Consider the following 57,671-nt stretch of genomic DNA (forward strand, 5'->3'; position numbering starts at 1 on the left):
TCGGAAAAATTGTCGGCATACTGCTCGGCCGACAGTCGGCCGCCGGCAATGCCTTCCTTGAAATGACCAGTCGCCATTCCAGTTCCCCTTGTTGTTGTTTTGGGGAAGGCTAGCACGTTTTATTTTTTTATCAATTGGTCAATTTTCGGCCAAACCACTGGAACGACTTGATAAAACATGATTATTGTACTCATGTTATAGCGGCAACTGCGACGGCCGACGGCTCGCTGCTGGTGATCCTTTGGCCATGGATCGACCTGATCTCGTCGGCGACGAGTTCCTGCAATCGCCACAGATTGCGGTCATGGATGCCGAAGGTCTCGAGATGGCTGACGGTGTTGTAGAGATATTCGGCGCCGGAACCGACATGGCCGCACGCGCGCGCCAGAACCCAAGCCACCCTCTCGAGCGGCTGCCCGAGCGACGTGCCCCTACCGGTCACGCCCACCCAGAAGCCCAGCGCCCGCAGCCGCCCTCCCGCAGTCCGCACCGGAACCCATCTGACCGAGGCGACGGCCTCGTGATCGTCGATCTCGCGTCGCAACAGCCTTTCGATCCGGGCAGCCTTCTCGCCGTCCGGCAAGCGGTAGATGACGCCGTCGCAGCGCCCGCCGCGTTCGAGCGCCATCATCAGCCCCGGCTGCGTGGCGCTGCCTCTCCAGCGAACCAGGTCGAGGCAGAACGACCGGTGCCAGCCGTGCGCCGACGCACGTCGCTGCTCGACCGACTCGAAGGCCTGCTTCCAGATCAACGAGCCATAGGCGAACACCCAGAGCGGCCCCTCGTCGGCTTCACTGGCGAGACGCGCGGCGAGCGCGCTGAAATCGTCGTCGCAAAGCTGCGTCCACTCCCCGCTCGGACCGGGATCGATCTCCTCGCGATGGCAGAGCGCGACAAGCTCAGGCGTGAGCGACATTCGACGCATGGAAAGCAAGCCCCTCTTTGAAGGCAGCAAAGTCGAAAACCGCGCGACACGCAAGATCGCGGGCCAGCCGCCTTGCCGTCCTCGATTTCTGGCCCAGATGTCGGATTTCTATCGCCGAGACCGTCCTGGGACGGATCGAACCGCGATCGCTGCCTGAACCGGTGAGGAGACCGACCATGCCAAATTCCCCCCAACCCTTCTTCTGGTACGAACTGATGACCACCGACCTCGACGCCGCCGAGGCCTTTTACACCGCCGTCGTCGGCTGGCGGGCCGAGCCCTTCGACAAGGCGCCGGGCATGCCCCGCTACATCGTGATGAACTCTAGCGTGCGCGGCGTCGGCGGGTTGATGACCATACCGGAAGACGCGGCCAAGATGGGCATGCCGCCGGCCTGGCTCGGCTATATCTACACCAAGGACGTGGATGCCTCGACGAAGGCGTTGCAGGAGGCGGGCGGCGCTATCCACCGCGCGCCGGACGATATCCCGGGTGTCGGCCGCTTCGCCGTCGTCGCCGATCCGCAGGGCGCAATCTTCATGTTCCTGCAGCCCAACCAGCCCGAGCAGCCGCCGGTGCCGGCCGCCACGCCCGGCCATATCGGCTGGCACGAGCTCTACACTTCGGACTGGAAGGCGGCTTTCGACTTCTACTCAGGCCAATTCGGCTGGGAGAGCGCCGGCCAGTTCGACATGGGCGAGATGGGCATCTACCAGACCTTCGGCGCCGGCCCGGAATCGGGCGGTGGCATGATGAACAAGCCGCCGCAGATTCCGGTCCCGGTCTGGCTGTTCTACTTCAATGTCGATGCCATCGACGCCGCAACCAAGCGCGTCACCGACAATGGCGGCAAGGTCCTGATGGGGCCGATGGAAGTGCCCAGCGCGCAATGGGTGGTCCAATGCCAGGACCCGCAAGGCGCGCATTTCGCGCTGCTGGCCCCCGCGCGGTAGGAACCCCTTATGGGGAGATGTCCGGCAGGACGGGAGGGGGCGCTGTCCCGCCGGCGTCGCCCTCTTAGGCGTCACTCCGGCGTCAGCACCGCCACTTTGAGGTCGGCCTTCTTGGCGCCGCTGAATTGCACGGTGGCCGGACCGGCGGACAGCTTGAAGCGCACGCTCTTGCGGATTCCAGGACAGGTCTTCACGCCGCTGAAGCCGGTCGACTTAACGGCATGGCCATCCTGCACGACGTCGATCCAGGCCTCGTCGGAAAGACTGAACTGGAGCTCGCCTTCAGGTGGCACGGTCACGCTTGCCGTCGCGCCGAACGTGCCGGCTGCCGGCGCATGTTGCGGCGGCACTTCAAAGCTGATCGTGTCTACCGCCACGAGTGCGAAATCCATCGCTTGCCCGACCGTCAGATCAGCGCCGGACTGCGCGGGGGGCGCTGCCGGAAACAGGGCCTGCTCGCGTGTGACCGGCCATTTGAAGGCATCGCAACCGGCGTTGCCGGCCATCGCGATGCTCGTGCCTGCAAGGATTGCGAATAGGCTGATGACGACTTTTTTCATGGCAAGGTGAACTCACATGGTTTGGTGTATCCACCACATAGATACAACCATAGCGATATGAATGCAACCATAGGGGGAATAAATATGGAAGGTGAACGGAGACCATTCCATCACCGATTGTTGATGGCTGGCCAAGGGAAGTGAGTGGTCCATTCCCGGGCGATAATCTATGGCCGGGTCCGGAGGGTTAAAATGGAGTTTTAGATGAAGCTTTCGGAAAGCCTTGCCCAATACCGGCCGCAGGCGCTGGGCGTGCTCCGCATCATGACCGCTTTGCAATTCGTCGAGCACGGCACCCAGAAACTGTTCAACTTCCCGGCCGGCGCCCATGCCGGCCCGCTGACCGGACTTGCGCTGACTTCCAGCATCCTCGAGTTTGCCGGCGGCGCCCTGCTGGCTCTGGGGCTTTTCACGCGGCCGCTGGCGTTCCTGCTCTGCGGCGAGATGGCGATCGCCTATTTCATGGCGCACATGCCGCGCGACTTCTTCCCCGTCAACAATGGCGGCGACGCGGCGATCTCGTTCTGCTTCATCTTCCTCTATCTGTTCTTTGCCGGCCCAGGCGCTTTCGCGCTGGACAACCGTCGCAGCACTTGACCTGCCGAGACATGCGCGCCTTTTTCAGGCGCGCATCCGCTCGAAATTGGCGTCGAACAGCGGCGCCGCCTGAATGCGCGCGGCATGGCGCTTGCCAAGGATCTCGATCTCGAAGCCGTCCGGCTTGTCGGCAATCTCCTTCGGCACATAACCCATGGCGACCGACTTCTTCGAATGATGGGCATAGCCGCCGGAGGTCACCCAGCCGCGCACGGCGCCGTCATGCCAGATCGCCTCGTCGCCGATGACGTCAGCATCGTCCGCCTCGACAATGAAGGCGCGCAGCCTGAGCCTGCCGCCCTGTTCGCGCTCGGCAAGCGCCGCTTCCTTGCCGATGAAGCCGGCCTCCTTGCCATAGGCGACGAAACGGTCGAGCCCAGCTTCGACCGGTCCGTAGATCGGCCGGTATTCGCGCGCCCATGAGCCGTAGTTCTTTTCGAGCCGCAGCGCGTTGAGCGCGCGCGAGCCGAACAGGCCGATGCCGAGCTCCTCACCCGCCTTGGTCAGCGCCTGGTACGCGGCGCGCTGATATTCCGGCGCCACCCAGATCTCGTAGCCGAGGTCGCCGGTATAGCTGACGCGGCCGACAAGGCACGGCGCCATGCCGATATCCATTTTTGCAGAGGCCATGAACGGAAACGCAGCGTTGGATACATCGGCGCGGGTGACCTTGGCCAGCACCTCCCGCGCCTTCGGCCCGGCGATGGCGAGACCCGTGAGTTTCTGCTCCAGCGCCTCGATGCGCACCGAGCCGTCCTTCGGCAGATGCGCCTCGAACCAGCGCATGTGGTACTGCTCGGCAACGCCGGAGCCGGCGATGAACCATTCGCCATCTCCGATATTGGCAAGCGTGAAATCGCCGATCAGCTTGCCGTCTTCCTTCAGCATCGGCGCAAGCGCCATACGGCCGGGCTTGGGCAGTTTGCAGGCCAACATGCGGTCAAGCCAGGCGGCCGCCCCCTCGCCCGTGACCTTGTACTTGGCGAAGCTCGAAATCTCCGCTAGGCCGACGCCGTTGCGAACCGCCGCCACTTCCTTGGCGACATGGTCGAAGTCGCTCGAGCGCCGCCATGAGAACTCGTCCTTGACGCCTTCAGGCGCGTACCACAACGGCACCTCCAGCCCATAGGCGACGCCCCATTGCGCGCCCTTGGCCGACAAAGTGTCGTAGACCGGCGTCGTCTTGAGGGGCCGTCCGGCAGGCAGTTCCTCGTTGGGGAAGCGGATCGAGAAGCGCCGCGAGTAATTCTCGCGCACCTTGGCGTTGGTGTAGGCCATCGTTGCCCAGTCGCCGTAGCGCGCCACGTCCATCGCCCAGATGTCGGCGCCGGGGTCGCCCTCGATCATCCAGTTGGAGAGCGCGAGACCAACGCCGCCACCCTGGCTGAAGCCGGCCATGACGCCGCAGGCGACCCAGAAGCCCGGCAGGCCGCGCACTGGGCCGACCAGCGGATTGCCGTCCGGCGCGAAGGTGAAGGGGCCGTTGATGATCTGCTTGATGCCGGTCTTCTCGAAGGCCGGGAAATGGCGGAAGCCGACCTCCAGCGACGGCGCGATACGATCGATGTCCGGCTCGAGCAGCTCATGGCCGAAATTCCAGGGTGTGGAGAATTCCGACCAGACCTTGTTGGCCTTCTCATAGGTTCCCATCAGCATGCCGCCGCGCTCCTGGCGGAGATACAGCTCGCCGTCGAAGTCGACTGCATGAATGATCTCGGTACCGGTCTTCCTGTTCCAGTCGGCGACCTCCGGCATGTCCTCGGTGATCAGGTACATGTGCTCCATCGCCAGCACCGGCAATTCGAGCCCGACCATGCGGCCGACCTCGCGTGCCCAGAGCCCGCCGGCGTTGACGACGTGCTCGGCCACCACCTCGCCCTTGTTGGTGATGACGCGCCACAGGCCGTCGGGCCGGCGCACGATGTCCTCGACCTTGGTGAAGCGCTCGACCTCGGCGCCCAGCTTCCGCGCGGCCTTGGCATAGGCATGCGTTACGCCCGACGGGTCGAGATGGCCGTCCTCCTTGTTGCGCACCGCGCCGACGAATTGCTTCGGGTCGATGAGCGGCATCAGCTCGGCCGCTTCCTTCGCCGAGATCACCTCGAGGTCGATGCCGAGATAGCGGCCCTTCGAAACCACGCCGCGCAGCCAGTCGAGCCGCGCCTCGGTCGCCGCCAGCAGCACGCCGCCGGTGAGGTGCACGCCGGTCGCCTGGCCGGAAAGCTCCTCGATCTCCTTGTAGAGCGAGATCGTGTATTTCTGCAGCTTGGCGACGTTGGGGTCGCCATTGATCGTGTGCATGCCGCCGGCCGCATGCCAGGTCGAACCCGAGGTGAGCTCGTCGCGCTCCAGCAGCACGACGTCGGTCCAGCCGTGACGGGCGAGATGGAACAGCACCGAGCATCCGACGACACCGCCGCCGATGACCACGACCTTTGCATGCGACTTCATGAGTTCTTCTCGTTATTTCAGTGAGTTGAGAGAATGAAATGAATCAGATCAGGAAGCTGTTCCTTCACGGCTCGCCCGCTCCGATCGCTTCCTTGCGGCGGGCGACATAGGCTTCGAGCGCCTCGCGCACGCCAGGGTCCATGGCCGGCTGGACATATTCCTCCAGCGCCTTCTTCCACAGCCGCGTCGCGCGCGCCGTGGTGTCGAGCGCGCCGGCCTCCTGCCAGGCTTCGTAGTTCTGCCAGTTGGAGAGCATGGGCTGGTAGAAGGCGGTGGCATAGCGCTCCAGTGTATGCGGCTCGCCGAAGAAATGGCCGCCGGTCGGCACCGCGCCCAGCGCCTCGACCGCAAGCTCTGCCTCGTCGACCACGATCGGCCGGAGGAATTCCATCATGTGCTGGATCAACTCGACATCGATGATCAACTTCTCGAACGAAGCCGTCAGCCCGCCCTCCTGCCAGCCGGCCGCATGATAGACGAGATTGCCGTGGCCGAGCACGGCGCCCCACAGCGCCATCAGCGTCTCGTAAGCACCTTGCGCGTCGGCGGCATTGGAGGCCGAGCCCGGCGTAGTGCGGTACGGCAGATTATAGTGCCGCGCCAATTGCCCGGAGGCGATGTTGGCCTTGGTGTTTTCCGGCGTGCCGAAGGCCGGCGCGCCCGACTTCATGTCGACATTGGAGGTGAACGCGCCATACATCACCGGCGCACCGGAACGCACGAGTTGCGTCAGCACTATTCCGAACAGCGCCTCGGCATTTTGCTGCGCCAGCGCGCCGGCCAGCGTCACCGGGCTCATCGCGCCCATCAGCGTGAACGGCGTCACGGCGACCGACTGGCCGTATTCGGCCATCGTCATCAGCCCTTCGGCCATCATCTCGTCGAAGCGGCGCGGCGAGTTGACGGAAATGATGGTGGTGAGGCCCGGGTCCTCGCTCAACCGGTCGAGCGTCAGTCCGCGCGAGATCGCCATCATCTCGACGCCGTCGAGCGCCCTGCCCCGTCCAATCGCCGAGACATGAAAACATTTGTCGGTCAGCGTCAGGTTGGCGAAATAGGTGTCGAGATGGCGCGAGTTCGCCGGCAGCTCGATCGGCGCGCAGACCTGGTTGCCCAGCATGTGGATGCAGTTGAAATGCTGCGCCAGCCGCACGAGGTCCGAATAGTCGGCGAGGTTGCCGGCGCGACGGCCGCGCTCCATGTCGTGCACATTGGGAGGCCCGGCGACCAGCGTGAAGTTGATCGTGTTGCCGCCGAGATGGATGGCGTGGGCCGTGTTGCGTGGGGTAAGCGTGTAGCTGGCACGCGTCGTCCTCAGCGCCTCCTCGACCATGCCGCGGTCGACACGCACATTCATCGAGCCATGGTCGACCTTGGCGCCGGCGCGCTCAAACAGGGCGAGCGCCCGCGGGCTCATCACCTCGATGCCGAAATTTTCCAGGATATGCATCGACGCCTGGTGGATGGCCTCGATCTGGTCGGCCGAAAGCAACGCCATCGGCGGGTACGGATTGACCACGCGCCGCGGCGGCAGTTGGGGGATGGCGGCAGGCCCCCGGTTGCTGGTCCGCTCGGTGCCGCGCTTTCGTCTTGGTTCGCTCATGCGGCGCATCAGAACGCCGGCGCAAGACGGCGGCTGTCAGGATTTCGTCATTTGCCGGCGCGATTTTAGCCAAGGCGGCATTTTTCAAAATCAACCAGAAGGAAAGCGACGCAAATAGTCGAAATTTCAATAGTCGACTTTTTGCACGCGCTGGCTCCGGCGTTAAGGAAGCTCGCAAGACTCCTTTTATGATTTCGGCCTATTCGTCTCCCAATGCGTAGGTCGAGTTTTAGTAAAATTGTCGCTGTCTCTGTGCTGCTGGCGCTTTCGGCCTGCGCGACGGCGCCCAGCCATATCAACAATGTCTGCGCCGTCTTCGACCAGAATGACGGCTGGTTCGACAACTGGCAGTCGGCCGCCGAGCGGACCGAGCAGAAATACGGCATTCCGGTTCCAGTGCTGATGGCGACGGTGCGCAAGGAATCCGGCTTCAAGAGCAATGCCCGGCCGCCGCGCACCAAGCTCCTCGGCTTCATTCCCTGGAAGCATGTCTCAAGCGCTGCGGGCTATTCGCAGGCGCTCGACGGCACCTGGTCGCAATATCAGATGGAGACCGGGAACTGGGGCGCGCGCCGCAGCCGTTTCGCCGACGCTGTCGATTTCGTCGGCTGGTATCATTCCAAGACCGCCGATACGTTCGGCGTCGCCCGCAACGACACCTACAACCTCTATCTGGCCTACTACCTCGGCTGGTCGGCCTATGGCCGCGGCAATCGCGGTGACGCCGGTGTGCAGAACTACGCGCGCGCCACCGATAAGATGGCCCGCGATTACGCCGCGCAGCTGCGGCAGTGCGGAAGCTGATGGTTCGGAAGCGACGCTATGCTGGCGCCTAGGTCTGTTGAGATTCAGGTCAGGCCGAGTCGAAAATGGTGGCTTCCGAGAACCGGAGCGGAGCGTACTTGAGGTACGTGAGCACCGGAAGCGCAGGAAGTCGCCATTTGCAGGCCGGCCTCGCCTGAATATCGACGGACCTAGTTCGGCTTCGGCTTCTTGCCGCTCGGACGCTTCGGCGGTGTTCCGGCAAAGCCCGGACCAGGCACGTGCGGCGCATCGTCCGGCACGCCCTCGTGCGCCGCATGCTCCTTGTCGAACTTGATGACCGGCTCCATCTTGGCCAGCACGTCGTCGGCCAGCCAGCACAGGCTCATGTGGCCGTCGCCGAGATTCTTCACCGGCGGTACCTTCGTCTCGCACAGATTGTCCGGCACCAGCTTCTTGTAGCCGCAACGCGTCTGGAATGGGCAGCCGGTCGGCGGGTTCATCGCCGACGGGATGTCGCCCTCGAGCACGATGTGCTTCTTCACCACGCTGGTGTCGGCGATCGGGATCGCCGACAAGAGCGCCTCGGTGTAGGGATGGTAAGGCGGCGAGAATATCTGGTCCGTCGTGCCTTGCTCGACGATATAGCCCAAATACATGACGACGACGCGGTCGGCTATGTAGCGCACCACCGACAGATCGTGGCTGATGAACAGCATCGTCGTCTTGTTCTTGCGCTGGATGTCCATCAACAGCTCGGTCACCGCCGCCTGCACCGAGACGTCGAGCGCCGAGACCGGCTCGTCGGCCACCACCACCTTGGCGTCGCCCGCGAAGGCGCGCGCCACGCCGATGCGTTGCTTCTGGCCGCCCGAAAGCTGGCGCGGCTTGCGCGTCTCGAAGGCCCGCGGCAGCTTCACCAGGTCGAGCAGTTCCAGCATGCGCTTGCGCCGCTCGGCCACCGTCTTGCCGACATTGAACTTCTCCAGCGTGCGGATGATCTGCGAGCCGACCGTGTGGCTGGGGTTCAGCGTGTCGAACGGGTTCTGGAACACCATCTGGATCGAAGACACGGTCTCGACGTTGCGGTTCTCGATACCGGTCGACTGGATCTCCTTGTTGCCGAGCGTCACCGTGCCCGCGCTTGCGGTTTCCAGCCCCAGAAGCACCTTGGCGAGCGTCGACTTCCCGCAGCCGGACTCGCCGACTATCGCGACAGTCTCCGACTCGCGCGCCGTGAACGAGATCGTCTCGTTGGCTTTGACGACGCGGCCTTCGCTGGACCCGAACACCTCGCTGCCGCCGACCTTGTAGTATTTCTTGAGGTCGTCGATCTTGAGCACCGGCGCGCCGGGCTCGACCTTTTCGTTGACCTTCTTGGCGCCCGGCGGCAGCGCCTCCCAGTCGATCTCGTTGAAGCGCACGCAGCGCGAGAAATGGCCCTCGTGCCCCTCTACGGGAACCATGGGGATTTCGGCGGCGTTGCAGACGCCCTCGACGAAATGGTGGCAGCGCGGACCGAAATTGCATCCCTTCGGCCGCTCATGCGGCAGCGGCAACTGTCCGGGAATGGAGATCAGCGGCCGCGAGTTCTTGTCGGCGCCGGGCAGCGGGATCGAGCGGAACAGGCCCTGCGTATAGGGGTGGCGCATCCGGTCGAACACGTCCTCGATCTTGCCGGTCTCCACCGCCTCGCCGGAATACATCACCGTGATCCGGTCGCAGGTCTCGAGGATGAGACCGAGATTATGCGACACGAAGATCATCGAGGTGCCGAACTTTTCGCCCAGCCCCTTCACCAGTTCGACGATGCCGGCCTCGACGGTGACGTCGAGCGCTGTCGTCGGCTCGTCGAGCAGGAGCAGCGCCGGCTTCGATAAAAGCGCCATGGCAATGACGATGCGCTGCTGCTGGCCGCCGGAAAGCTGGTGCGGATAGGAGCGCATCATGCGCTCCGGATCAGGCAGCTTCACCGCCCGCACCATTTCGAGCGCTCTGTTGTAGGCCTCCTCTTTCGACACCTTGTCATGGATCAGCGGCACTTCCATCAACTGCTGGCCGACCTTCATTGCCGGATTGAGGCTCGCCATCGGCTCTTGGTAGATCATGGCGATCTTGTTGCCGCGGATGGCGCGAAGCTCCTCCTCGGACATCTCACCCATGTCCCTGCCCTGGAACTTGATGCGGCCGCCGACGATCTTCCCGATGTTGGAGAGGTCGCGCATGATGCCGAGCGACACGGTCGACTTGCCGCAGCCGGATTCGCCGACGATGCCCATCGCCTCGCCGGGCATGACCGTGCAGGAAAAGTCCATCACCGCCGGGATCTCGCCCTTGCGGGTGAAGAAGGAGATCGAGAGGTTCTCGATCTCGATGATCGGCCCATTGGTCGGCTTGGCTGGATCTCGAACTGCCTCGTTCATGGGTCGCTCCAATCCTTGTTTTTCAAGTAGGTCCGAAGACCCTTCCATCAATCCTTCATCGACTGTTCGCGCAGCGAGTCCGCCAGAAGGTTCAGCCCCAGCACGAACGACATCAGCGCGATCGTCGGCGGCAGCGCCGGATGGATGAAGGAGCGCAGCAGGCGGCTCGCATCCTTGATCGCGGTGCCCCAGTCGGGACTTTCGGGCGCCAGGCCCAGGCCGAAATAACCGAGCGTGCCGAGCAGGATCGTCGTGTAGCCGATGCGCAGACACGCATCGACGATCAGCGGTCCGCGCGCATTGGGCAGGATCTCCCACAGCATGATGTACCAGGGCGATTCACCGCGCGTCTGCGCCGCCGCCACATAGTCGCGCGTCTTGATGTCCATGGTCAGCCCGCGCACGATGCGGAACACCCCGGGACTGGAAGCGAACACCACCGCCACGAAAATGTTGAGCTGGTTCGGATCGATGTGGACGATCTTCAGCGGGTCGGCGTCGAACACGAGTCCCGCATAGATCCAGCCGCCGATGACCAGCGTCAGGCCGAGGAGGATATAGAGGCGGTCCGGCCGGTTCTTGAAACGGGTCCAGAACAGCACGCTGAAGAAGATGATCGGGAACAGGAAGAACAACCCTGCCATGGCATAGGGGATCGGCGTGTCCATGATCCCAGGCGTCACCAGCAGGTAGAACAGGAGGATGACCGGGAAAGCCAGCACCAGATTGGCCAGGAACGACAGCAGCGTGTCGATCTTGCCGCCATAGTAGCCCGCCGGCAGGCCCAGCGTGATGCCGACCATCAGCGCGAAACCGGTCGCCGCCGGCGCGATGATGAGCACGATCTGGCTGCCATAGACCATGCGCGAGAACACGTCGCGCGCCAGCTTGTCGCCACCGAAATAGTAGATGAGCTTCGAAGTCGGCTCGATGGCGCCGGGCAGTGCGTCCTTCATGATCGACACCTGCGCCAGCGGATCGAAAGGCGAGATCGTCGAAGCGAAGATTGCCGTGAACAGCCAGAACAGGCAGATGCCGACGCCGGCAATGCCGACGCCGCTGTCGAACAACTGGCCGTAGAGACCGAGCTTCTTCTTGAAAGCGAAGCTTACCCCTATCATCAGCACAAGCGCGATCCACACCGGCCAGAAACGCCCAAGCACGCCGATAATGACATCGAAGCCGCTGATATATTCGATCTGCATCCGCCTTGCCCCCTATTGAACCCTGATACGCGGATTGAGGAACGCGTAGCCGACGTCGGAGATGAGCTGCGTGATCAGTACGATGAACACCGAAACCAGCGAGCAGCCAAGCAAAAGGTCGATGTCGTTGTTGCCAGCGGCTTCGACCAGCGTGTAGCCGAACCCCTGGTAGCGGAACATCACCTCGACGATGACGACGCCGGTCAGCAGCCACGGGAACTGCAGCATGATGACCGTGAACGGCGCGATCAGCGCATTGCGCAGCGCATGCTTGACGACGACGCTGCCGAAGGAGAGGCCCTTCAGGCGCGCGGTGCGGATATATTGCTGCGTCATCACCTCGACCATCGAGGCGCGTGTCATGCGCGCGATGTAGCCGATGCCGTAGATGGCCAGCGTCATCACCGGCAGCGTGAAATTGTAGAAGGTAAGGCCCTGGCTCGCGGAGGCCGCCGAGCCGTTCAGCCAGCCGAGCCACGAGGCGAAGATGACGGTGAAGATGACGCCCGACACGTATTCGGGCGTCGCTGTCGAAGCGATGGAGGCGACCGACAGCGTGCGGTCGGTGCGCGAGCCCTCGCGCATGCCGGCGAGGATGCCGATGAGCAGCGAGATAGGCACCATCACCGCCAGCACCCAGAACATCAAAAGCCCCGTGGCACCAAGCGCCGGGAAGAGCTTGGCCGCGACCGTCGTCTTGAACTTGGTCGAGCAGCCAAAATCACCCTGAAGGACACCTGAGAATTTCGGCTCGACCGGGTCGTTGCAAAAAGAGAAGCGCTGCGCCGGCTTGCCCGTCGCCGGGTCGATGATCGGCTGCTTGGGCAGGACACCCAGCCACTGCCCGTAGCGAACGAAGAAATTCTGCCGGTAGCCATGGTTGACCAGCCAGTCCTCTAGCTGCTCGGCCGACGTATGCATTTCCGTCTGGCTGATGGCCAGCTTCTTCAGGTTCGGGTTGAGATTGATCAGAAAGAAGACGACCAACGTCAGGCACAGCATCGTCAATGCCATCGTGCCAAGACGCCTGAGGATGAAAGAAAGCATGGCGGCCCCTGCCGATCTGGTTGGGGTTGGAGCCTGTCTGGAAACCAATCTGGACGCCAGCGACCAGGTTGCCTGTCAAACGGACCCTCGAATGCGATCAACCCTGTTTTTTTCGTTGCATGCCGTTGCCGGAATGCCCACGCCCTTTGCGGCGTCGGCTTCCGGTTCCGGCATTGTGCGGGGATTGAGGGGAAGGGGCAAGGCCCTTCCCCGACGGTTCGATCACGCCTGTTCGAGCCAGACCTTGCCGTAATCGCGCTCGAAAGTAGGGTGCATTTTGTAGTTCTGCACCGCCTTGACCGAGTGGCTGTAGAGCTTGCGCCAGTAAGGCTGGATGATGACGCCGGAATCCTGCAGGATCTGCTCGATGTCCTTCATCATGTCCTTGCGCTTGGTGGCGTCGGCGACGGCCAGCGCGGCGTTGAGCTTGGCGTCCCAATCGGGGTTCGACCACGCCGTCTCGTTCCAGGCCTCGCCGGAGCGGTAGCCGATCGCGAGCACCTGGACGCCGAGCGGACGCATGTTCCAGTTGGTCATGGACAGAGGATATTTGGTCCAGTCGTTCCAGAAGGTCGAGCCCGGCAGCACCGTGCGCTTCACCTTGATGCCGGCGTCGCGCATCTGCGCGGCGATCGCATCGCCGGTGTTCTTGTGCCAATCCTCGTCGACCGTGATCAGCTCATGCTCGAAGTCGGCCTGGCCGGCTTCCGCCAGCAGGGCCTTTGCCTTGGCGGGATCGCGCTTGATCTTCGGCAGTTCGAAATATTCCGGATGGATCTGACACACGTGATGGTTCTCGGCCACCGTGCCGGCATTGCCGTAGCCCAGTTGCAGGACGACATTGTTGTCGACCGCGAGCTGCAGCGCGTTGCGGACCTTCTGGTTGTCATACGGCTTGTTATTGACATTGGTGCGGCACACGATCGTCGAGGCCGTTACCACTTCCGACTTCACCAGGTCCATGCCGTCGAGGATCGACACATAGTCGGCCGACGTTTCGAAGTTGGTGTGGACTTCGCCAGCCTCGAAGGCGCTGACCATGGCGCCCGGATCGGTGCCGTAGTCGATGAACTCGATGCCGTCGAGGAACACCTCGCCGTCCCACCATTTGTTGTCTTCGCGGCGCTTGTAGACCACCTTCTGGCCGACATCGTAGGAGACGAGCTCGAACGGACCGGTGCCGATCGGGCAGGCTTTGAAATCGCCGCCCTTCTCGTCGAAGGTCTTGTGGACGATCAGGCCTGGGTAGTCGCACATGTTCGGGATCAGCGCGATGTCGGGCTTGCCGAGCTTGAGCTTGATGGTCATGTCGTCGACCTTGGTGACGGCGCTCTCGTCCAGCTTGTCGTCTTTGACCAAGGTGCCAAGACGGCCGGGCATCGAATTGCCTTCCGCCTTCTTGTCGGCCCAGCGCTTGAGGTTGAAGATGACGTCATCGGCGCTAAAGGCATCGCCGTTAGACCAGGTTACGCCCTTGCGCACATGCAGGGTGTATTCGGTGGCGTCATCGTTCACGTCCCAGCTTTCCAGCAGATAAGGGCGGAACGTGTATTCGGTTGTGTACTTGACCAGAGGCTCGAGCGCCTGGCGCTCGGCATTGGCGATTTCCGACCAGTCGGCCTTGCGCGGATCCTTCGGGTCCTTGATCCACTGCGCGACTTTCAGCGTGCCGCCCTTCTTGCCCTGCACGTCCTCGGCTCTCGCCGGGGTCGGATCAGCGAGGCCGAGCAGGCCATAGGCCATCGCCGTGGACGCGCCGAAGACGCTGGCCAAAGCCAGGAATTCGCGACGGTCGACCTTTCCTGCCTTGGCTTCTTCGGCCAGGGCCAGGATATGATCCGGGACGCGGTCGCTGTTACTCTTATAGATTGCCATGACTATCTCCCATTGTTGGCTTTCCGCCTTTTAACATTCCGCATCCAGACCATCATGTCAAAGAGGGTTTGGGGCGAGAACATGTTAGGGAATGTGCAACTTTGAAACGAGCCCGGTTCGCGTGATAGCGACAGTCTTGACGCAAATTTGCTATTGCGCCGCACATTTCCCGAAAAAATCGATAGGGCAATTAAATCAAGCCATTTTAGGTGGATACAGGCCCTCGCCGGCGCGACAAAAGGCCTTTGGCCCTGCCGAAGACGTACGACATGTCCTCAATATTCGCGCTCGTAGAAGACGCCGCCTTTGGCTTCGCCTGCGTCGTTGGCCTCGCCGCGCAGCTTGACGCCGCGCCCGACATTGAGGTCGATCGTCGCCTTGCCCGAACCCGGTTTGTCGCCCTTCTGGATCGTCACATAGGTGCGGTCGTTGAGGTACTTGCCGGCCGAGACGGCGGTGCCGCCCTTCTCGTCGGTCGTCACGTCAAGATCGTCGACGCCGATGGCGCTGCGCAGGTTGTCGAGCAATGAGGTCGAGCCGCCGACGCCCGCCAGTTGCGCGGCCGCGTCGGCGAGCTGGGCGATTTGCAGCGGCGACAGGTTCGACATCGAGCGGCCGAAGATCAGTTGCGCCAGCACCTCGTCCTCAGGCAAGGCCGGCACCGAGGAGAAGGTGAATTTCGGGTTGGTCGCCTCGCCCGAGACGACAATGGTGACGGTGGCGCTGCTGGTCGTCGTTGTCGCCGTCATGTTGAGGTAGGGCACCAGCGAACCCTGGAACCCGACCGTGCCCTCGGTGAAGGTCAGCCGCTTGGCGAGGATCGTCAGTCGCCCGCGCTGCAAGGTGAAGTTGCCCACCGCTTGCGGCGACGAAGCAGGGCCGCTCAGCTTGAGCGAGCCGCCCAGCTCGGCGTCGAGCCCCCTGCCCTGGATGAAAATCTGGTTCGGCGCGTTGACCGTCACGTCGAGCACAAGACCGCTGCCGCCCTTGCCGCCGCCGGACGTTGGCGGGTTCAACGCCCTGTCCTGCGCGCGCACCGCGCGCGGCGCGTTCTTGTGCTTCACATCCAACGCCGAGAGGGAGCCTGGCAGCTTTTCCGGAACGGTGATGACCGTCTTCGCCAGGTTGATGGTACCGGCGATCACCGGCGCCGAGACGAGCGGCCCCTTGATGGTCAGGTCGCCGCCAAGGTTGGCGGTCACCACCCTGCCATCGGTATAGCGGCCATCAGTCAGCTTGATCGACAGATCCGCCGGGAAACCCTGCGCTGGGTTGATGCCGACCGTGCCGCTGGCCGAAAGGCTGCCGCGTGTCGACAATGTACCGGTCAGGCGATTGACCCTGGCGACGCCGCCGCCGATCGAAACGTCGGCCGCTATGTCGTTGACGGCAAGCCCGGAACGCGCGTCGATGAGGCGTGCGCCCGATGTGCTGACCGTGCCGCCGATCACCGGCGAGGACGCCGGGCCGCGCACCTGCACGTTCACATTCGCCGTGCCGGTAAGTCCCAGGCCCTGCGCAGCGAGCTTGGACGCAAGGAAGGAAAACGGCACCTTCCCGTTGAAGTCGAGCACCAGGGCCGGTGTGCCCGCCGTCGTCACCGAGCCGCCGCCCTTGAGGCCAAGGCCGGCGCCGTCGCTGATATTGGCGTCGAAGGCGAGCTTGTTGCCGGCAAAGGTCCCCGACGACGATATGTTCATGCCGCCGAGGCCGGCGCCGCGCGTCTGCGCAGTCTGCACGCCGGAAGCGTCGACGTTGAAGGCGACCGACGGGGTCGCCGGCGCGCCGGTAACCTTGACCGTGCCCGAGATCGAGCCGGCCGCGTCGAGGCCGCGCGAGAAACTGTTGGCGAGCGAGATCGGAACCCGGGCCAGACTGGCGTTGATGTCCAGCGCCTGCGCGACCTTGCCCGTCACCGTCGCCGTGCCGCCGCCGAGGTTGAGCACGAGCCGGTCGAGCGTCGTCGCGCCGTTGGCGATGGTCACGGTCGAGGCCTGCGCAATCGCGGCCTTGATGCCCTGGACCGTCGCCTGGCCCGAAGCCAGTTCGACGGTCGTCGTGCCGCTCGCCACCTTAACCCGGCCGGCTGCCCTGGCCGGGATGTTCTTGACGGTGGCGCCACCGGAAAAGCCGGTCCAGTCGCCATCGCGCTTGAGGTCGACATCGACGCCGGTGACGACGGTGCCGCCGGAGGTGACGTTGTCCGCGCGAACCTTGCCGGAAATCACGGGCGCAGCCAGGTAGTTGGCGATCTGCGCGTCGATGGTGACGTTCTTGGCGGAAAGGTCGCCGCGCCTGATCGCAGCCGTGATCGCTTTCACGGCGACGTTCGGCCCATTGGCCGCCTTGGAGAATGCGATCGTGCCGCGCACGTCGCCTTCGGCCTTTTCCAGCGCAAGTGCGGCCAGCGGCCCGATGTCGGGTAGATCGAGCGACACTGTGCCCACCGGCACGAAGGCCTCGTCGAGCGCAAGGTCGCCGGAAATCCTGTTCGATCCCAGTGACAGCAAAAGCCCGTTGATCGCGCTCTTGCCGTTGGTGGTGGCAAGCACGGCGCTGCCCTGCAGCGTCTGCCCGGCGACATTGCCGGTCAGTTGCACGTTGGCCGCCGGATTGGCGGCATCCGCCTTGCCTGTCGCGGTCAGCTTCAGTCCGGTGATCTCGCGCGACGCGACCGAAAGCCGGTCGCTGTTCACCGTCAGGGACAGGTCGGGCCCCATGATCGGACCTTGCGCGTTCAGGGCGAAAGCGATGGCGCCCTTGGCGTCTTTCGACAGCAGCGAAACGTCGCTCAACGCACCCCTGATGTCGGCGGCAAGCTTGCTGTCGGCAAGGCTCGCCTGCCCGTCGGCGCTCAGCGCGCCCGAGTTGAGCTTCAAGCCGTCGACATTGACGTTGCCACTGGCGTCACGCTTCAGCGCGCCGCTCAACTGCGCGCTCTCGCCAAGCATGCCGCGCACCGCCGCCGGCAAGGCGGAAGAGGCAACATTGGCTTTCATATTGAGGTCGATGGCGCCGTCGCGCAGCGATATCCGGCCGGCGACCTGGCTGTTGAGTGCATCGCTCTTGAACGAGCCGCTGCTGACGGCAACGGCATCCGCCGTCAAACGGCCGTTAACCGCGGCCGTGACCTTGCCGGCAATCAGCGGCGCGATCATGGGATTGTCGAGTCCGATCCTGTCCACCGACACAGTGCCGGACACCGGGCCCGCACGCCCCTTGAGATCGAACGCATCGGAATGCAGCGCCACGGCAAGACCGTCCACCTTCGCCTGGCTGGCGGCAACGGAAGGTAGGATCGCGGAAACATCAAGGCGGGCTTGCGTGCTTTCGCCCGCCATCTTTGCCGACAAGGACTGGACCTCGATCTTGACCGGGCTCTCGGCGCTGCCGATCGTCAAGGGCAGGCTGGGTCCGGATGATGTGAGATCGAGGGAAAAGTCGCTGACGCCGTTCGGATTTATGGTGCCGGCTGCGTTGCCGGAAATCTTGTCGCCCGAAAGCGTTGCGTGGTCGAGGGCCACGCCGCCTGCGAGCGTATAGCTGCCGGCGGCATCGAGATTGAGCGGCCCAAGCCCCGCCTGGCGGGTCTGGCTGGTCCCGGCGCCCGTGAGCTGCGCATTGAACTGGACATCAGGGTTGGACGACGCGCCCGTGACGTGCGCCGTGCCGTTCAGCGTTCCGGCTGCATCGAGGCCGGGTACGAAGTCGTTGGCAAGTGCCGCCGGCAGGCCGGCAAGGTTGGCGGTCAGGTTGAGTGTCTGGCCGGCGCTGCCGGAAACCGTCGCCGAGCCGCTGCCGAGGTTGAGCGCCAGCTTTTCGATGCTGGTGACGCCGTCGGCGATCGCGAAGCTGGAAGGCTCGGCGACCGCTGCCTTGATGCCGCGCACGGTCGCTTCGCCGGAAGCGATCTCGACGCTGGTCTTGCCGTCGGCAATCTTCACCCGCCCGCTGGCGGTGGCCGGAATGCCCGACACCGTCGCCCCGCCGGCAAAATTGGTCCAGTCGCCGTCGCGTTTCAGATCGATGCCGATGCCGCTGACCACCGTGCTGCCGGAGGTCACGCTGTCGGCCTTGATCGTGCCCGAGATCGCCGGCCCCTTGAGGTAGTTGGCGATCAGCGCGTTGACGGTGATGGTCTTTGCCGCCAGTTCGCCGCGCGCGATCGAAGTGCTCGCCGCATTGATGGTGACGTTCGGAGCCGCGCCATCCTTGGCGAAGGCGATGGTGCCATTGATGTCGCCGGTCGCCGTCTGGTTGCCAAGCGCCGCCAGCGGCGCGATGTCCGGCACGGCCAGCGTCAGCGTGCCGAGCGGCAGGAACTGATCGTCGAGCGCGAGATCGCCCGAAACCTTGTTGTCGCCGAGCGACAGGCTGAGCCCCTTGATCGAGCGCTTGCCGTCGGCGGTCACCAGCGAGGCTCTGATATCGAGTGGTTGCTCCTCGGCGCTGCCGGTGAGAGAAATGTCGACGGACGGGTTGGCGATATCAGCCTTGCCCTTGGCCGAAAGCTTGATGTCCTTCACCGTGCGGCCGGCCGCCGTCAGGCTCGCGCTATCGGCCGAAACCGAAAAATCCGGCGCCAAGCGCGGGCCGCTGGCGGTCAGCGCGAAATTGATCCCGCCGGCGAGCGGCGTGCCGGCAAGCGACGACAGCGGCGAGACGTCGCCCAGCGTGCCCTTGAGGTTGGCGTCGATGTCCGAGCCTTGCATGCTGCCGGTGCCGCTGGCGCTGAGCGAGCCGGAGGTGAGTTCCAGCGAATTGGCTGCAAAGGCACCTTGAGGATCGCGGGTCGCGGTGGCTGAGAATTTCACCCGCTCGCCAAGCAGCGAGCCGATCTGCGGCGGCAAGGCCTTGGACTCGGCATCGGCATTCATCTTCAGCGTCATCGACAGGTCGGCGAGCGAGACACCCGCCGTCAGCGATGCATTGAGCGCGTCGCTGCGCAGCGTGCCCTGGTCGATGGTCACATTCTCGCGGCTGATCGTGCCTGCGAGATCGGCCGCCAGTTTGCCCGTCACCAGCGGCGCCAGCGTCGCCACGTCGGTCTTCAGGCCGGCGGCGGCGAGTTTCACGTTGACCGGACCGCTTCGGTTTTCAACGTCGAAGCCGTCGGAATGGATTTCCCCTGTCACATTGTTGAGCTGAGTGCCACCGACGGCAATCGAGGCCAGCGAGGTGCCAATGTCGACCATTGGTGCCTTGCCGTCGCCAAAGGCGCGCGCGGTCGCCTTCTGGACCGCGACCAGGATCGGCACCGCGCTGTTGCCGACATCGACGGTCACCGGCTTGTCCTTGGCCGAAAGCTCGACGGCAAGGTCGCTGGCGCCCTTCGGGTCGACATTGCCGCTGGCCGTGCCATGCACGGCATCGCTCTCTATATTGGCGCGCGCGATATCGATCCCGCCAGCGGTCGTCGCCGTCCCGGCGATGTCGAAGCTCGTCTTGCCGGCAAACAGCGACTTGAACTTCTCCGGCAGGAAGCGCTCGAATTCGCCGTCACCCTTGGCTTCTATATAGTGGCCCTTGTCGCTCAGCTGATGGCGGCCGGTGAGCTGGGTGACGATCTGGCGGTCGACGACGAAGGTACCGATGCCGCTCCAATTGGCGAGCGGCCCGGTTCCCGAGACGACGATATCGATGGGCGGCGCATCGGGCAGCTTGAGCAGATTGGCGATGATGCCGCCTGCCGGCTCCGAAGCCTTGAGATCGAGGTCGAGCTTGTTGTCGGCGGGTGCGAAATGGATCTTGGCATCGACATTGCCCTGCTTGCCGTCGTGACGGGTCACGTTGAGCACCGTTTGCACCGCCAGCGGCGACGGATCGGCCTTGAGCGAACCCTTGGCGGCAAGTTCGGCGATGCCGCTGCCGGCCAGCTCCTGCCCCAGCGCGATCTCGGGCAGGTCTATCTGCTTCACGTCTATCGAGACCGGCAGGCTGGTCGAGCCGCCTTGCGATGGGGTTTGGCTGGCGTGCGGCAACCGTGCCAGTTCGATGCGCTCGGCGGCGATGCGATCTGCGTTGAAATTGCGCGACAGAAGCGCGGCCGGCGACCAGTCGAGCGCCACCTTGCGCGCCACCAGCCAGGGCCCGGCACGGTCTTCCAGCACGACATGGTCGAGCCTGAGCTGGCCGGACCAGATGCCTTCGATTCCGCTGACGGTGACCTTGCGGTCGTCCGTCGTGGCCATCTTCGAGATCAGGCCGGCGAGATTTTGCCGGCCGCCTTCGGTCCCGGTCAGCACGACCAGCGCGCCGATCGCCACCACCAGCAGCAGGAGCAGCGCGTAAAGGCAGATGCGAAGGATACGCCAGAAGATCTTCATCGTCAGAACGCCTGACCGATGCCGGCATAGATGCCGAAATGCGGATCGCTCGGATCGCGGTTGAGCGGCACGGCGGCATCGATGCGCAGCGGCCCGAATGGCGTAAGATAGCGCAAGCCGACGCCTGCGCCGACCTTGACGTCCGAGAAATCCGGGAAGGACTTGGTGGAGACCGTGCCGGCATCGACGAAAGGCACGATGCCGATCGTGTCGGTGATGGCGATGCGCATCTCGACCGAGGTCTCGAAGAAGGACAGGCCGCCGATCGGCTGGCCATCGATGTCCTTCGGTCCGATACCCTGATAGGCATAGCCGCGCACCGAGCCGCCGCCGCCGGAATAGAAGCGCCGGTCGGCCGGAACGTTCTGCAGGCCGGTGCCGACGATCGAGCCGAGCACGGCGCGTTCGGCCAGCACGAACTTGCTCGCCGTGTCGAGCGACTGGTAGGCGGAGCCTTCACCCTTGAGCTTGAGGAAGGTCGCGCCGTTCAGGATGTCGTAGCTCGGCTCGGCATAGGCTAGCGCCCGGAAACCGCTGGTCGGGTTGAGCTTGTTGTCGCGGCTGTCATAGACATATTGCAGCGGAACGCTGGCGATCAGGTAGGTGTGCTTGCCGAAGGTATCGGTGATCCGCGAATAGTCGAGCGCGAACTCCGCAGAGACCCTCTGCCTCTTGTCGAGGTCGTAGGAGACGCCGATGTTGCCCTTGACCGAGAAATGATCATAGGCATCAGGATGTTCGAACACCGTCTTGATGCCGGTGAAGAACTTCGATGTCGGCCCGAGCACGCCCGGCTTCTCGAACATGATGCCGGCATTATAGTTGAGCGCCGAAATGCTGTTGCTGCCGATGCCGCTGATGGAGCCGTCGATGCGCAGTTTCTCGGCCTGGCCGAACAGGTTGCGGTGGCCCCAGTAGCCTTCCAATCCCAGCCCTTCCGTGTTCGAAAACGTGCCGCCGATGCCGAAAAAGCGTGGCTTGCGCTCGCTGACCTGGACGTCGATCGGGATGTTGCCTTGGGCGTCGAGGCTGTCGCCCTCCTTGATGGTCACGCTGTTGAAGACTTCCAGCCCGAGCAGCCGATCGCGGGCATCGTCGATCTCTTGCGGGGAATATTGCTGCCCCCGCTTGAGCCCGGTCATGTATTCGGTGAAGTCGCGATCGACCTTCTCGGTGCCCTCGACGGTCGTATCGCCGTAGCCGGCGACCGGGCCGGCCGCCACCGTCAGCGTGACGTCGAGCGTCGAGGTGGCGTGGTCGGCGACGATCTCGCGATCCGTCACCTTGGCGAGCGGCCTGCCCTCCTCCTTCAGTGCCCGCACGATCGAGGCTTCGGCCTTGAGCACGGCGCCGGACCCGGCATCGCCGCCGGCAATCAGGCCGAAATCGGCGCTCGCCAGGCCCGCAGCATCGCCCTTCAGCCTGATGTCGCCAAGTGTGAATTTTGGCCCCGCGGCAACGCTGACGACCACCGGGACCGGTTGCGGGCCCTTGAATTCGGAGTCCGGCGGCAGTTCGTCTATCGACTTGCCCTGGATGGTGATGGTGACGACGCCTTCGTAGCGGGCGTCGGCATAAAGGGCGGCGACGAGCTGTTCGCGGTCGCTGCGCGCCTTGGCCATCAGGCCGAGCGACCCCGAGACCGGATGCTCCTCGTCGCTCTTGAGCGCCGAGGCATTTTCCAGCTTCTTGACCAGATCCTTGTCGGCGTCAGGCGCATCGATGGTTACCGAATAGCGCAGCGGGTCGACGATGTCGGCGTCCTCGTCGCTCGACGAACCCCAGAGCTTGATGCCGAAAATCTCGAAGGCGGCCGCCGGGCGCGCTTCGCCGGCCAGCACGGCCGCGCAGACAAGCGCGAAAAGCAGAGCGCGCGGAAGCCCGCGCGCTGGCGCGATCGCTCCTGACATCTGCGTTTCATACGCCGGCATTAACACAACCTAGTCGACAAAACTAAAATTGGAATGAAGTTCTGAAACGCTCGTAAAGGGGCCACAATCCAATTGTCTGAAATAGACCGGGCTTGGAATTCACACCTTTTGCACCTTCGCAAGAATGTGTGATCCATCTCATAGAGGTTCTGTCGAAATACCGGCCTCTGGCCGGCATGGAAACCGTTGGCAGGTTGAAAACCTGCCGCGTTCCGGCGTTGACAAGCCCACTTGATGCTTGATCATGCCCGAACGCTGGCAATGTCTGGGAGGGTGATATGGCAATGCGCGCGGCTCGTGGTCTCTCTTTCCTTCTCCTTCTCTTTTTCGCCCCTATCTTCCTCGGATCGAACGGCGCGGCACTTGCGGCCGAAGCCCGGCGAATCGTAACGACGGACAATTCCGACTATTTCGGTTTCGACCTCAGATCGGACCAGAATGTCAGCCTCGATCAATGCAAGACCACGTGTCTCGGCGATCCTGCATGCCGCGCCTTCACCTACAACACCAAGGCCAAATGGTGCTTTCTCAAATCCGACTATAATCAGCTGAAACCCTTCAGCGGTGCCATAGCCGGCAAAGTCGCCAATGTCGATGGCGACCCCGATATCGGCGCCCCGCCGGAGCTTGCCTTCTTTCCCGGCTGGATGGCCGACCAGGCCCAGCAGTTCCGCAACAAGCTGACCGATCCGGCCTATGACAAGCCGACCGAAGGCTTGGCGGCACTTGAGGCAGCTGCCGAAGAGGCGGCGCTCACTGGCGACCATCGCCTGGCCATGCAGAAATACCAGGCGGCGCTGTCCGTCCTGCCGGACGACGGCGCGCTCTGGCTGGCGCTGGCGCGCGAGACGCTCGCCGTGCCGCCGGCTTCCAACACCTCCGAGTCCTCGACCTTGCCGGCAAACGTCACCTCGGCCGCCTTCAACGCCCATAGGCTGGTGCGCACCGCAAGGACCCGCGCCGAGGCGCTCGCGCTGCTTGCCGCCGGCCTCGACAAGCGCGACCTCTTCCGGCCGGCCATCCAGGCCTATGAGGCGAGCCTTGCGCTGGTGAGCTCGCCCGCGGTGCAGGCCGACTATGCCGACCTCAAGGCACGTAAGGGTTTCCGCGTCATCGACCATTCCGTCGACGCCGATTCCAGCACGCCGCGCATCTGCGCGCAGTTGTCCGAGGAACTGGTCAAGACCGGCGTCGATTATTCGCAGTTCGTCACCGTTGACAACGCCGCGCCCAAGGCCGTCGAAGCCAAGGACAAGCAGATCTGCGTCGAGGGGCTGGAGCACGGCCAGCACTATGACGTGACCTTCCGCGCCGGCCTGCCGGCGGCGATCGGCGAGACGATCGCCGCACCGGTCGTGCTGTCGATCTACGTCCAGGACCGCGCCCCGTCCGCCCGCTTTACCGGCGACAGCTTCGTGCTGCCTTCCGGCGCCCGCCGCGGCATCCCGGTCGTCACCGTCAACATGAACGCCGCCAAGATGAAGCTCTATCGCATCGGCGATCGTTCGCTGGCGCAGCTTCTGTCCGGTTATCAGTTCCTGCATCAGCTCGACGGCTATGACATTTCCACCATTTCGGACCAGATGGGGGAGCCCGTCTGGGAAGGCACGCTCGACATCGCCAACGACCTCAACAAGGAGGTCACCACCTCCTTCCCGGTCGACGAGGCGATCCCGCAGCGCAAGCCCGGCGTCTATGTGCTGACCGCGCAGCCGGTCGACGACAAGAGCGACGACTATGGTTCGCGCGCCACGCAGTGGTTCGTCGTTTCCGACATCGGCCTCTCCACCTACACCGGCCAGGACGGTCTCAATGTCTTTGCCCGCTCGCTCGGCTCCGCCAAGCCGATCGCCGGCGCCGAACTGACGCTGCTTGCCAAGAACAATGAAATCCTTGGCACGGCCACATCCGACGCCGAAGGCCACGCGGTCTTCAACCCGGGCCTCACCCGCGGCGAAGGCGGCATGGTGCCGGCCGTGCTGATGGCCAAGCAGGGCGACAACGACTTCGTCTTCCTAGACATGGGCCGCGCCGGTTTCGATCTGTCGGACCGCGGTGTTGCCGGGCGTGCCGCGCCCGGCGCGCTCGATGTCTATGCCTGGACCGAGCGCGGCATCTACCGCGCCGGCGAGGATGTCCATGTCGCCGCCCTTGCCCGCGACGGCGCCGCCAAGGCGGTCGAGAACCTGCCGCTGACCTTCATCTTCACCCGTCCCGATGGCGTCGAGAGCCGCCGCGTCGTCAGCGACGGCATCTCCGCCGGTGGCCATGCGGTCGACCTGCCGCTCGAGCCCAACGCCATGCGCGGCACCTGGACAGTGTCGATCTACACCGATCCGAAGCAGTCGCCGGTGGCGAGCCAGATGTTCCTGGTCGAAGACTTCGTGCCGGATCGCATCGAGTTCGATCTGACGGCCGACAAGAAGGAGATCGCCCAGGGCGAAACCGCCAATGCCAGCGTCGACGGACGCTTCCTCTACGGCGCGCCGGCCGCCGGCCTTGCGCTCGAAGGCGAGATGACGCTGTCGACCACAAGCAGTTGGGACCGGTTCAAAGATTTTACCTTCGGCCTCGCCGACGAGCAGTCGGCCGAGCCTTCGGTGACGCCCTTGGCCAACCTTCCCGTTGTCGGCGATGACGGCAAGGCGACCTTCCCGGTCTCGATCGACCAGTTGCCGTCGACCACCAAGCTGGTCAATGCCAAGGTCACCGTCCGCATGCGGGAAGCCGGCGGCCGCGCCGTCGAGCGCTCGCTGGACATCGCAGTCCATCCTGAGAAGGAGATGATCGGCATCCGTCCGGATTTCGAAGGCGACGAGGTGCCGCAAGGCGGAACGGCGAAGTTCAGCATCATCGCCGTCGATCCGAACGGCAAGCGCGAGGCGCTGAAAGGCGCTCAGTGGTCGCTGGTCAAGGTCGAGCGCAATTACCAATGGTACCGCTCGAACAATTACTGGAACTATGAAGCGGTGAACCTCACTAAGGCCGTCGCCAACGGCCAGGTCGACCTGAATGCCGACGGCGAGGCGACCGTGTCGCTGCCCGTCGACTGGGGCCGCTACCGGCTCGAGGTCGAGACGGCCGACCCGGACGGTCCGGCGACCAGCTACGAGTTCGATGCCGGCTGGTATGTCGCCTCGACCACCACCGAAACGCCCGACGGCCTGGAGATCGCCCTCGACAAGGACACTTACGCCGCCGGCGAAGTCGCCAAACTGAAGGTCTCGCCGCATTTTGCCGGCGAACTGCTCGTCACCATCGGCGCCGAGAAGCTGTTGAAGACCGTCACCGCTTCGGTGCCGGCCGGCGGCGGCACCGTCGACATCCCGGTCGGCGATGACTGGGGCGCCGGCGCCTATGTCACGGCGACATTGTTCAGGCCGGGCGATGCCGAGCAATCGCGCATGCCCGCCCGCGCCATCGGCGTCGAATGGCTGACCGTCGATCCGGGCTCGAAGAAGCTCGCCGTCACGCTGACGCCACCCGAAAAGACGGCGCCGCGCCAGCAACTGTCGATCCCGGTCGCCGTCAACGGCGCCCAACCCGGCAGCAACGCCTATGTGATGGTCGCGGCTGTCGATGTCGGCATCCTCAATCTCACCAACTACAAGACGCCCGATCCGGAGGACTGGTTCTTCGGCCAGCGCATGCTGGGCCTCGAGATCCGCGACCTCTATGGCCGGTTGATCGACGGCTCGCTCGGCACCACCGGCAAGCTCAGGACCGGCGGCGACGGCGCCAACATGCAGTCGCAAGGCAGCCCGCCGACCGAAAAGCTGGTCGCCTTCTTCTCCGGCCCGGTTGAGCTTGACGCCAACGGCAAGGCGCGGGTCGACTTCGATATCCCGCAGTTCAACGGCACCGTGCGCGTCATGGCTGTCGCCTGGACCAAGGAGGCCGTCGGCCATGCCGAGACCGATGTCATCGTGCGCGATCCGGTGGTGATCACTGCCGGTTTGCCTCGCTTCCTGGCGCCCGGCGATGCCGGCACGATGCGCCTCGACATCGCCGACACCGACGGTCCCGCCGGCGATTACAAGCTCTCGGTCACCACGACCGGGGATCTCTCGACCGGCGACAAGCCCCTGCCCGAGAAGCTGACGCTCGCCCAGGGCAAGCGGCAATCGCTCTCCTTCCCTCTGATTGCGCGGACGGCGGGCGATGCGTCGGTCACCGTCAAGCTCGCGCATGACGGCGGCACCGAGGTCGAGCAGACGCTCTACCTGCCGGTTCGACCGGCGCAGCTCCCGGTCACCAACCGGATGGTGGTCGACCTGAAGCCCAAGGGCGGCGCACTGCGCGTCGACAAGGAACTGCTCGCCGCAAGCGTGCTCGACGGCGCTTCGGTCAGCGTCGGCATCTCGCAGGCGGCAGCCTTCGACGTTCCCTCGCTGCTGATGACGCTCGACCACTATCCCTATGGCTGCGCCGAGCAGACCACCAGCCGCGCCATGCCGCTGCTCTATGTCAACGACATGGCGACCAGCATCGGCATGGAAAGCGATCCCGAACTGCACGGCCGCATTCAGGACGCCGTCTACAAGGTGCTGAGCTACCAGGCCTCCAGCGGCAGCTTCGGCCTCTGGGGTCCAGGCTCCGGCGATCTCTGGCTCGACGCCTATGTCAGCGAGTTCCTGACCCGGGCACGCGAGCAGAAATACGACGTGCCGCCGCAGGCGATGAACCAGGCGCTGAACAACCTGCAGAACTCGCTGGGTTATGACCAGGACGTCCAGGACCGCGGCAGCGAGATCGCCTACGCGCTCTATGTGCTCGCCCGCAACAAGAAGGCCTCGATCGGCGACCTGCGCTACTACGCCGACACCCAGCTCGAAGCCTTCTCCAGCCCGATGGCCGTCGCACAACTCGCGGCGAGCCTCGCGCTCTATGGCGATACGCAGCGCTCGGAAGCCACCTTCCAGACGGCGCTGCGGCTCGCCCAGGCGAGCACGGAATACGACTATTATCGCTCCGACTACGGCTCGCCGCTGCGTGACGGCGCGGCGATGCTGGCGCTGGCGGCCGAATCGAAGCCGGTGCCGAGCATCGTGCCGCAGCTGATCAGGCTGGTTGCGAGGGAGCGGGCCGACGCCCGTTGGACGAGCACGCAGGACGAATCCTGGATGCTTCTGGCCGCGCGGGCGCTGAGGGAAGGCAATGATTCCATCACGCTTTCCGTCAACGGCGCGCCGCATTCGGGCGGCTATTCCGACCGGATCGCCGGCAGCGAGCTTGCCGACAGTCCTCTTACTATCGCCAACACCGGCACGACGCCGTTGCAGGCGGTGGTCACCGCTATGGCGGCGCCCGTCGAGCCGCTGCCGGCCGGAGGTGACGGCTTCACCATCGATCGCACCTACTACAAGCTCGACGGCACCGAGGCCAACATCACGGAAGCCAAGCAGAACGAGCGCTATGTGGTCGTGCTCAAGGTCTATGAGCAGAACAGCTGGCCGTCGCGCGTGCTGGTCACCGACCTGCTGCCGGCCGGCTTCGAGATCGACAACCCGAGCCTTGTCTCGAGCGCGCAGTTGTCGAACTTCTCCTGGCTGGCGCAGACCGACGCCGCGCATCTGGAGTTCCGCGACGACCGCTTCGTCGCCGCCTTCAACCCGAACGAAGGCGACGGCGACCGTAACATCACGTTGGCCTATGTCGTGCGCGCCGTGACGCCGGGCACCTATGCCCATCCGGCGGCGACGGTGGAGGACATGTACCGGCCGCAATACTCGGCCCGCACCGCCTCCGGCATGATGGAGGTCAAGGCGGAGTAACGCGCCGATTGTGCGAAAATGAACATGGCGACTGCACTGCCCCTCATCGGCCTGCCAGCACCTTCTCCCCGTATCGAACGGGAAGAAGGGAGAAACTCCGACGCTGACGGCCCCCTTCTCCCCGTTCTTCACGGGGAGAGAGAAAGGGTGAGGGGCAGCGCCATGCTCTCCAAGAAACTCATCCGACGAACCGCCATCTCAGGCATCTCGCTTGCGTGTCTTGCGGCCATCTCCGTCGCCGCCCTCTGGGAACTCGACCGCGCCTTCCCGCCGCCGTTGCCGGCCACGCTAACCGTCTCGACAGAGGTGCAGGACCGCGACGGCCAGTTGCTTCGCGCCTTCGCCACGCCGGATGGCTACTGGCGGCTCGAAACCCGGCTCGACCAGGTCGACAGAGCGTTCGTCGACATGCTGGTCGCCTATGAAGACAAGCGCTTCTGGGGCCATGATGGCGTCGATGTCCTGGCACTTTGCCGCGCCGCCGGCCAGTTCGCCACCAGCGGCCATATCGTATCCGGCGGCTCGACGCTCTCGATGCAGCTTGCCCGGCTGATCGAGCCGCGCGACAGCCGCAGCCTCGGCTCCAAGCTCAAGCAGATCCTGCGCGCCATCCAGATCGAGCGGCGGCTGTCCAAGCAGGAAATCCTCGAACGCTACCTGACGCTGGCGCCCTATGGCGGCAATCTCGAAGGCGTGCGCGCCGCCTCGCTCGCCTATTTCGGCAAGGAGCCGAAGCGGCTGACCGTGTCGGAAGCAGCCCTGCTCGTCGCGCTGCCGCAACTGCCGGAAAAGCGCCGGCCCGACCGCAACCTCGACATCGCCCACGCCGCGCGCGACCGTGTGCTCAACCGCATGGTGTCGGCCGGTCTGCTCGGCGAACGCGAGGCCGCCCGCGCCGCCCTCGACGACGTCTCCGGCCTGCGCCGTAAGCTGCCGGCGCTGGCCGCGCACGCCTCCTACGCCATGCTGCCCAAGGCCGAGCCCGACAAGCCGCTGCAGCTCACCATCCGCAGAAGCGTGCAGCAAGGGCTGGAGCAGGTGGCGAGGGATGCCGCCAGGAAGCTCGGCCCGAAGCTCTCCATTGCCATGGTGATGGCCGATGCACGCACCGGCGACATCCTCGGCGAGGTCGGCTCGGCCGATTTCTTCGATGCCAGCCGCTCCGGCTGGATCGACATGACCAAGGTCGTCCGCTCCCCGGGCTCGACGCTGAAGCCTTTCATCTACGGGCTCGCCTTCGAGCAGGGGCTGGTGGCGCAGGAGACCATCATCGAGGACAGTCCGGCCGATTTCGGCGGCTACCGGCCGAAGAATTTTGACATGGGCTATCAGGGCGACGTCAGCATCCGCCAGGCGCTGCAATTGTCGCTCAACGTGCCGGCGATCCGGGTGCTCGACGCGGTTGGGCCCGCGCGGCTCACCGCGCGTTTCCGACAGGCCGGCGTCAACCCGATCCTGCCGGTCAACGAAGCGCCCGGCCTGGCGATCGGGCTTGGCGGCGTCGGCGTCACCTTGCGCGACCTGGTGCAGCTCTATACGGGGCTCGCCAATGGCGGCAAGATGCACACGCTGCATGACGGCACCGAGCCAGCCAATGCCGAACGCGCCACCGCCACCATCCTCGACGACCAGGCGGCCTGGCAGATCAACGACATATTGTCCGGCCTGAAACCGCCGGAAGGCGCCATGCAGCGCGGCATCGCCTACAAGACCGGCACGTCCTATGGCTATCGCGATGCCTGGTCGGTCGGCTTCGATGGCCGCTACGTGCTGGGCGTCTGGGTCGGCCGCGCCGATGCCAGCCCGATCCCCGGCCTCTCAGGCTATGTCTCGGCGGCGCCAATCCTGTTCGAAGGCTTTGTCCGTTCCGGCCTCGCCAGCGTTCCGCTGCCGGGCCGGCCGCCGGGCGTCTTCAATCCCAAGCGCGAGGAACTGCCGGTAACGCTTGCCCGCTTCGGCGCCGGATCGGACGGGCTGGTACAGGCAACGCCGACCGAGCCGGCGCCGACCATCGTCTTCCCGCCGGACGGCGCCCGCGTCGACCTCGGCACCAATTCCGCGGACGCCACGCCGCTGGTGCTGAAGCTGCAGGGCGGCCGCGCGCCGTTCCGCTGGCTGGCCAACGGCAAGCCGCTTGCCGGCATCGACCGCCGGCGCACCGCCACCTGGCAGCCCGACGGCACCGGCTATTCGACACTGACCGTGATCGACGCAGCCGGACGGGCGGCCAGCGTGAAGGTTTTCGTTGAATAGAGTGCGGCAAGAGATTCAGCGGATTGCGTTTCTTCGCCTGAGGTCCGGCGCGAGGCTTGCAACGCTGGCTGTTCTGACCGCAATTTCCTTCCCGGCCTTCGCCGATCCCCTCCCCGCCGGCTTCACCCGGCTTGCCGACGTCGATCCGACAATCCGCCAGGACATCCGCTACGCCGGTCGCGAGAACTTCCTGCACCGCAAGGTCGAAGGCTACGACGCGCCGATCTGCATCCTGACCGAGCAGGCGGCGAAGGCGCTGTCCAGCGTCCAGAAAGCGATCGCCGCCAGGAGCCTGACGCTGGTCGTCTTCGACTGCTACCGCCCGGCGCGCGCTGTTGCCGATATGGGGCAATGGACGCGGCAAGGCGGCCCACCCGACCCGCAATGGTATCCGAAGATCGAGCGCGGTGATCTTGTCGCCAAGGGTTATGTCGGCGAGTTGTCCAGCCATTCGCGCGGCTCGACCGTCGACCTGGCGATCGCTGAGACGCACAATGCAAGCGCGGCACATCCCGCTTGCGGGGCACCCGACGCGGTCACGCTGGACTTCGGCACCGGCTTCGACTGTTTCGATCCGATGAGCGAGACGGCCCGTCGGCCTCTTCCCGCCGAAGCAGCGGCCAGCCGCAAGACGCTGCTGGCGGCCATGCGCGCCGCCGGCTTCCGCAACTATGCGCGCGAATGGTGGCATTTCACGCTGGCGGAAGAGCCCTTTCCGAAACAGCGTTTCGATTTCCCGGTCACCGCGAACTAGCCAGGCCGCAGGGACTTGCCTGGAGGCGGACCGCTTCTAATTAGGTCGGCTGACGAGGAGTCCGACGGTGGCAGTTTGAGGAAGTTATTTCCTCCACCGGCCGCCGTTCAGCGAAAAATTGCTGCGAGGAGGTGAAAAAGGCAACATTCAATGCATCTAATTTCTATAAAATCGCTAGAGTTCGTGCAGTTCAACGGAGGCGGAAATGACCAATCCTCATTTCAGGAAACTGCTCGGCGCGCTGGTCGCCACATCTGTCCAGTTCGGCACGCTCGGTTTCGCGTTTGCCGACACGACCATTCTGAACGTGTCCTACGACCCGACACGTGAACTCTACAAGGCCTATGACGAGGCCTTCGCCGCGCACTGGAAGGCCGAAACCGGCGAAACGGTCACCATCCAGCAGTCGCACGGCGGGTCCGGCGCGCAGGCCCGGGCGGTGATCGACGGTCTCGACGCCGATGTCGTGACGCTGGCACTCGAAGGCGACATCAACGCCATCGCCTCGAAGACCAAGAAGATCAACCCTAATTGGCGCACGAAATTCGAGAACAACTCAGCGCCCTACACCTCGACCATCATTTTTCTCGTCCGCAAGGGCAATCCCAAGGGCATCCATGACTGGAACGATCTGGTGAAGGACGGCGTCCAGGTGATCACGCCGAACCCCAAGACTTCCGGCGGCGCGCGCTGGAACTATCTCGCTGCCTGGGCGTATGCCAGCGCCCATGACGGCAACGACGAAGCCAAGACCAAGGAATTCGTTGGCAAGCTATATGCCAATGCCCCGGTGCTCGACACAGGCGCACGCGGTTCGACCGTGACCTTTGCACAGAAAGGCCTGGGCGACGTCTTGATCGCTTGGGAAAACGACGCCTATCTGGCGCTTGACGAATTCGGCGCCGACAATTTCGACATCGTCTATCCGCCGACCTCGATCTTGGCCGAGCCACCTGTCGCCGTGGTCGATGCCAATGTCGACGCCAAAGGCACACGCAAGGTGGCTGAAGCCTATCTTTCCTACCTCTATTCCAAGGAGGGCCAGACCATCATTGCCAAGAACCATTATCGGCCTTCCAAACCCGAACTGGTGCCGCCGGAGGATCTCGCCAAGCTGCCGCCGATCAAGCTGATCACCATCGACGATCCGCTTTTTGGCGGCTGGAAGAAGGCACAGCCTTACCATTTCGGCGACGGTGGTATATTCGACCAGATCTACAAGCCGGTCCAGTGAGGGCCGGGTATCCCAACACTGCCTAGTGCAATCTGGTTGAGCAAGAAGGGACGATCCAGAACAGCATGACCACAGCACCCGCTCAGGCAGGGTGGCGGTTCAGACAGCCGAGTGTCATTCCGGGCTTCGGGTTGACGCTCGGCTTCTCGCTTGCCTACCTCACGCTCATCATCCTTATCCCGCTTTCAGGGCTGGTGTGGCGCTCGGCAGCGCTCGGCTGGACCGATTTCTGGGCGATCGCCATGGATCGCCGCACCCTGAACGCACTCGAAATCAGCTTCGGCGCTGCCTTGATCGCCGCTGCCGTCAACGTCGTGTTCGGTACGCTCGTTGCCTGGGTGCTGGTGCGTTATCGTTTTCCGGGCCGCCGCATCGTAGATGCCATGGTTGACCTGCCCTTTGCCTTGCCGACGGCCGTGGCCGGCATCTCCCTTACCACGCTCTATGCGCCGAATGGCTGGATCGGCCATCTTCTGGCGCCGCTCGGCGTCAAGGTCGCCTACACGCCGCTCGGCATCGTCGTGGCCCTGGTCTTCATCGGCCTGCCTTTCGTCGTGCGCACCGTGCAGCCGATCATGGAAGAGTTGGACAAGGAGGTGGAGGAAGCCGCCGCCACGCTCGGCGCCAGCCGCTTCCAGATCATCACCCGCGTGCTCTTCCCGGGCCTGGCGCCGGCAATCATCACCGGTTTCTCGCTCGCTTTCGCGCGCGGCGTCGGCGAATACGGCTCGGTCATCTTCATCGCCGGCAACCTGCCCTTCAAGTCGGAGATCGCGCCGCTTCTGATCGTGATCCGGTTGGAGGAGTACAATTATCCGGCAGCGACCGCGATCGCCGCGATCATGCTGGCGCTGTCCTTCCTGATGCTTTTGGTCGTCAATCTCGCCCAGACATGGAGCCGCAAGCGCTATGGCTGATCCCGAGATCAAATCCTACGAGCCGCATCACGAGAGCCTGTCGGCGGCAGTAACCGAAAGTCGGCAAGTCAAGGCGGTGCTGATGGCGATCGCCTTCGCTTTCCTCGCGGTCTTCCTGCTTTTGCCGCTGATCGTCGTCTTCCACGAGGCGCTTGCCAAGGGCATAGGCGCCTATACTGAAGCGCTTTCCAATCCCGACACGCGCTCGGCCATTCGGCTGACGCTGCTGGTGGCGGTGATCTCGGTGCCGCTCAACGTCATTTTCGGCATCTCGGCCGCCTGGGCGATCGCCAAGTTCGAGTTCAAGGGCAAGGCGTTTCTGACCACGCTCATAGACCTGCCTTTCTCGGTCTCGCCGGTCATTTCGGGTCTAGTCTACGTGCTGCTCTTCGGCGCGCAGGGGCTGCTCGGCGAATGGCTGAAGGCGCACGGCATCCAGATTTTGTTCGCTGTGCCGGGCATTGTGCTCGCCACCGTTTTCGTCACCTTCCCTTTCGTTGCCCGCGAGCTGATCCCGCTGATGCAGGAACAGGGCAACGGCGACGAGGAAGCAGCCCTTTCGCTCGGCGCCAATGGCTGGCAGACCTTCTGGCATGTGACGCTGCCCAACGTAAAATGGGGCCTGCTCTACGGCGTGCTGCTGTGCAACGCCCGCGCCATGGGTGAGTTCGGCGCGGTGTCGGTGGTTTCGGGCCACATTCGCGGCCTCACCAACACCATGCCGCTGCATGTCGAAATCCTCTACAATGAGTACAACGCCGTCGGCGCCTTCGCCGTGGCTTCGCTGCTTGCCAGCCTGGCGCTGGTGACGCTGGTCTTGAAAACACTTCTCGAGATGCGCTACGGCGCCGAGATCGCTGCGACGCGCGGACATTAGATGCATGTCGCCCAAAAGTGTGTAGCGGTTTTGGGACAACGACAGCATCGACTAACTGAGGGATCTCTATGGAAGTTCGCGTTGTCAACGTGCGCAAGGAGTTTGAGCGGTTTCCTGCGCTCCATGACGTGTCGCTCGACATCAGGTCGGGCGAGCTTATCGCGCTGCTCGGACCGTCCGGCTCCGGCAAGACGACGCTTCTGCGTCTGATCGCCGGCCTGGAGCGGCCGACCAAGGGCGCCATCTTCTTCGGCGACGAGGACGCCTCCCAGAAGTCGATCCAAGAGCGCAATGTCGGCTTCGTCTTCCAGCACTACGCGCTGTTCCGCCACATGACTGTCGCCGACAATATCGGCTTCGGCCTGAAGGTCCGGCATGGCGCGGCGCGCCCGTCGGCGTCGGAGATCCGCCGCCGCGCTTCCGAACTGCTCGACCTCGTCCAGCTCTCGGGGCTGGAGAAGCGCTATCCGGCGCAGCTCTCCGGCGGCCAGCGCCAGCGCGTGGCGCTCGCACGCGCCATGGCAATCGAACCCAAGGTGTTGCTGCTCGACGAGCCGTTCGGCGCCCTCGACGCGCAGGTACGTCGCGAGTTGCGGCGCTGGCTGCGCGAGATCCACGACGCCACCGGCCATACCACGGTCTTCGTCACTCACGACCAGGAGGAAGCGCTTGAACTCGCCGACCGTGTCGTCGTCATGAGCCAGGGCCGCATCGAGCAGGTCGGCTCGGCCGACGAGATCTACGACATGCCGAACTCACCCTTCGTCTACAGCTTCATCGGTGAATCGAGCTCGCTGCCGGTCAAGGTCGACAACGGCGAGATCTGGCTCGCCGACCGACCTATCGGTTTGCCGGCGTCCAACGCTGCCTCCGGCGAGGCACTGCTCTATTTCCGCCCGCACGATGTCGAGCTGCTTGACGGCTGCAGCGGCTGCATCGCCGGCACGGTCGCCGCCAGCCGGCGCGTCGCCGGCACAAGGCGGGTCGAGCTCGAGATCGGCGGCGAGCGCCAGCGCGTCGAGATCGAGCTGCCGGTCGACCATCCCGCGGCGCAGAAGAGCCGCGTGGCCTTCAGGCCGCGGCGCTGGAAACTTTTCCCGGCTTCCTGATACATCTTTCTGCTTGCCGCTTTCCTGTGGCGCCCGCCGGGCGCGCGATGAATCTGCCTGGAAGAAAATCCTGCCAAACAGCTGTTTGGGCGGCGCTTTTTCCTGGCGCCTGCCATCCACTCGGAGCACGTGCCTCGTCGGACCAGACTTTCCTTTTTATAGTCGCATCATAGTTTTTGACTATTCCGAAGGAGACTCGTTTCCATGAAGCGCTTGCTGCTTGGCATCGCCACTTTCGCCGGCCTCGTCCTCGCCTCCCCCCAAGCCTGGTCGGCCGACAGGCTCTTGAATGCCTCCTACGACGTTGGCCGCGAATTGTTCGCCGACATCAACAAGGCCTTCATCGCCAAGCATCCCGGCGTGACGATCGATCAGTCCCACGCCGGCGCCTCGGCGCAGGCGCGCGCCGTCGCCGATGGTCTGGGTGCCGATGTCGTCACTTTCAACCAGGTCACCGACGTCGATTTCCTGGTCAAGAAAGGCCTGGTCTCCGCCGACTGGCAGAAGGATTTCCCCGACAACGCCTCGCCCTTCTATTCGCTGCCGTCCTTCCTGGTGCGCGCCGGCAATCCCAAGCACATCAAGGACTGGAGCGATCTCGTGCGCGACGACGTGCAGGTGATCTTCCCCAACCCTAGGACATCGGGCAACGCGCGGTACACCTACCTGGCGGCGACCGCCTATGCGAAGGAAGCCTTCAAGGGCGACGACGCCAAGGTGAAGGAGTTCATCGCCAAGCTGTTCAATAACGTGCCGATCTTCGACACCGGCGGCCGCGCTGCCACCACCACCTTCGTGCAACACGAGATCGGCGACGTGCTGATCACTTTCGAATCGGAAACGCGCGGCATCCGCAAGGAATATGGCGACGACAAATTCGAGCAGGTCACGCCTTCGGTCAGCCTGCTTGCCGAATTCCCGGTGGCGATTGTCGACAAGGTCGCAGACGAGCACGGCAGCCGCGATCTCGCCAAGACCTATCTCGACTTCCTCTATTCGCCCGAGGGCCAGGACATTGCCGCCCGCGACGGCCTGCGGGCCCGCGACGCTGCGGTCGCCGCCAAATACAAGGCGGATTTTCCCGACGTCCGCCTGTTGAAGGTGGACGAGGTCTTCGGCGGCTGGGAGAAGGTGCAGAAGGAGCATTTCGCGGCGGGCGGCCTGCTCGACCAGGCCTACGGTAGCCGCTAGCCTTTCAATCGGAAGGAGCAAGAGAGCCGGCCTTTGCCGGCTTTCTTCACATCTGGGGTCGGTATCGCCTTGCCGGCGACGACATCGCGGCCAATGTGAAAAACGTTACGAAGAATCAACGCGTTTGTGCCTAAACCTGTGTCGACGAATTGTTGTGCCAATCGCGCCGCGCGGCCAAACTGTCATGATTTGCACACAAACAACCGCCAGATGCAGGGCGACTGGGGTTTGATGAACTGAATCGGGCATGCTGACCAAAAAAGGCAAATACGGCCTCAAGGCCCTCGTGCATCTTTCCACCCTGCCGGTTGGCCAGCTTGCATTCGTCAACGACATAGCGGTCGCCAACAACATCCCGAAGAAGTTCCTGGATGCCATCCTGGGCGAGTTGCGCAATGCCGGTTTCGTGCAGAGCCGCAAGGGCAAGGAAGGCGGCTACCGCCTCGCAAGGCCGGCTTCCGAGATCAAGATCGGCCATGTCGTGCGCGTGCTCGACGGACCGCTGGCGCCGATCCCTTGCGCCAGCCGCACGCAATATCAGCGCTGCGAGGATTGCGACGAGGCGACATGCCAGGTCCGCCACATGATGCTGGAAGTGCGCCAGGCGATCGCCGAGGTGCTCGACAATCGCAGCCTCGCCGCCATGCGCGATGCTGACAACGACGATTTCCCGGCCGAACTGACGTCGCAGATCTGATGCATGTCGCCCAAAGCTGCTCTGCGGTTTTGGCAGAACGACATCCATCAAAACAAAGATTTAGGCGCGTCGCCTGATTCCGTTTCGATGCGACGCGCTTTAGCCGCCAAGCCACAGCGCCATGCCGTTGGTTGTCTGTCCGCGTCAGACGCAGTAAAGCGGCTGAGGGATGGAACAAGGTTTGGGGGTATCTGACGCATGAGGCTACCTGGGCTTGGCAAATCGCGCAGGGCCAAACGGCAACCCTCATCCGCCAGCATCTATCATACTGAGATCATCGCCGACGTGGCGGTGCCGGAGCGGGGCGAAAGCGTGCGCTTCTTCAGCCGCAAGCTCGTGCGCCCCGGCAAATTGCGCCGCGTCTCCAACAAGGATCTGCGCGAAACCCTGCTCTCCCTGTTCTATCTCGGCGTGGCGACGGTCCTGCCGGTCGCCTGGTGGGCACCGATGTGCAATTGGGCCTCATCGCTTCGGCGCAAGCGCCATTTTCGCAAGGAATTCTCGCGCTACGACGTCGCGATCAAAGCAGTGCTAGGCGATGACGCCGACACGCAAAGCCTTTTCAGGGGCCATCTCGCCGGCGCGCATCGCCGCCGCCTGATGCTTGCCGCCCATCTCGCTCCGCGACGCTGGGCGCCGGCAATCCGGCTGGAGGGCGCCGACGGCTTGCGCGAGGCCCTGCGGCGCGGCCGCGGCGCCATCGTCTGGTGCGATCAGTTCATCGCCCAGACCATCATGGGCAAGCGCGCCCTTTTCGAAGCCGGCATTGAGGCGCATCAGGTAAGCGTCAACTTCCACGGCTTTTCGGAAAGCAAATTCGGCCTGCTCGTGATCAACAGGCCGCTGGTCGCGGTCGAGAACCGCTTCCTGAAGAGCCGCATCGTCTTCGAGCGCGCCGACGCCTACCAGGTCACCGCGCGCATCCAGAAGACGCTGAAGGAGAACGGCGTCGTGCTGATGACCAACACCATCCATGCGGGCTTCACCTTTACCGAAACCGCAATGGGCGAGCGGGGCTGGACCCACCTCGCCTCGGCGCCGGCAAATTTCGCGGCGCGCGCAGGCGCTGCGCTGTTTGCCATGTCGACCCTGGAGACCATGCCCTTCCGCGAGTACCGCGCGATCGTCAGCCCTGAACTGAAGCCCAACGCTGCCCAGCCCGCGTCATTGCCGGCAAAGGACGTCGCGGCAAAGAACCTCGTGCTGCAGGCGGGCTACATCCTGCTCAAGCGCGACCGTCTGCTGGAAGCTGTCAAACTATACCCCGAGCAGATGATGGCCTGGTCCGGCGCCCAGCGGCTCACCGGGCAGCACGATCAAGCTGCGATCGGCGGCGACGCCGCCTAGAGCGGTTCAGTGTTTAGCCGAGTACGTCCTTCACGATCCTGGCAACGGTCCGCGTCGCATCTGCCGTCACCGCCCTCTCGTCCGCGCCCGGCTCTTCTAGAGTCGCGAACTGGCTGTCGACCAAGCTTGCTGGCATGAAATGGCCCTTGCGGCCCGCGACCCGCCGCCAGGCGGTCTCACGATCGATCTTGAGATAGAGGAAGACGATGCCGGGGCAAAAGCTGCGCAGCCGGTCGCGGTAGCTGCGCTTCAGCGCCGAGCAGGCTGCCACGGCCTTCTGTCCGTCGGCTACGGAAGTCGAAATGCGCTCGCCGATAGCATCGAGCCAGCCCTCGCGCAACGCATCCGTCAGCGGCTCGCCGCGCGCCATGCGCGCCACATTTTCCGGCGGGTGCAGGCGGTCGCCTTCAATAAAGATCGCCTTCAGAATTTTGGCCAGCGCCTCGCCGACGACGGTCTTGCCGCAGCCGGCCACCCCCATGACCACAATCGCCGGCGCTGACCGGATGTGGTTTGCTCGTGCCTCTGCCGGCTGTGGCGTCACCTTTTTGTCCATGGTCTGCAGTTTGCCAGCGCACGGGGCAGAACAAAAGCATCGCCGTTGGGTGCTCCACAATGAAGGGGTAGTTTAACGGCCTCACCTAACCAGCCAATGATCGGTCAGACCGCCTTCGCTTGATCGGCCGTGCGCGCTTGCTCCCGCGTGCCGGAGACGATGATCTCCAGAACCTCATGCTCGTCGGTGTTCTTGATATGGCGGTCGCCGACATTCTCGCCGCGCTTGAGCACCATGACACGGTCGCCCACGGCGAAAATGTCGACCAGCCGATGCGAGATGATGATCTGGGCAACGCCCTGCCTTTTCAGTTCCAGCATGGTCTCGAGGAGCCGCTCGGTCGCCATCACCGAGAGATTGGCGGTCGGTTCGTCGAGGATCACGACGCGTGGCTCGAAGGAGATTGCGCGGGCAATTGCAACGGATTGCTGGCGGCCGCCCGACAGGCTTTCGACCTTCTGGAAAACGGAGTTCACATCGACCTTGAGCCGTTTCAGCACGCTGTCGGCTTCCGCGTACATTTTCCGGCGATTGACAAACGGGCCTTTGCGCGGCCAGCGGCCGAGGAAGATGTTCTGGCCGACATCCATGTTCCCGCAAAGGGCGAAATCCTGGTAGATCATCTCGATACCGGCATCGCGGCTCTCATGCGGACTCTTGAAGTGCACCGGTTGGCCGGCGACGAAGATTTCGCCGGCATCGCGCTGATAAGCGCCAGTCAGGATCTTCATCAGTGTGGACTTCCCAGCCGAGTTGTCGCCGACCAGGCCGAGAATCTCGCCCGGATAGAGCGCCAAATCGACCTTGCGAAGCGCTTGTACGGCTCCGAAGGCCTTTTCGATGCCGCGCATTTCCACGATCGGTTGAGGCAAAGCAGCGTCAGGCATCGGCGATTTCCGAGGTTCGTGCGCGTCGCGCGAGGCGGGCTCGCAGGCGACCGAAGAGGTTGGCCTGGCGCACCCAGATGTCGATCAGCACTGCCGCGATGAGGATGACGCCAATGAAGACGTTGATCCAATGCTGCGGCATGCTGAAGCCCTGGACATTGAGCTGCAGGAGCGCCCGGACAAGGGTGATCACGGCGGCACCAGCCAGGGAACCCAGCATGGTACCGTAGCCGCCGAAGATCGACCCGCCGCCGATGATCACGGAGGCGATGGCGTCGAGCTCGCGGAACTGGCCCGCAACGGGGTTGAAACTTCGGAAATAGGCGACATTGATGATTCCGGCCATCGTCGCGCAGAACGCCGCCAGCATGAGCGAGATGAAACGCGCCCGGTTGGTGTTGATGCCGGCATAGGCGGCGGCGCGGATGTTGCCGCCAGTCGCATAGACCTTCTGTCCAAACGGCGTGTGGGCGAGCACGATGCCGGCAATCAGGGCGACAAAGACCATCCACACCGTCTGCACGCTGACTACTTCGGCGAGGCTTCTGAGGATGCCGTCCGGAAGCACGATGTTGAAGTGAAGGAGGATGTCGTTCACCTTCCGGCCGAGCAGATTGTAGCCTTCCGGCCAGCCGGTAAGCTGCTGGCCGGCCACGAACCATGCCGCGAGGCCGCGGGCGATGTAGAACATGCCAAGCGTGGCGATGAAGGCCGGGAGCTTCAAGCCGACGGCGACGACGGCGTTGACGAGACCGGCGAGCATTCCCGCAAGCAGGCCCATCGCGACAGCGGTGACGGGGTCGGCGCCCAGGACCTTCAGGAAATAGGCCGCCGCGCTGCCGGCGAGCGCCAGGACGGCTCCGACGGAGAGGTCGATATCGCCGGCCGCGATGACGTAAGTCAGTCCGACCGTGATCAGCGCCAGCTCGGTATAGTTGAGCAGGATCGCGAAAGTGTTGGACAGGTTCCACCAGTAATCCGGCCTGAGGAAGAGACCGGTGAGCCATAGCACCACTGTTAAAATGACGGCGAGGGCATCGCGCCGGGCGAGGAACTTGCCGAACCCGGTCGCCGACAGCGCTATGTCGGTCGCCATTGCGCCCTTGGTCGCCACGCCTTCGAGCGCGACGCCGCCGATCTCGAAGGCCGGCGGCGGTGGCCTGCCGCGCAGCCATGCCCAGAAGCGAGCCGCAACCTGGCGGCGGATGAGGTAGGGCTCGATCAGCACGGCGATGACAAGCAGCAGCCCGAGGAAAACCGGTACCGCACCCACCGGCAGGGAGTAGACGGCGTTGACCGTCACTTCCTCCTCGCCAATCTTGATGGTGCGCGTGATCGGCAAACCCTCGCGCAGCACCTTGTCGAGCAGAACGACCAGCATGGCGCCGAGGCAGGACCCGGCGACGCGGCCGCGACCGCCGAGAATGGAAGCGCCGCCGATGATCACCGCGGCGATGACGGTCAGTTCGCCGCTGACGCCGTAAAGCGGGGTCACGCCCTTGTCCTGAGCGGCCGACAGGAGGCCGGCAACGGTGGCGCAGAGCGACGAGAGCAGATAGGCGCGGATGCGCACCCAGCTCGTCGGTATGCCGGCATAGACCGCTGCCTGCTCGTTGCCGCCCGTCGCAAAGGTCTCGTAGCCCCAGCGAGTGTTGGCGAGCACGTAGGCGCCGATCACCGCAATGACCGCGGAGATCGCTATCTGATTGTTGAAGCCAAAGACGTTCGTTTCGCCGAGATGGAAGAACAGCGGGGCCGCCTTCGCTTTACCCGGATAGTAGATCGCCTGACCCTGCGTGAGGGCTAGGACGAAGCCGCGGCCGATTAAAAGCGTGGTTAGGGTGGCGATGAACGCCGGCACTTTTAGAATGGTAACGAGCACGCCGTTGACGAGGCCGATCACCGTGCCAAGAAGGACGCAGACGACCACTGACGTGACGATGTCGAGATCGGCGAAGCTTGGCGCGAACAGCCTGGCAAAAACGACGGCCACAAGGCCGTAGATGGAGCCGACTGAAAGGTCGAGGTCCTTGTTGACGATGACGAAGGTCATCCCGACGGCGATGATGGCGACCCGCGAGGTATCGCGAAGCAGCGCATGGAACGCCTCCGGCGAGCCGAAGAACGTCGGATTGACGGCGGCGCCGCCGAGATAGATCAGCGCCAGCAGGGCAAGCAATCCCATTTCCCAGCCACCGACGAGCTGGGGTGGAAGGCGACGAGCGAGAGCTTCAGCGGGCATTTTTTGATGAAGGGTTCCGTAGGCCAAACTGCGCGGGAGATATCGGTCCTCCCACACCAGGTTCAGGATCGCTTCCTAAAGCGCGTCGCGCCTGAAGGGATCACGCGACGCGCTTTAGGTTCTGTTTCATGCATGTCGTTATCCCAAAACCGCTGCGCACTGTTGGGCGACATGCATTGGTTCAGTTCTCGAAGCGCTTGCCGATCTTTGCAACAGTCTCCTGCGTCACGAGCTGAGCGCGCGTGTCGAGATTGGCGGCTGAGATGCCGCGGTCGATCTGGAGATAGAGCTGCATGACCGGATAGAAGCCCTGCAGGAAGGGCTGCTGTCCGAGCGCGCCAGTCAGGTCGCCGCTCTTCAACGCATCCTGCTGGGCCGGACCAAGGTCGAAGCCATAGGCACAGATTTTTCCGGTCTTTCCGGTCTGGGCAACGGCCTTAACCAACGCCGGCGTGAAAACGTTGTTGCCCGCGAAGGCGCCGACGACGTCACCCCGCGATTCGAAAAGGGTCACGATGCCGTTGACCGGGTCGTTCGGATTGGTGTCGATACCGGTGTTCTCGGGACCTGCGTCGACCTTGAAGGCTTCGAGCTTGCCGGCGGCCTTCAGGCCTTTGACGACCGCGTTGAACGCCGAGGTGACGCGATTGTTTACCTCGATGTTGCCCATTGCGGTCGAGGACGGGAAGACGATCGAGCCCTTCTCGATGCCCTTGTCGGCCAGGCACTTGACGAGCGCCTCGCCGGCGATTGCCGCTGCGGAGGCGTCCTGGCCGGTGTGGCTGATGCCGCTGCGGTCAAGGATCGTGCCGTCGAAGGAATTGGTCGTTGCGACCGGTATGCCCTTGGCCTCGGCGGCCTTGACGATGTCGTTGTAGGCGCCGACCTGGGGCGTTGTCATGATCAGCCCGTCGATAGTCGGATCCTGCACGATCTGATTCAGGATTTCGATCTCGCGGGCCGGGTCGTCGGTCGGAGATTCCGAGCCGAGCAGCAGTATCTTGGCGCCGATCAGATTACCGGCGGCCGTCGCGCCGACATAGACCGGATCAAAGAAGCCGTTGCCGGCCGTATGTGTCACGATGGCGAAGGTGAGATGACCGTCGGCCGAATGGAAATCCTTGGTTGTGGGGGCTTCCTTTGCGGCTTCCTCGAAGCTGTAGCCGCCGACTGCTTTCTGGACGCCGCCGGACTGAGCGAAGGCGGAGGGCACGCCGAGCAGCAACGCTCCGGCGCATGCCGCGAGCGGGAAAGTACGTCTCATGATTATCCTCCCTTGCATTCAACGGGCGGAAGCCGTTCGAGCGCATTTATTCAGGAGATATTCCGACTGCTTCCTCCCACTTCGCAATTTTCTGCCCAATGCGTTTGCAAGTAAATAGCCCGCTGCATCCACTGTTCGAGGGGGATGTCATGTGACGACGCCGGGTGAGTTCGTCAGCCGCATGGCAGGCTCGCCACTCCTCCACGATCAGCGACTTGCCGGAGCGCGGCCATAGAGCAGAAGCATGACGACGATCACGACGCCGTAGATGATCTGCCGCCCCGCTTCCGGCATCTGCATGACCGACAGGATCGATTGCAGCAGCGTGATCAGGATCACGCCGGCGACGGTTCCGAGATAGGAGCCGCGTCCCCCGAGGATCGAAGTGCCGCCAAGCACCACCGCAGCGATCGACGGTAGCAGATAGGCGTCGCCCATCGACTGCGCGGCCTTCGATGCATAGCCGGCGAGCAGGACACCGCCAAAGGCCGAGAGTCCGCCCGACACGGCAAAGGCAATCATAACCACACGCCGCGTGTCGATGCCCGAAAGATAGGCGGCGCGCTCGCGGTTGCCGATGCCATAGACGGCGCGGCCGAAGCTGGTGCGTGTCAGCACGAAAACCATTGCGGCCCCTATCAGCGCCCAGATGATCACGGCATTCGGCACACCGGGGATGGTGAAGCCGGTCGCGAGGTAGCGCATCGCCGCCGTCGCCGCGTCCTGCGGCGAGAACCCGCCCGTATAGACCACCATCAGCCCTTGCGCGACGGCATTGGTGGCAAGCGTGATGATCATCGAAGGGATGCGCAGGTAAGCGACGCCGATGCCGTTTACGATGCCGATCGCGACGCCGCACAGGATGCCGAACGGGATGGCGAGCGCGACGCCGACCGGACCGTAGGCCGCGGCTGCGCAGGCCATCATGGCACCCGTCGCCACAGACCACGGCACGGACAGGTCGATCTGCCCGAGCAGGATCACCAGCATCATGCCCGTCGCGATCACGCCGAGGAAGGAGGCGACCTTCAGCTGCTGCAGGAGATATTCCGGCGACAGGAAGCTGCGCGAATAGAGGCTGCCCACCAAAAGCAGGACCACGATGCAGGCAAAGGCGGTGACCACCGCCGGGTCGGCGCGGCGGATGAATTTCGGCATGCGGCCGGCGATGCCGCCAAGCGTCGTTTCGCTCACAGGAACCACTCCAGCCGGTTGCGCACCCTGAACAGCGCGAAGGCGCCGAGGCTGACCGCGATCAACAGGATAACGCCCTGGAACAAAGGCTGCCAGAGCGGATCGAAATCGAAGACGAACAGCAGGTCGCCGATGGTGCGGAAGGCAAGCGCGCCGAAGATGGCGCCGATGGCGCTGCCCTTGCCGCCGAACAGCGAAACACCGCCGAGCACGACTGCGGCGATCGAGAACAATGTGTAGGCGTTGCCGCTCGCATAGGCCGCTTCGCCGGTATAGGTGAAGAAGGTGAGGAACAGGCCACCGATCGCGGCAAGCAGCCCGGCGAGCGTGTAGGCGAGGAACTTGCCCCTGCGGATCGGCACGCCCGACATATAGGCCGCGGTCTCCGAGGAGCCCGCGGCGTAAGCAGCGCGGCCGAGTTCGGAGCGGCTGAACGGCACCCAGACAATGAGTACGACGACAAACAGCGCCATCAGGCTCGCCGGCACAAAGCCGAAGAAGCGCCCGGTCAGGAAATCGGCAAGGTCTTCATTGACCGAACCGCCGGGAACCGGCCGCAGCAGCAGCGCAAGGCCGAAATAGACAGCACCTGTGGCAATTGTCGCAACGATCGGCTGCAAACGGCCATAGATGACGATCGCGCCGTTGACCGCCCCGCAGATGACCCCGGTGCCCAGCACGGCCACCACGCCGAATGCGGTTTCGAGCCCGGTGCCGATCACCAGCCAGGAAGCCATGCAGTTGGTCAGCGTGAAGATCATGCCGACCGACAGATCAATGCCGGCGGTGATCACCACCAGCGTTTGCGCCATGGCGACAAAGGCGAGCAGAACACCCTTGTTCGCTGCCGTCTGCACGACATTGGCGGTGAAGCCGGCCGGATGGTTCGCGCTGTAGATGGCGAACATGACGATGAAGATGCCGAACGCGAGCAATGTTCCGCGCTGCTCGGCCAGCCAGTAGCGCCATTCCTTCACGCGCTCTCTCCCTGTCCCGCGCGGGCGTCGTCGCCGTGGATGTTCAGCGCGCTGGCAATCAGCGCGCGCTCGGTGATCTCGGCGCCGATCAGTTCGCGTTTGACCGCGCCGTCATAGAGCACCAGCACGCGGTCGCAACAGCCGATCAGTTCGTCGTAGTCGGTCGAATAGAACAGGATAGCGGCGCCCGCGTCGGCCAGCTTGCGCATCAGCTGGTAGAGCTCCTGCTTGGTGCCGACATCGATGCCGCGGGTCGGATCGTTGAGCAGGATGATGCGCGGCTGACGCATCAGCCATTTGGCGATCACCACCTTCTGCTGGTTGCCGCCAGACAGCGCGCCCACCGGAATATCGAGGCCCGCCGTCTTGATGGCCAGCAGCCCGACCATGTCGTCGATCAGCCGCTGCTCGGCGCCACGATCGATGACGCCCGCCTTCGACAGCCTGTCGAGCGCCGCGAAGGACAGGTTCTCGCGCACCGTCATCGGCAGCATCAGCCCTTCCGTCTTGCGGTCTTCCGGAATCAGCGCCATGCCGACGCGGTCGTCGCTAGCAGTGGAAGGGCTGGCGATCGAAACCGGCTTGCCGTCGACCAGGATCTGCCCGGAAAGGCCGCGCAGCACGCCAAAGAAGGCGAGCAGCAGTTCGCGCTGGCCCTGGCCGTCAAGGCCGCCCAGTCCAACCACCTCGCCCGCCGCCACCGACAGCGAGATTTTGTCCAGCCTGTCGCTCCAGGAGAGATCGCGGGCCTCCAGCACCGGCGTACCGGCCTGGGGCCTGGCCGGCTTCGGCGGAAAGATGTGGCTGTATTCGCGGCCGATCATCAGTTCGACGACTTCATTGTCGGTTTTCGAGCCCGCTGCGTAGCTGGCGACATTGCGGCCGTTGCGGAACACCGTGCACTGGTCGGCAAGCTCGGCGATCTCGTTCATGCGGTGCGAGATGTAGAGCAGCGCCAGCCCCTGCTCGCGCAGGCGCTTGAGCACGCCGAATATCTTGGCGACATCCGCGGCCGTCAGCGCCGAGGTCGCCTCGTCGAGGATCAGGATGCGAGGCTTCCTGGCCAGCGCCTTGGCGATCTCGACCATCTGCCGGCGCGACAGCGGCAGATCCTTGACCAGCGCCAGCGGATGGATGTCGGAGGCGCCGGCGCGCGCCAGCGCCTCCTCCGCGATACGGCGCTGCGCCTTGCGGTCGATCATGCCGAAGCGCTTCGGAGGATCGGAAATGACGATGTTGTCGGCAACGCTGAGTTCCGGGATGAGCGACAGCTCCTGGAAGATGCAGACGATGCCGGCGTGGTTCGCGGCCGCCGGCGATGCGAAGGTCACGTCGCGGCCCTCAAGCGTCATGTTGCCTTCGTCAGGCGCCACGACGCCCGCCATCACCTTGATCAGTGTCGATTTGCCGGCGCCGTTTTCGCCGAGGATGGCATGGATGCTGCCGGCCGTCACCGTGAGATCGGCCTTTTCCAGGGCGCGAACGCCGCCATAGCGTTTGGATATGCCTTCCATGCGGAAGAGCGGAGCCGCGCCGTCCATCAGCCCTCCCCAGGCCAGTTCGCGATTGGCATCAAGCGGCCGGCGCCGCGGCTTCCGCGGCGCCGGCCGGTCAGGCTACTTGTTTTCCTTGGTCTGGCCCATGATCTCCTGCGCGGTGAAATTGATGCCGCAGGTTGGGAAGGAATTGCCGACGAAGAAATTGTCGGACTGGTCGGGGAAGAAGTCCTGGCCCGCCTTGAAGTTCGGATCCTCGACGATTGCAAGCGGCAGCTTGACCGACTGCGGCACGACATTGCCTTCGAGGGCTGCGATCGCCGTCTTGATGGCGACCGCAACCTGCGCCGGGCCGGTGCCGGCCGAAGAGCATTTCAGCCCATCGCCAGCGTGCGCCGCGCAGAATTTGCGGAAGCCGTTTTCCGTCTCGCCGCCGAACGGCACGAACGGATGCTTGGCATCGATCATCGCCTGCACGATGCCGGTGTCGCCGCCCTGCCCGGTAATGCCATCGAACGGCCCGCTGGTGGCGATTGCGTCGGCGGTGGCCTTTTGCGCCACGCCGTCGTCCCACTTGCCGACGACCTCGGTGACATCCCACTTCTTGCCGGACCCGTCGAGCACCTCGTGGATGCCGTTGTGGCGGTCGGTATCGACGGAGGTACCGGCGACGCCGCGCACCTCGAGCACCTTGCCGCCATTCGGCACATGCGAGACCAGCCACTTGCCCCACAATTCGCCGAGGCCCTTCTGGTCGACATTGACGTTGATGGCGTCCTTGGTGTCGAGGATGTTGTCGAAGGCGACCAGAACGACGCCGGCTTCCTTGGCGCGCTTGATGACCGGCCCGAACGCGGTCGGGTTCTGAGCGTTGACGACGATCGCGTCAAAGCCGGAATCGATGAAGTTGTTGATCGCCGAGATCTGCGCCGGCACGTCTTCGCCGGTCGATACGACCTTGAATTCCTTAAGCTTCTTGGCGACGTCCGGCTGCGCGGCATAGGCCTTGGCGGTCTGGATCATCTGGATGCGCCAAGTATTGGCGATATAGCCGTTGGCGAGCGCGATGCGATATGGCCCGTCCTTCTTCGGAAATTTGAAGAACTGTGTGTCGGCCGCCCATGGCGCGAAGCAGTCAGGTTCGGCCGACGGGCCCTTGACGATCTCCGGATCGGCAATCGCCGACGAACTCAACATGACAAATGCAGTGGCGGCAATGACGCCGCCAACGAGTGACTTGATCATCGGTATTCCTCCCAATTGCAGTTCTGCTTGTTGATGAAGTCCAGGCATTGTCGGCTGGCACCCTCCGCCATCCCGATGCGCCTTCCGAGGTGACTTGCTCCGTCCCTCTTACGCTCCCCCTCTTGCCCCTCCAGGCGGGTCACAAAACTATCATATTATACATAATAAACAAGCGTGAGGTGTTGCTTATGTATAATAAACAGCCTTGTCATTACGCCTGGATAACTCAGCAAAAGATGTGGTAGCGCTACCACAAATGGCTGTAAACCGGCATTCGCACAGTCGCCTCTGCGTGTTTCAACGCGCGGTGCTCTCGCGGCGTATGAGCTCGAAACCGAGGTCGACAACCCGCTGCTGCGGCCGCTGTCCCGCGATCGCCGCGAGCGCCATGGCCACCGCCTGGCGTCCGATTTCGTAGCGATGCGTGCGAACGCTGGTGACCGACGGGAATGCCGCCTGCATCATATCGAGGTCGTTGAAGCCGACGATGCCGATGGTCTCCGGCACGGCGATCGCCGCGCGGTGGCATTCGAACAGAACGCCAAGCGCGATATCGTCATTGTTGCAGAAGACGCCGTCGAGCGACGGCATTTTGGCCAGCGCGTCGCGCAAAAGCTCGCGGCCGAGCGTCACGCTCGACAGCAGCGGCGTGGTGGTGATCAGCCGGGGATCGAACAGCCCGGCCGCCTGCATGGCTGCGCGATAGCCGGCAAGGCGCCGCTGCGAGCGCGGATCCATGCGCGCGCCGATGAAGCCGATCCGCCGGTAGCCCGTTTCGATCAGGTGCTCGGTAGCCGTACGGCCGCCGTCGAAATGCGAGAAGCCGACCAGCATGTCGACCGGATCGGGTCCGGTTTCCATCACTTGCACCACCGGGCAGCCGGTCGTCTCGAGCAGCTTTCGCGACAGCGGCGTCTGGTCGATCCCGGCCACGATCAGCGCCGCCGGCCGCTGCAGGGCAAACACCTGTAGCAGCCGCTCTTCCTCCAGGCCCGAGTAATGCGTGTTGCCGAGCTGAATGCGGAACGGGCTGTCCGACAAGCTGTCGTAGATGCCGCGCACCACTTCGGCAAAGACGTTGTTGGTCAGCGACGGCACCAGCACGCCGAAGACCTCGGCGCGCGCCGAGGCCAGGGCCCGCGCGTTGGGATCAGGCACATAGCCGAGCTCGTCTACGGCAGCCTGGATCTGCCGGCGCAGATCTTCCGAAACCCGCCCCGGCTCGCGCAGAGCGCGGGACACGGTGATGGCGCCGACACCGGCCTTGCGCGCGACGTCGGCAATGGTCGGGCGGCCGCCGCCGCGGCGCGATCGCGGCCTCGTCACAGCTTTGCCCCTGCTATCATCGCGCCACCCGGCCCGTTTTGCTACGATCTGGGGTCGCTCACGTCCCCGCCATTGTCAAGCAGCCCGCGGCAGCGGCGCTGAGGCGCATCAAGCCACTGCCGCAGCGCTACGGCTGGCTCTCCACACAAGCAGCAAGATCGCCGCGAGATTCACCAGATTCCAGGCGATGCCGTTAAGGAACGCGACGACGTAGGAACCGGTGAGATCGTACATCCAGCCGGACATCCAGCCGCCGACGGCCATGCCGAAGATGGTCGCCATCAAGACGATGCCGACCCGCTGGCCGGCCTCCTTGGCGGGCATGTAGTCACGCACGATGATCGCATAGCAGGGCACGATGCCGCCCTGCGAGAGGCCGAACACCAGCGAGACCACATAGAGCGAGGCGAGCCCGTCGAACGGGATGTAGAAGAACAGCGACAGGCATTGCAGCACCGAGCCGGCGAGCAGGGTTTTCACCGCCCCGTTGCGGTCGGCGAGGAAACCCGAACCGATGCGGCTGACCACGCCCGCCGCCAGCATGATCGACAGCATGTCGGCGCCGCGCGCGACGCCATAGCCGAGATCCATGCAATAGGCGACGATATGCACCTGCGGCATCGACATCGCCATGCAGCAGCCGAAGCCGGCGACGACCAGCAACATCTGCAGCGCCGCCGGCGACAGCGAGATCGGCTGAACCGGACGGCTGGCGGATGAGCCGGCGGCGGTCTCGCGCGGAGCGCCCCGCCGCAGCATCAGCACCAGCGGCACCATGGTCGCAAGGCAGAACACGCCGATCGCCGCATAGGCGAAACGCCAGCCTTCACCGCGCATAATGTAGGGGATCACGATCGGCCAGACCGCGCCGGCCAGATAGCTGCCGGACGCGGCAGCCGTCACGGCGACTCCGCGGCGACGGTTGAACCAATGCGAGATATCCGCGATCAGCGGCCCGAAAATCGCCGAGGTGCCGAGGCCGATCAACAGCCCCTGGGCAAGGGTGAAGCCGAGGATCGAGTTGCTGAGCGAAGCGAGAAGAAAGCCGGCGGCAAGCGCCACCGCGGAGGCCAGCGCCGGTATCCAGTAACCCAAGCGATCGATGGCGCGCCCGACCAGCACGTTGCCCGCGGCAAAGCCGACCATGGTGGCGGTATAGGGCATCGACGCGGCGGCGCGGTCGACACCGAACTCGGCCTGCACGGCGGGCAGAACCACGACCACCGCCCACATCCCGACACCGCCGATCGTCGCCAGCAGCAAGGAAATGCCAAGCCGCATCCATGCGTAGCCGCTGTCTATGCCGGCGCCAGCCGCCGCGTTTCCAGGGACTGTCGTCACGGCGTTTCCTGTCGACGTTTCTTCGGGATCGGACGATTTTGGCCCACTATTCGGCGCATTTCCCGCGCCGAGCAGCGCCACAACGGACAAATCCGTGGCTCCAGCGGCCGGGAACCGGCCTTGCCGCCCGGAGTTGTGAGCCAAGGAAGGAGTTTCGCCATGACCGCCAGCAAGAAATGGTCGGCCGAGGTCACAGAGCACAGCGACGCACTGGATCTCGAGGCGCACATCTTCGAATCCGACGATGCCAGGAAGATCGCCGCCTCGCTCAAGCGCTCGGCCGAGCACAGCCACCGCCGCAAGGCGGAACCGTTCCGGTCCGCCATGTCGATGCTGAATTTCTACATCAACCGCGCCGGCAGCAACCTGCCGGAATCGCGCAAGCGAGTGCTGGAGAAGGCAAAGGACGAGCTGCGCGTCGCCTTCGGCCGCGAAAAGGAAGATTGACTACCGGGAGCGGATGACATCGTCGGTATTGGCAAGCAGCTTGCGTACCGCATTGCGCGCCGCATCCGGTCGCTGCAGCCGGATATTCCTCTCGATCGCCTCATGCAGCTTCTGGACGTGCTGCAGATCGTCGAGTTCGCGAGTCGTGTAGGTGAAGAGATGATCGAAGGCGGATTCGATCAGAACGCCGAGCGGCACCAGCAGGTCGTTGCCGGAGGCCCTGAGGATGGCGAGGTGGAAGCGCGTGTCGGCGCGGGTGCGCTCCTGCAGGCTGGTCGCTTCGCCCATTTCGCGGCAGGCCTGGCTGATCTCGGCCATCTGCTCGTCGGTGCGCCGCATTGCGGCGAACGCCGTGGCCTCCGGCTCGATGATGTGGCGGAACTCCTGCACCGTCCTCAGGAAGACCTCGCGATCCGGCGACGTCGCGTACCAGGAGAGCACGTCGCGGTCGAGCAGATTCCAGCGCTCCTTCGGCTCGACCCAGCTGCCGATCTTGGGCCGCGACGCCAGAAGGCTCTTGGCCATCAGCATCTTGATCGCCTCGCGCACCGCCGAGCGGCTGACGTCGAAGGTTTCCGACCATTTCGCTTCGTTGGGTAGGATGGTCCCAGGCGGATAGTCGCCGCGCACGATCCTAAGCCCGATTTCGCTGGCCAGAGACGTATGCACGCTGGCGCCCGGGATGCGCGGCGCATTGGACCGGCGAACGCCCGCCGGACGCTCGGTGGATCCCGCTTTCATCGGCCTTTTTTCGTTGTTCGGCTTCGCGTCCCGCATATGTCCAGAAAGTCCGGTTTTCAGAAGCTGTCAAGCACGGCAAGCCAGCTTTGCCGCAACGCGCGAGGATGTGCACAGCTCAACCAGCGTTTGTCTGCCCCCTCACGCGGTCTTGACGTATTTGCGCCAGCTGTGCTCGGGCCGGAAGCCCAGCACGTCGCGCGCCTTGCGGTTCGACAGCAGCGTCTCGTATTCACCCAGCTCGGCCTTGACCGGCACGCCCGGATAGAAACGCTTCAGGAGCTCGGCCGTCGGCAGGTCGGACGAGGTGTCATCATTGGCGGCGTTGAACACCTGATAGCCCAGCCCGTCCTTCTCGATCGCGCGCAGGGTGATCTGGCCGAGGTCGCGGGCGTCGATGTAGCTCCAGGCGATGCGCTTGCGGAAACCCGGATCGGCGAACCATTTCGGGAACAGCGAATATTCATGCGGCTCGATGACGTTGCCGATGCGAAGCGCATAAATGTCGAAACCGCTGCGCAGCGCGAAGGCCCGCGCCGTCTTCTCGTTGACGATCTTCGACAGCGCATAAGAATCCATCGGGTCGACGTCGTAATCCTCGTCGAGCGGAAAATGCGTGGGATTGCGCGGCTCGTTGGCGAAGACCAGGCCGTAGGTCGTCTCGCTGGAAGCGATGATCACCTTGCGGATGCCGAGCTTCACCGCCGCCTCGATGACATTGTAGGTGCCCATCGCATTGATGCGGAACACCTCGTTGTCGGGCGTGATCATGATGCGCGGGATAGCGGCAAAATGCACGACGGCGTCGACCGGCTGCGCCCGCAACGACGGGTCGAACTCGTGCAGCCCCGCATAGCTCGACAGCGCGTTGAACACCTGGCCGCTGTCGGTGATGTCGGTGATCAAAGTTCGCACCTTCGGGTTGTCGAGCGGCTTGGTGTCGATGTTGAGCACCTGGCAGCCATGCTCGACCAGATACTGGACGACGTGACGGCCGGCCTTGCCACTACCGCCGGTGAACATGATCCGCTTCGTCATTTTGCTCTCCACATTGCTTGGAAATTATGTGTATTGTCAGACAATATGGTGTTGCGCAATCGCCTGCCAACCGCGATCTGCGAAAACCTCTCCAGCAATCGCCCGCCGGGCCGGTCGCGCCGGCCCATCATCAGGAAAAGACAGGGACGAAACGACATGACCACCACCGCTGCCCACGAAAACATCGGTTTCATCGGTCTCGGCCTGATGGGGCACGGCATCGCCAAGAACATCGTCGACAAGGGCTATCCGCTCACCTTCCTCGGCCGCAAGAACCGCAAGCCGGCGGACGACCTGCTCGGCCGCGGCGCCAAGGAGGCATCGACATCTCGCGAGGTGGCAGCCGCCTCCGACATCGTCTTCATCTGCGTCACCGGCTCGCGGGAGGTGGAGGCGATCATTCGCGGCCCCGGTGGACTGAAGGAAGGTCTCAAGAAGGGTTCCGTGGTCGTCGATTGCTCCACGTCCGACCCGACATCCACCGTGGCCTTGGCCGCCGAACTCAAGGCTCTTGGCGTCGACTATGTCGACGCTCCGCTCAGCCGCACCCCGAAGGAGGCCTGGGAAGGCACGCTCGACGCCATGGTCGGCGCGCCGGACCCGGTTTTCGTCCGGTTGAAGCCGGTGATCGAAACCTGGGCCGGCCGCATCGTCCATATCGGCGACACCGGCGACGGCCACCGCATGAAGCTGCTCAACAACTTCATTTCGCTGGGCTATGCCGCGATCTACTCCGAAGCCCTCGCGCTCGCGCAGAAGGTCGGTATCTCGCCGCCGCGCTTCGACAGCGTGATCCGCAACGGCCGCATGGATTGCGGCTTCTATCAAACCTTCATGCGCTGGACTTTGGATGGCGACCGCGACGCGCACAAGTTCTCGATCGCCAACGCTTTCAAGGATTTGACCTATCTGGAATCGATGGCCGGCGCGGCCGGCATTGCCAACCCGCTGGGCAATGCCACCAAGAACTCGTTCGCGACCGCCTTCGCCGCGGGGCCGGCCGACCAGTATGTGCCGATGCTGGCCACGCATATCGGCAAGCTCAACGGCGTCGACCTGATGCCGTCGAAGGATGGCGTGAAGCAGAAGATCTGACGGCCACCGGCGCGAACTCCCTCTCAGCGCCGCGACAGCTCGATCACCTCGTCGGTATTGGCGAGCAGCTTGTGCACCGCGTTCCTGGCGGCGGCCGGGCGCTGCAGGCGGATGTTTCGCTCGATCGCCTCGTGCAGGGACTGGGCCCGCCGCTGGTCGCTGTGCTCGCGCGTGACGAAGACGAAGAGATGGTCGAGCGCCGATTCGATCAGCACGCCGAGCGGCACCAGGAGCTCGTTGCCGGAAGCGCGCAGGATGGCGAGATGGAACCGGGTGTCGGCGCGCGTGCGCTCTTGGAAATGCACTGCCTCTCCCATCTCGCGGCAGGCCCGGCTGATCTCGACCATCTGCTCGTCGGAACGCCGCGTCGCCGCGAAGGCGGCCGCTTCCGGTTCGATGATGTGGCGGAACTCCTGCACCGTCTTCAGGAACACCTCACGGTCAGGCGAGGTCGCGTACCAGGCGAGCACGTCCCGGTCGAGCAGGTTCCAGCGCTCCCTTGGCTCGACCCAGCTGCCGATCTTGGGGCGGGACGCGAGCAGGCTCTTGGCCATCAGCATCTTGATGGCTTCGCGCACCGCCGAGCGGCTGACATTGAAGGTTTCCGACCATTTGGCTTCGTTGGGCAGGACGGTTCCCGGCGGATAGTCGCCGCGCACGATCCTGAGGCCGATCTCGCCGGCCAGCGAAGCATGCACGCTGAGGCCCGCGATCCGCGTCGCCTCTGGCCTGCGGATCGTGGCCGGCTGCGCTGGCTTGGCTGAGCGCTTCCCTGATTTTTCCCGTGGCATCCGCGTTCCGGTGCCTCCTGCTGCAGGCTCCAAGACGCCCGCAAAACTCTGCCGGACAGAGAATTTTTGGCGCGCAAAAAACATTGGCCTGCCGCCTCGGCAAGGCCGCGTCCATATCCGGGCGAAAGGTGGAGGGGCGCCCTTCGAAGGGCGCCCCGGGATCGAAGCCTACTTCTGGATGCAGGTGTCGACCGTGTCCTTGGTGCATTCGTCGAGGCCGGTGAAGACCGGATCGTCGACCTTCTTGCCTTCGATCAGGTCGATCATCACCGAAGGTGCCTTGTAGCCCATTTCGAACGGCCGCTGACCGACCAGCGCGGTCACCAGGCCGTCCCTGGCGATCGCCACCTCGTCGCCGATCGTGTCGGCGGCGCCGATGACGAATTCATTCTTGGCGATCTTGTCGGCCATCGGCTTGAACAGGTCGCGATAGGGCTGCGGAGCGCCGAAGAGTGGCCAGCCACCCATGATGCCGAAGGCGTCGAGCTTCGGATTGGCGGCGAGGATGTCCGTCATCGCCTGCACGCCCTTGGCGCCGTCGTCGTTGGTGAACACCGGGCAGCCGGCCACCTCGGTCCAGCCGCCTTCGCCGGCAAGCGCCGACAGGCCATCCTTGCCCGACAACGCATCGCGCATGCCCTGCGCGCGGCGCAGGATGTTGTCGGCGGCCGGATTGCCTTCGATGGTGCAGATCGTGCCACCATTCGGCTTGGCCTTCTTGATGTATTCGCCGATGCGCTTGCCCATCAGATAGTTGTCGGTGCCGAGATAGGTCTTGCGAAGCGCAGCATCTTCCTTCGCAAGGTCGGCGTCGACGGTCATGATCGGGATCGACGGATTGGCGCTCTTGATTGTCTGGGCAATCAGCGGCGCGTTGGACGGCGAGATCGCCATCGCCACCGTGTCCGGCTTGCTCAGCATATCCTGCACGATCTGGGCTTCGCCGGCCTCGTCCGAGGTCGATGCCGGACCGGTGTAGAAGCATTCATATTCCGAGCTGGCGTTTTCCTTGTTCCACTTCTCGCAGCCCTGGTGGATGGCTTCGAAGAACGGGTTGTCGAGACCCTTTACGACAATGACGAGCTGTTTCTTGGCCAAAGCCGGCCCGGCGCCCAACGCCATGGCGGCGACGGCGGCGAGCAAAAGTGATTTCCTCATATCAGTCCTCCCTTGAAACAGACGGACACCACGTGCCCGCCACACCAATCGGCCCGGATGCAAGCAACACGGGAATCGCCTCAAACGTCCGTGTTCTAAAGCCGGGCCGATAAGCATTTGCCGATCCGTTCCAGGTCCGATGAACACTGGCGTTGCCGGATCAAATCTCCTGCCCACCGCATCAGCCGAACGGCGATTTGCGCGGGCAGGTTCTTCCTCCGACGCTAGCTAATATCGGCTCGCCGCTGTCGTCAATTCCTATTTGTCCTACAAAACGGATTTTTTGTCGAGTTTCGAAATTAATCGCCCAGCAGTTGATTGACGCCCACGCGGGCTTTCGCCTAAATGCATCGATTGCACCCGCTCGGGAGAAGTTGGAGGTGCGAGGCCCATGCGGCGCCGGCATCGACGGCGAAGTGGTCGCAGGGCGAAGAATGGGGAGGCTTAAGGCTGGTGTCGGTTCTCGAACTCGCCAACATTTCGAAGCATTTCGGCGCCATCCATGCGGTGAACGACGTTTCGTTCACGCTGGAGGCCGGACAGGTCGTCGGCCTGATGGGCGACAACGGAGCCGGCAAATCGACGCTGGTCAAGATGATCGCCGGGAACTTCCGTCCCAGCCATGGCACTATGCACATGGACGGAAAGGAGCTCATCCTGCACAAGCCGGCGGAAGCCCGCCAGCACGGCATCGAGATTGTCCACCAAGACCTCGCGCTCTGCAACAATCTGACGGCCGCCGCCAATGTCTATCTCGGCCGCGAGCTGCGCCGCGGCGTCGGTCCGTTCCGCATCCTCGACTATGCCGCCATGTACAAGCGCGCCGGCCAGCTCTTTGCGGAACTGAAGTCCGAGACCCGCCCGCGTGACCTCGTCAAGCAGATGTCGGGCGGCCAGCGCCAGGCGGTGGCGATCGCCCGCACCATGCTGTCGCAGGCCAAGATCGTGCTGATGGACGAGCCAACGGCGGCGATCTCGGTCAGGCAGGTCGCCGAAGTGCTCAACCTGATCCGCCATTTGCGCGACCAGGGCATCGCGGTGGTGCTGATCAGCCACCGCATGCCG

The 57,671-nt window shown here is 64.0% G+C and carries 41 protein-coding genes (2 of these 41 running past the window's edge); 16 read left to right on the forward strand and 25 right to left on the reverse strand.

Going from position 1 to position 57,671, the window contains the following annotated elements; genetic code table 11:
• Both EN853_RS06890 and EN853_RS06895 read right to left on the reverse strand, forming a co-directional pair.
• Nucleotides 1-77, reverse strand: the 5' end (the start) of a protein-coding gene (locus EN853_RS06890) for an NAD(P)-dependent oxidoreductase (protein ID WP_127858647.1). Its footprint begins 1,288 nt before the window's first position; 77 of the gene's 1,365 nt are visible here — the first part of the coding sequence; its start codon is at nt 75-77; its stop codon lies off the left edge, out of view.
• A 113-nt stretch (nt 78-190) separates the two neighbouring features.
• Entirely contained in the window at nt 191-925 is a 735-nt protein-coding gene (locus EN853_RS06895) for a gamma-glutamylcyclotransferase (protein ID WP_127858646.1), read from the reverse strand.
• Between the two features lie 176 nt (nt 926-1,101).
• Here EN853_RS06895 and EN853_RS06900 point away from each other — a divergent pair, with 176 nt between their 5' ends.
• Nucleotides 1,102-1,878 (forward strand): VOC family protein, encoded by a 777-nt coding sequence (locus EN853_RS06900; RefSeq protein WP_127858645.1) that lies wholly within the window; start codon nt 1,102-1,104, stop codon nt 1,876-1,878.
• Nucleotides 1,879-1,949: 71 nt separating this feature from the next.
• Here the strand turns inward: EN853_RS06900 and EN853_RS06905 are convergent, their stop codons facing one another.
• Nucleotides 1,950-2,384, reverse strand: coding sequence for a hypothetical protein (locus EN853_RS06905; RefSeq protein ID WP_245516837.1), 435 nt, complete (start codon nt 2,382-2,384; stop codon nt 1,950-1,952).
• Between the two features lie 258 nt (nt 2,385-2,642).
• Here EN853_RS06905 and EN853_RS06910 point away from each other — a divergent pair, with 258 nt between their 5' ends.
• A complete protein-coding gene (locus tag EN853_RS06910) occupies nt 2,643-3,035 on the forward strand; it encodes a DoxX family protein (protein ID WP_127858643.1) in 393 nt (130 codons plus the stop codon).
• Between the two features lie 24 nt (nt 3,036-3,059).
• On the opposite strand, the gene EN853_RS06915 is transcribed toward EN853_RS06910, so the two are convergent.
• Nucleotides 3,060-5,486, reverse strand: coding sequence for an FAD-dependent oxidoreductase (locus tag EN853_RS06915; RefSeq protein WP_127858642.1), 2,427 nt, complete (start codon nt 5,484-5,486; stop codon nt 3,060-3,062).
• 64 nt (nt 5,487-5,550) lie between these two features.
• Nucleotides 5,551-7,089 carry a trimethylamine methyltransferase family protein gene (locus EN853_RS06920; protein WP_145971656.1) on the reverse strand — a complete coding sequence of 513 codons (1,539 nt, stop codon included), beginning with the start codon at nt 7,087-7,089 and terminating at the stop codon, nt 5,551-5,553.
• A gap of 213 nt (nt 7,090-7,302) precedes the next feature.
• Here EN853_RS06920 and EN853_RS06925 point away from each other — a divergent pair, with 213 nt between their 5' ends.
• On the forward strand, nt 7,303-7,893 hold the full coding sequence (locus EN853_RS06925; RefSeq protein WP_127858640.1) for a hypothetical protein: 591 nt from the start codon (nt 7,303-7,305) through the stop codon (nt 7,891-7,893).
• Nucleotides 7,894-8,063: 170 nt separating this feature from the next.
• On the opposite strand, the gene EN853_RS06930 is transcribed toward EN853_RS06925, so the two are convergent.
• The 6 genes from EN853_RS06930 to EN853_RS06955 all read right to left on the reverse strand — a co-directional run bounded on the left by EN853_RS06930 (nt 8,064) and on the right by EN853_RS06955 (nt 22,658).
• Nucleotides 8,064-10,274, reverse strand: coding sequence for an ABC transporter ATP-binding protein (locus tag EN853_RS06930; protein WP_127858639.1), 2,211 nt, complete (start codon nt 10,272-10,274; stop codon nt 8,064-8,066).
• A 47-nt stretch (nt 10,275-10,321) separates the two neighbouring features.
• On the reverse strand, nt 10,322-11,479 hold the full coding sequence (locus EN853_RS06935; protein ID WP_127858638.1) for an ABC transporter permease: 1,158 nt from the start codon (nt 11,477-11,479) through the stop codon (nt 10,322-10,324).
• Nucleotides 11,480-11,491: 12 nt separating this feature from the next.
• Nucleotides 11,492-12,526 carry an ABC transporter permease gene (locus EN853_RS06940; protein WP_127858637.1) on the reverse strand — a complete coding sequence of 345 codons (1,035 nt, stop codon included), beginning with the start codon at nt 12,524-12,526 and terminating at the stop codon, nt 11,492-11,494.
• A gap of 222 nt (nt 12,527-12,748) precedes the next feature.
• Nucleotides 12,749-14,401, reverse strand: a complete 1,653-nt coding sequence (locus EN853_RS06945) for an ABC transporter substrate-binding protein (protein WP_127858636.1) — start codon at nt 14,399-14,401, stop codon at nt 12,749-12,751.
• Nucleotides 14,402-14,676: 275 nt separating this feature from the next.
• Complete coding sequence (locus EN853_RS06950) at nt 14,677-20,727, reverse strand: translocation/assembly module TamB domain-containing protein (RefSeq protein ID WP_127858635.1); 6,051 nt, start codon at nt 20,725-20,727, stop codon at nt 14,677-14,679.
• A 2-nt stretch (nt 20,728-20,729) separates the two neighbouring features.
• A complete protein-coding gene (locus EN853_RS06955; protein ID WP_127858634.1) occupies nt 20,730-22,658 on the reverse strand; it encodes an autotransporter assembly complex family protein in 1,929 nt (642 codons plus the stop codon).
• A 278-nt stretch (nt 22,659-22,936) separates the two neighbouring features.
• On the opposite strand from EN853_RS06955, the gene EN853_RS06960 reads away from it, so the two are divergent.
• From EN853_RS06960 to EN853_RS07005, 10 genes are all read left to right on the forward strand, one after another.
• Complete coding sequence (locus EN853_RS06960) at nt 22,937-28,432, forward strand: alpha-2-macroglobulin family protein (RefSeq protein ID WP_127858633.1); 5,496 nt, start codon at nt 22,937-22,939, stop codon at nt 28,430-28,432.
• Between the two features lie 162 nt (nt 28,433-28,594).
• Complete coding sequence (pbpC, locus tag EN853_RS06965; protein WP_189343864.1) at nt 28,595-30,685, forward strand: penicillin-binding protein 1C; 2,091 nt, start codon at nt 28,595-28,597, stop codon at nt 30,683-30,685.
• A 1-nt stretch (nt 30,686) separates the two neighbouring features.
• On the forward strand, nt 30,687-31,439 hold the full coding sequence (locus EN853_RS06970) for a M15 family metallopeptidase (RefSeq protein ID WP_348631561.1): 753 nt from the start codon (nt 30,687-30,689) through the stop codon (nt 31,437-31,439).
• 205 nt (nt 31,440-31,644) lie between these two features.
• Nucleotides 31,645-32,673: a sulfate ABC transporter substrate-binding protein gene (locus EN853_RS06975; RefSeq protein WP_127858631.1), complete on the forward strand. Its 1,029-nt coding sequence runs from the start codon at nt 31,645-31,647 to the stop codon at nt 32,671-32,673.
• Nucleotides 32,674-32,738: 65 nt separating this feature from the next.
• The gene (gene cysT / locus EN853_RS06980) at nt 32,739-33,590 is read left to right on the forward strand and encodes a sulfate ABC transporter permease subunit CysT (protein WP_127858630.1); all 852 of its coding nucleotides are present in this window, start codon (nt 32,739-32,741) and stop codon (nt 33,588-33,590) included.
• Complete coding sequence (gene cysW / locus EN853_RS06985; RefSeq protein WP_127858629.1) at nt 33,583-34,467, forward strand: sulfate ABC transporter permease subunit CysW; 885 nt, start codon at nt 33,583-33,585, stop codon at nt 34,465-34,467. Before cysT ends, cysW begins: the two co-directional genes overlap by 8 nt.
• Nucleotides 34,468-34,535: 68 nt before the next feature.
• Complete coding sequence (locus EN853_RS06990; protein WP_127858628.1) at nt 34,536-35,576, forward strand: sulfate/molybdate ABC transporter ATP-binding protein; 1,041 nt, start codon at nt 34,536-34,538, stop codon at nt 35,574-35,576.
• Between the two features lie 204 nt (nt 35,577-35,780).
• Complete coding sequence (locus EN853_RS06995; protein ID WP_127858627.1) at nt 35,781-36,767, forward strand: sulfate ABC transporter substrate-binding protein; 987 nt, start codon at nt 35,781-35,783, stop codon at nt 36,765-36,767.
• Nucleotides 36,768-37,014: 247 nt separating this feature from the next.
• Nucleotides 37,015-37,464, forward strand: a complete 450-nt coding sequence (locus tag EN853_RS07000) for an Rrf2 family transcriptional regulator (protein WP_127858626.1) — start codon at nt 37,015-37,017, stop codon at nt 37,462-37,464.
• 198 nt (nt 37,465-37,662) lie between these two features.
• Nucleotides 37,663-38,811: a hypothetical protein gene (locus tag EN853_RS07005; protein WP_127858625.1), complete on the forward strand. Its 1,149-nt coding sequence runs from the start codon at nt 37,663-37,665 to the stop codon at nt 38,809-38,811.
• 13 nt (nt 38,812-38,824) lie between these two features.
• Here EN853_RS07005 and EN853_RS07010 read toward each other — a convergent pair whose 3' ends face one another.
• From EN853_RS07010 to EN853_RS07055, 10 genes are all read right to left on the reverse strand, one after another.
• Nucleotides 38,825-39,367 carry a gluconokinase gene (locus EN853_RS07010; protein WP_127858624.1) on the reverse strand — a complete coding sequence of 181 codons (543 nt, stop codon included), beginning with the start codon at nt 39,365-39,367 and terminating at the stop codon, nt 38,825-38,827.
• 104 nt (nt 39,368-39,471) lie between these two features.
• The gene (locus EN853_RS07015; RefSeq protein ID WP_127858623.1) at nt 39,472-40,254 is read right to left on the reverse strand and encodes an ATP-binding cassette domain-containing protein; all 783 of its coding nucleotides are present in this window, start codon (nt 40,252-40,254) and stop codon (nt 39,472-39,474) included.
• Nucleotides 40,247-42,496 (reverse strand): ABC transporter permease, encoded by a 2,250-nt coding sequence (locus EN853_RS07020; RefSeq protein WP_127858622.1) that lies wholly within the window; start codon nt 42,494-42,496, stop codon nt 40,247-40,249. Before EN853_RS07020 ends, EN853_RS07015 begins: the two co-directional genes overlap by 8 nt.
• Nucleotides 42,497-42,677: 181 nt before the next feature.
• Nucleotides 42,678-43,760: a substrate-binding domain-containing protein gene (locus EN853_RS07025; RefSeq protein WP_127858621.1), complete on the reverse strand. Its 1,083-nt coding sequence runs from the start codon at nt 43,758-43,760 to the stop codon at nt 42,678-42,680.
• Nucleotides 43,761-43,967: 207 nt separating this feature from the next.
• Nucleotides 43,968-44,954, reverse strand: a complete 987-nt coding sequence (locus tag EN853_RS07030) for an ABC transporter permease (RefSeq protein WP_127858620.1) — start codon at nt 44,952-44,954, stop codon at nt 43,968-43,970.
• Nucleotides 44,951-45,931, reverse strand: coding sequence for an ABC transporter permease (locus tag EN853_RS07035; protein WP_127858619.1), 981 nt, complete (start codon nt 45,929-45,931; stop codon nt 44,951-44,953). The genes EN853_RS07030 and EN853_RS07035 overlap by 4 nt, the downstream gene beginning before the upstream one ends.
• Nucleotides 45,928-47,472 carry a sugar ABC transporter ATP-binding protein gene (locus EN853_RS07040; protein WP_127858618.1) on the reverse strand — a complete coding sequence of 515 codons (1,545 nt, stop codon included), beginning with the start codon at nt 47,470-47,472 and terminating at the stop codon, nt 45,928-45,930. The genes EN853_RS07035 and EN853_RS07040 overlap by 4 nt, the downstream gene beginning before the upstream one ends.
• A gap of 75 nt (nt 47,473-47,547) precedes the next feature.
• Nucleotides 47,548-48,672: a sugar ABC transporter substrate-binding protein gene (locus tag EN853_RS07045; protein ID WP_127858617.1), complete on the reverse strand. Its 1,125-nt coding sequence runs from the start codon at nt 48,670-48,672 to the stop codon at nt 47,548-47,550.
• A 297-nt stretch (nt 48,673-48,969) separates the two neighbouring features.
• Nucleotides 48,970-49,998: a LacI family DNA-binding transcriptional regulator gene (locus EN853_RS07050; protein ID WP_127858616.1), complete on the reverse strand. Its 1,029-nt coding sequence runs from the start codon at nt 49,996-49,998 to the stop codon at nt 48,970-48,972.
• Between the two features lie 108 nt (nt 49,999-50,106).
• Nucleotides 50,107-51,279, reverse strand: coding sequence for an MFS transporter (locus tag EN853_RS07055; RefSeq protein ID WP_127858843.1), 1,173 nt, complete (start codon nt 51,277-51,279; stop codon nt 50,107-50,109).
• 219 nt (nt 51,280-51,498) lie between these two features.
• On the opposite strand from EN853_RS07055, the gene EN853_RS07060 reads away from it, so the two are divergent.
• Nucleotides 51,499-51,786 carry a DUF3175 domain-containing protein gene (locus EN853_RS07060; protein ID WP_127858615.1) on the forward strand — a complete coding sequence of 96 codons (288 nt, stop codon included), beginning with the start codon at nt 51,499-51,501 and terminating at the stop codon, nt 51,784-51,786.
• On the opposite strand, the gene EN853_RS07065 is transcribed toward EN853_RS07060, so the two are convergent.
• Nucleotides 51,787-52,563, reverse strand: a complete 777-nt coding sequence (locus tag EN853_RS07065) for a FadR/GntR family transcriptional regulator (RefSeq protein WP_127858614.1) — start codon at nt 52,561-52,563, stop codon at nt 51,787-51,789. It lies immediately after the preceding gene.
• 102 nt (nt 52,564-52,665) lie between these two features.
• Entirely contained in the window at nt 52,666-53,562 is an 897-nt protein-coding gene (locus tag EN853_RS07070; protein WP_127858613.1) for an NAD(P)-dependent oxidoreductase, read from the reverse strand.
• A gap of 156 nt (nt 53,563-53,718) precedes the next feature.
• Between EN853_RS07070 and EN853_RS07075 the strand changes: the two genes are divergently transcribed.
• Complete coding sequence (locus EN853_RS07075; RefSeq protein WP_127858612.1) at nt 53,719-54,657, forward strand: NAD(P)-dependent oxidoreductase; 939 nt, start codon at nt 53,719-53,721, stop codon at nt 54,655-54,657.
• 23 nt (nt 54,658-54,680) lie between these two features.
• Here EN853_RS07075 and EN853_RS07080 read toward each other — a convergent pair whose 3' ends face one another.
• On the reverse strand, nt 54,681-55,448 hold the full coding sequence (locus EN853_RS07080; RefSeq protein WP_127858611.1) for a FadR/GntR family transcriptional regulator: 768 nt from the start codon (nt 55,446-55,448) through the stop codon (nt 54,681-54,683).
• Between the two features lie 168 nt (nt 55,449-55,616).
• Complete coding sequence (locus EN853_RS07085) at nt 55,617-56,606, reverse strand: sugar-binding protein (protein ID WP_127425594.1); 990 nt, start codon at nt 56,604-56,606, stop codon at nt 55,617-55,619.
• Nucleotides 56,607-57,059: 453 nt separating this feature from the next.
• Here EN853_RS07085 and EN853_RS07090 point away from each other — a divergent pair, with 453 nt between their 5' ends.
• Nucleotides 57,060-57,671, forward strand: the 5' portion of a protein-coding gene (locus tag EN853_RS07090) for an ATP-binding cassette domain-containing protein (protein ID WP_127858610.1). Its footprint extends 132 nt past the window's final position; the window shows 612 of its 744 coding nt (coding positions 1-612); the start codon lies at nt 57,060-57,062; its stop codon lies beyond the right edge, outside the window.

This window comes from Mesorhizobium sp. M1C.F.Ca.ET.210.01.1.1 (assembly GCF_004791585.1).
Classification (GTDB): Bacteria; Pseudomonadota; Alphaproteobacteria; order Rhizobiales; family Rhizobiaceae; genus Mesorhizobium.

What these genes read in the sequence shown, in the direction of transcription:
- EN853_RS06895 (WP_127858646.1), bottom strand. Translation starts at nt 925, where the DNA reads ATGCGTCGAATGTCGCTCACGCCTGAGCTTGTCGCGCTCTGCCATCGC.
- EN853_RS06900 (WP_127858645.1), top strand. Translation starts at nt 1,102, where the DNA reads ATGCCAAATTCCCCCCAACCCTTCTTCTGGTACGAACTGATGACCACC.
- EN853_RS06905 (WP_245516837.1), bottom strand. Translation starts at nt 2,384, where the DNA reads ATGGCCGGCAACGCCGGTTGCGATGCCTTCAAATGGCCGGTCACACGC.
- EN853_RS06910 (WP_127858643.1), top strand. Translation starts at nt 2,643, where the DNA reads ATGAAGCTTTCGGAAAGCCTTGCCCAATACCGGCCGCAGGCGCTGGGC.
- EN853_RS06915 (WP_127858642.1), bottom strand. Translation starts at nt 5,486, where the DNA reads ATGAAGTCGCATGCAAAGGTCGTGGTCATCGGCGGCGGTGTCGTCGGA.
- EN853_RS06920 (WP_145971656.1), bottom strand. Translation starts at nt 7,089, where the DNA reads ATGAGCGAACCAAGACGAAAGCGCGGCACCGAGCGGACCAGCAACCGG.
- EN853_RS06925 (WP_127858640.1), top strand. Translation starts at nt 7,303, where the DNA reads ATGCGTAGGTCGAGTTTTAGTAAAATTGTCGCTGTCTCTGTGCTGCTG.
- EN853_RS06930 (WP_127858639.1), bottom strand. Translation starts at nt 10,274, where the DNA reads ATGAACGAGGCAGTTCGAGATCCAGCCAAGCCGACCAATGGGCCGATC.
- EN853_RS06935 (WP_127858638.1), bottom strand. Translation starts at nt 11,479, where the DNA reads ATGCAGATCGAATATATCAGCGGCTTCGATGTCATTATCGGCGTGCTT.
- EN853_RS06940 (WP_127858637.1), bottom strand. Translation starts at nt 12,526, where the DNA reads ATGCTTTCTTTCATCCTCAGGCGTCTTGGCACGATGGCATTGACGATG.
- EN853_RS06945 (WP_127858636.1), bottom strand. Translation starts at nt 14,401, where the DNA reads ATGGCAATCTATAAGAGTAACAGCGACCGCGTCCCGGATCATATCCTG.
- EN853_RS06950 (WP_127858635.1), bottom strand. Translation starts at nt 20,727, where the DNA reads ATGAAGATCTTCTGGCGTATCCTTCGCATCTGCCTTTACGCGCTGCTC.
- EN853_RS06955 (WP_127858634.1), bottom strand. Translation starts at nt 22,658, where the DNA reads ATGCCGGCGTATGAAACGCAGATGTCAGGAGCGATCGCGCCAGCGCGC.
- EN853_RS06960 (WP_127858633.1), top strand. Translation starts at nt 22,937, where the DNA reads ATGGCAATGCGCGCGGCTCGTGGTCTCTCTTTCCTTCTCCTTCTCTTT.
- pbpC (WP_189343864.1), top strand. Translation starts at nt 28,595, where the DNA reads ATGCTCTCCAAGAAACTCATCCGACGAACCGCCATCTCAGGCATCTCG.
- EN853_RS06975 (WP_127858631.1), top strand. Translation starts at nt 31,645, where the DNA reads ATGACCAATCCTCATTTCAGGAAACTGCTCGGCGCGCTGGTCGCCACA.
- cysT (WP_127858630.1), top strand. Translation starts at nt 32,739, where the DNA reads ATGACCACAGCACCCGCTCAGGCAGGGTGGCGGTTCAGACAGCCGAGT.
- cysW (WP_127858629.1), top strand. Translation starts at nt 33,583, where the DNA reads ATGGCTGATCCCGAGATCAAATCCTACGAGCCGCATCACGAGAGCCTG.
- EN853_RS06990 (WP_127858628.1), top strand. Translation starts at nt 34,536, where the DNA reads ATGGAAGTTCGCGTTGTCAACGTGCGCAAGGAGTTTGAGCGGTTTCCT.
- EN853_RS06995 (WP_127858627.1), top strand. Translation starts at nt 35,781, where the DNA reads ATGAAGCGCTTGCTGCTTGGCATCGCCACTTTCGCCGGCCTCGTCCTC.
- EN853_RS07000 (WP_127858626.1), top strand. Translation starts at nt 37,015, where the DNA reads ATGCTGACCAAAAAAGGCAAATACGGCCTCAAGGCCCTCGTGCATCTT.
- EN853_RS07005 (WP_127858625.1), top strand. Translation starts at nt 37,663, where the DNA reads ATGAGGCTACCTGGGCTTGGCAAATCGCGCAGGGCCAAACGGCAACCC.
- EN853_RS07010 (WP_127858624.1), bottom strand. Translation starts at nt 39,367, where the DNA reads ATGGACAAAAAGGTGACGCCACAGCCGGCAGAGGCACGAGCAAACCAC.
- EN853_RS07015 (WP_127858623.1), bottom strand. Translation starts at nt 40,254, where the DNA reads ATGCCTGACGCTGCTTTGCCTCAACCGATCGTGGAAATGCGCGGCATC.
- EN853_RS07020 (WP_127858622.1), bottom strand. Translation starts at nt 42,496, where the DNA reads ATGCCCGCTGAAGCTCTCGCTCGTCGCCTTCCACCCCAGCTCGTCGGT.
- EN853_RS07025 (WP_127858621.1), bottom strand. Translation starts at nt 43,760, where the DNA reads ATGAGACGTACTTTCCCGCTCGCGGCATGCGCCGGAGCGTTGCTGCTC.
- EN853_RS07040 (WP_127858618.1), bottom strand. Translation starts at nt 47,472, where the DNA reads ATGGACGGCGCGGCTCCGCTCTTCCGCATGGAAGGCATATCCAAACGC.
- EN853_RS07045 (WP_127858617.1), bottom strand. Translation starts at nt 48,672, where the DNA reads ATGATCAAGTCACTCGTTGGCGGCGTCATTGCCGCCACTGCATTTGTC.
- EN853_RS07055 (WP_127858843.1), bottom strand. Translation starts at nt 51,279, where the DNA reads ATGCGGCTTGGCATTTCCTTGCTGCTGGCGACGATCGGCGGTGTCGGG.
- EN853_RS07060 (WP_127858615.1), top strand. Translation starts at nt 51,499, where the DNA reads ATGACCGCCAGCAAGAAATGGTCGGCCGAGGTCACAGAGCACAGCGAC.
- EN853_RS07065 (WP_127858614.1), bottom strand. Translation starts at nt 52,563, where the DNA reads ATGCGGGACGCGAAGCCGAACAACGAAAAAAGGCCGATGAAAGCGGGA.
- EN853_RS07070 (WP_127858613.1), bottom strand. Translation starts at nt 53,562, where the DNA reads ATGACGAAGCGGATCATGTTCACCGGCGGTAGTGGCAAGGCCGGCCGT.
- EN853_RS07075 (WP_127858612.1), top strand. Translation starts at nt 53,719, where the DNA reads ATGACCACCACCGCTGCCCACGAAAACATCGGTTTCATCGGTCTCGGC.
- EN853_RS07080 (WP_127858611.1), bottom strand. Translation starts at nt 55,448, where the DNA reads ATGCCACGGGAAAAATCAGGGAAGCGCTCAGCCAAGCCAGCGCAGCCG.
- EN853_RS07085 (WP_127425594.1), bottom strand. Translation starts at nt 56,606, where the DNA reads ATGAGGAAATCACTTTTGCTCGCCGCCGTCGCCGCCATGGCGTTGGGC.